The organism is Pseudonocardia sp. OZ21, assembly GCF_059359135.1.
In genome coordinates this window covers 568,449-625,646 of the sequence record NZ_JCADBN010000003.1, presented here as the reverse complement: position 1 = coordinate 625,646, position 57,198 = coordinate 568,449, and the positions used below count along the sequence as shown (strand labels likewise).

48 protein-coding genes, 3 tRNA genes and 1 pseudogene (2 of these 52 running past the window's edge) are annotated in these 57,198 nt (G+C 71.5%); 24 read left to right on the top strand and 28 right to left on the bottom strand.

The genetic code is table 11. The annotated features are described in order from the left end of the window. Window positions 1–3,350: the 5' portion of an ATP-binding protein gene (locus AC5L35_RS09785; protein ID WP_495059225.1), read on the bottom strand. It extends 97 nt beyond the left edge of the window; only the first 3,350 of its 3,447 coding nucleotides appear in the window; the start codon lies at window positions 3,348–3,350; the stop codon falls past the left edge of the window. Window positions 3,351–3,771: 421 nt separating this feature from the next. On the opposite strand from AC5L35_RS09785, the gene AC5L35_RS09780 reads away from it, so the two are divergent. After that, window positions 3,772–4,188 carry a hypothetical protein gene (locus AC5L35_RS09780; protein ID WP_495059224.1) on the top strand — a complete coding sequence of 139 codons (417 nt, stop codon included), beginning with the start codon at window positions 3,772–3,774 and terminating at the stop codon, window positions 4,186–4,188. Between the two features lie 34 nt (window positions 4,189–4,222). Here AC5L35_RS09780 and AC5L35_RS09775 read toward each other — a convergent pair whose 3' ends face one another. Continuing rightward, window positions 4,223–4,588: an ArsR/SmtB family transcription factor gene (locus AC5L35_RS09775; protein WP_495059223.1), complete on the bottom strand. Its 366-nt coding sequence runs from the start codon at window positions 4,586–4,588 to the stop codon at window positions 4,223–4,225. Between the two features lie 221 nt (window positions 4,589–4,809). Here AC5L35_RS09775 and AC5L35_RS09770 point away from each other — a divergent pair, with 221 nt between their 5' ends. Together AC5L35_RS09770 and AC5L35_RS09765 are read left to right on the top strand one after the other, a co-directional pair. Further along, entirely contained in the window at window positions 4,810–6,087 is a 1,278-nt protein-coding gene (locus tag AC5L35_RS09770) for a calcium:cation antiporter family protein (protein ID WP_495059222.1), read from the top strand. A gap of 201 nt (window positions 6,088–6,288) precedes the next feature. Further along, entirely contained in the window at window positions 6,289–6,873 is a 585-nt protein-coding gene (locus AC5L35_RS09765; RefSeq protein ID WP_495059221.1) for an Ig-like domain-containing protein, read from the top strand. Between the two features lie 57 nt (window positions 6,874–6,930). Here AC5L35_RS09765 and AC5L35_RS09760 read toward each other — a convergent pair whose 3' ends face one another. Further along, a complete protein-coding gene (locus AC5L35_RS09760; protein WP_495059220.1) occupies window positions 6,931–7,926 on the bottom strand; it encodes an ArsR/SmtB family transcription factor in 996 nt (331 codons plus the stop codon). Between the two features lie 90 nt (window positions 7,927–8,016). Between AC5L35_RS09760 and AC5L35_RS09755 the strand changes: the two genes are divergently transcribed. Beyond that, window positions 8,017–8,571, top strand: coding sequence for a dihydrofolate reductase family protein (locus AC5L35_RS09755; protein WP_495059219.1), 555 nt, complete (start codon window positions 8,017–8,019; stop codon window positions 8,569–8,571). Window positions 8,572–8,583: 12 nt separating this feature from the next. Here AC5L35_RS09755 and AC5L35_RS09750 read toward each other — a convergent pair whose 3' ends face one another. The 3 genes from AC5L35_RS09750 to AC5L35_RS09740 form a co-directional block, all read right to left on the bottom strand. Continuing rightward, window positions 8,584–9,771: a GNAT family N-acetyltransferase gene (locus AC5L35_RS09750; RefSeq protein ID WP_495059218.1), complete on the bottom strand. Its 1,188-nt coding sequence runs from the start codon at window positions 9,769–9,771 to the stop codon at window positions 8,584–8,586. A 142-nt stretch (window positions 9,772–9,913) separates the two neighbouring features. Continuing rightward, window positions 9,914–11,269, bottom strand: coding sequence for a lipopolysaccharide biosynthesis protein (locus AC5L35_RS09745; RefSeq protein WP_495059217.1), 1,356 nt, complete (start codon window positions 11,267–11,269; stop codon window positions 9,914–9,916). A 241-nt stretch (window positions 11,270–11,510) separates the two neighbouring features. Beyond that, window positions 11,511–12,251 (bottom strand): FadR/GntR family transcriptional regulator, encoded by a 741-nt coding sequence (locus tag AC5L35_RS09740; RefSeq protein WP_495059216.1) that lies wholly within the window; start codon window positions 12,249–12,251, stop codon window positions 11,511–11,513. Window positions 12,252–12,354: 103 nt separating this feature from the next. Here AC5L35_RS09740 and ggt point away from each other — a divergent pair, with 103 nt between their 5' ends. Beyond that, the gene (gene ggt, locus AC5L35_RS09735; RefSeq protein ID WP_495059215.1) at window positions 12,355–13,950 is read left to right on the top strand and encodes a gamma-glutamyltransferase; all 1,596 of its coding nucleotides are present in this window, start codon (window positions 12,355–12,357) and stop codon (window positions 13,948–13,950) included. Between the two features lie 38 nt (window positions 13,951–13,988). Here ggt and AC5L35_RS09730 read toward each other — a convergent pair whose 3' ends face one another. After that, window positions 13,989–14,540 carry a DUF1097 domain-containing protein gene (locus AC5L35_RS09730; RefSeq protein WP_495059214.1) on the bottom strand — a complete coding sequence of 184 codons (552 nt, stop codon included), beginning with the start codon at window positions 14,538–14,540 and terminating at the stop codon, window positions 13,989–13,991. Beyond that, the gene (locus AC5L35_RS09725) at window positions 14,537–15,808 is read right to left on the bottom strand and encodes an amidohydrolase family protein (protein ID WP_495059213.1); all 1,272 of its coding nucleotides are present in this window, start codon (window positions 15,806–15,808) and stop codon (window positions 14,537–14,539) included. Before AC5L35_RS09725 ends, AC5L35_RS09730 begins: the two co-directional genes overlap by 4 nt. Window positions 15,809–16,074: 266 nt before the next feature. Between AC5L35_RS09725 and fdrA the strand changes: the two genes are divergently transcribed. The 3 genes and pseudogenes from fdrA to AC5L35_RS09710 all read left to right on the top strand — a co-directional run. Next, window positions 16,075–17,592: an acyl-CoA synthetase FdrA gene (gene fdrA / locus AC5L35_RS09720; protein WP_495059212.1), complete on the top strand. Its 1,518-nt coding sequence runs from the start codon at window positions 16,075–16,077 to the stop codon at window positions 17,590–17,592. Then, window positions 17,589–19,007 (top strand): YlbE family protein, encoded by a 1,419-nt coding sequence (locus AC5L35_RS09715; RefSeq protein ID WP_495059211.1) that lies wholly within the window; start codon window positions 17,589–17,591, stop codon window positions 19,005–19,007. The genes fdrA and AC5L35_RS09715 overlap by 4 nt, the downstream gene beginning before the upstream one ends. Further along, window positions 18,956–19,786: pseudogene (locus AC5L35_RS09710) on the top strand (oxamate carbamoyltransferase subunit AllH family protein); the annotation flags it as partial. The gene AC5L35_RS09715 and the pseudogene AC5L35_RS09710, both read left to right, overlap by 52 nt. A 10-nt stretch (window positions 19,787–19,796) precedes the next feature. Here the strand turns inward: AC5L35_RS09710 and AC5L35_RS09705 are convergent. Next, a complete protein-coding gene (locus tag AC5L35_RS09705; protein WP_495059210.1) occupies window positions 19,797–21,377 on the bottom strand; it encodes a PucR family transcriptional regulator in 1,581 nt (526 codons plus the stop codon). 122 nt (window positions 21,378–21,499) lie between these two features. Here AC5L35_RS09705 and AC5L35_RS09700 point away from each other — a divergent pair, with 122 nt between their 5' ends. Continuing rightward, window positions 21,500–22,474 carry a carbamate kinase gene (locus AC5L35_RS09700; protein ID WP_495059209.1) on the top strand — a complete coding sequence of 325 codons (975 nt, stop codon included), beginning with the start codon at window positions 21,500–21,502 and terminating at the stop codon, window positions 22,472–22,474. Window positions 22,475–22,645: 171 nt separating this feature from the next. Here AC5L35_RS09700 and AC5L35_RS09695 read toward each other — a convergent pair whose 3' ends face one another. Next, the gene (locus AC5L35_RS09695) at window positions 22,646–23,776 is read right to left on the bottom strand and encodes an epoxide hydrolase family protein (protein ID WP_495059208.1); all 1,131 of its coding nucleotides are present in this window, start codon (window positions 23,774–23,776) and stop codon (window positions 22,646–22,648) included. A gap of 62 nt (window positions 23,777–23,838) precedes the next feature. Between AC5L35_RS09695 and AC5L35_RS09690 the strand changes: the two genes are divergently transcribed. Continuing rightward, window positions 23,839–24,792: a helix-turn-helix transcriptional regulator gene (locus AC5L35_RS09690; RefSeq protein WP_495059207.1), complete on the top strand. Its 954-nt coding sequence runs from the start codon at window positions 23,839–23,841 to the stop codon at window positions 24,790–24,792. 137 nt (window positions 24,793–24,929) lie between these two features. Here the strand turns inward: AC5L35_RS09690 and AC5L35_RS09685 are convergent, their stop codons facing one another. Together AC5L35_RS09685 and AC5L35_RS09680 are read right to left on the bottom strand one after the other, a co-directional pair. Further along, window positions 24,930–29,900, bottom strand: coding sequence for an AAA family ATPase (locus tag AC5L35_RS09685; RefSeq protein WP_495059206.1), 4,971 nt, complete (start codon window positions 29,898–29,900; stop codon window positions 24,930–24,932). Between the two features lie 659 nt (window positions 29,901–30,559). Beyond that, window positions 30,560–30,694 (bottom strand): hypothetical protein, encoded by a 135-nt coding sequence (locus tag AC5L35_RS09680; RefSeq protein WP_495059205.1) that lies wholly within the window; start codon window positions 30,692–30,694, stop codon window positions 30,560–30,562. Window positions 30,695–30,715: 21 nt separating this feature from the next. On the opposite strand from AC5L35_RS09680, the gene AC5L35_RS09675 reads away from it, so the two are divergent. Then, entirely contained in the window at window positions 30,716–31,246 is a 531-nt protein-coding gene (locus tag AC5L35_RS09675) for a hypothetical protein (protein ID WP_495059204.1), read from the top strand. 85 nt (window positions 31,247–31,331) lie between these two features. Here AC5L35_RS09675 and AC5L35_RS09670 read toward each other — a convergent pair. From AC5L35_RS09670 to AC5L35_RS09655, 4 genes are all read right to left on the bottom strand, one after another. Continuing rightward, a tRNA-Arg gene (locus AC5L35_RS09670) sits at window positions 31,332–31,407 on the bottom strand. 56 nt (window positions 31,408–31,463) lie between these two features. Beyond that, window positions 31,464–31,553, bottom strand: a tRNA-Ser gene (locus tag AC5L35_RS09665). Between the two features lie 53 nt (window positions 31,554–31,606). Beyond that, window positions 31,607–33,580: an acetoacetate--CoA ligase gene (locus AC5L35_RS09660; protein ID WP_495059203.1), complete on the bottom strand. Its 1,974-nt coding sequence runs from the start codon at window positions 33,578–33,580 to the stop codon at window positions 31,607–31,609. A 444-nt stretch (window positions 33,581–34,024) separates the two neighbouring features. After that, a complete protein-coding gene (locus AC5L35_RS09655) occupies window positions 34,025–34,726 on the bottom strand; it encodes a dienelactone hydrolase family protein (RefSeq protein WP_495059202.1) in 702 nt (233 codons plus the stop codon). Between the two features lie 77 nt (window positions 34,727–34,803). Here AC5L35_RS09655 and hisC point away from each other — a divergent pair, with 77 nt between their 5' ends. Further along, window positions 34,804–35,856, top strand: coding sequence for a histidinol-phosphate transaminase (hisC, locus tag AC5L35_RS09650; protein WP_495059201.1), 1,053 nt, complete (start codon window positions 34,804–34,806; stop codon window positions 35,854–35,856). Window positions 35,857–35,947: 91 nt separating this feature from the next. Here hisC and AC5L35_RS09645 read toward each other — a convergent pair whose 3' ends face one another. Both AC5L35_RS09645 and AC5L35_RS09640 read right to left on the bottom strand, forming a co-directional pair. Further along, window positions 35,948–36,223 (bottom strand): GlsB/YeaQ/YmgE family stress response membrane protein, encoded by a 276-nt coding sequence (locus tag AC5L35_RS09645; RefSeq protein ID WP_169398057.1) that lies wholly within the window; start codon window positions 36,221–36,223, stop codon window positions 35,948–35,950. Between the two features lie 144 nt (window positions 36,224–36,367). Further along, window positions 36,368–37,006, bottom strand: coding sequence for a response regulator transcription factor (locus tag AC5L35_RS09640; RefSeq protein ID WP_433277459.1), 639 nt, complete (start codon window positions 37,004–37,006; stop codon window positions 36,368–36,370). 425 nt (window positions 37,007–37,431) lie between these two features. On the opposite strand from AC5L35_RS09640, the gene AC5L35_RS09635 reads away from it, so the two are divergent. Further along, the gene (locus AC5L35_RS09635; RefSeq protein WP_495059200.1) at window positions 37,432–38,451 is read left to right on the top strand and encodes a glycoside hydrolase family 16 protein; all 1,020 of its coding nucleotides are present in this window, start codon (window positions 37,432–37,434) and stop codon (window positions 38,449–38,451) included. A 70-nt stretch (window positions 38,452–38,521) separates the two neighbouring features. Here AC5L35_RS09635 and AC5L35_RS09630 read toward each other — a convergent pair whose 3' ends face one another. The 3 genes from AC5L35_RS09630 to AC5L35_RS09620 all read right to left on the bottom strand — a co-directional run bounded on the left by AC5L35_RS09630 (window position 38,522) and on the right by AC5L35_RS09620 (window position 41,943). Further along, window positions 38,522–39,505 (bottom strand): MsnO8 family LLM class oxidoreductase, encoded by a 984-nt coding sequence (locus AC5L35_RS09630; protein WP_495059199.1) that lies wholly within the window; start codon window positions 39,503–39,505, stop codon window positions 38,522–38,524. Between the two features lie 50 nt (window positions 39,506–39,555). Next, on the bottom strand, window positions 39,556–39,780 hold the full coding sequence (locus AC5L35_RS09625) for a hypothetical protein (protein WP_495059198.1): 225 nt from the start codon (window positions 39,778–39,780) through the stop codon (window positions 39,556–39,558). Between the two features lie 141 nt (window positions 39,781–39,921). Beyond that, window positions 39,922–41,943, bottom strand: coding sequence for a M3 family metallopeptidase (locus AC5L35_RS09620; protein WP_495059197.1), 2,022 nt, complete (start codon window positions 41,941–41,943; stop codon window positions 39,922–39,924). Window positions 41,944–41,961: 18 nt separating this feature from the next. Here AC5L35_RS09620 and AC5L35_RS09615 point away from each other — a divergent pair, with 18 nt between their 5' ends. Continuing rightward, window positions 41,962–42,402, top strand: coding sequence for a nucleotide triphosphate diphosphatase NUDT15 (locus tag AC5L35_RS09615; protein WP_495059196.1), 441 nt, complete (start codon window positions 41,962–41,964; stop codon window positions 42,400–42,402). Continuing rightward, entirely contained in the window at window positions 42,381–43,166 is a 786-nt protein-coding gene (locus AC5L35_RS09610; protein ID WP_495059195.1) for an arylamine N-acetyltransferase family protein, read from the top strand. Before AC5L35_RS09615 ends, AC5L35_RS09610 begins: the two co-directional genes overlap by 22 nt. A 16-nt stretch (window positions 43,167–43,182) precedes the next feature. On the opposite strand, the gene mftG is transcribed toward AC5L35_RS09610, so the two are convergent. Continuing rightward, window positions 43,183–44,628 carry a mycofactocin dehydrogenase MftG gene (mftG, locus tag AC5L35_RS09605; protein ID WP_495059194.1) on the bottom strand — a complete coding sequence of 482 codons (1,446 nt, stop codon included), beginning with the start codon at window positions 44,626–44,628 and terminating at the stop codon, window positions 43,183–43,185. Window positions 44,629–44,647: 19 nt separating this feature from the next. Between mftG and AC5L35_RS09600 the strand changes: the two genes are divergently transcribed. Further along, the gene (locus AC5L35_RS09600; protein ID WP_495059193.1) at window positions 44,648–45,907 is read left to right on the top strand and encodes a M18 family aminopeptidase; all 1,260 of its coding nucleotides are present in this window, start codon (window positions 44,648–44,650) and stop codon (window positions 45,905–45,907) included. Here AC5L35_RS09600 and AC5L35_RS09595 read toward each other — a convergent pair. Next, on the bottom strand, window positions 45,891–46,337 hold the full coding sequence (locus AC5L35_RS09595) for an alpha/beta fold hydrolase (RefSeq protein ID WP_495059192.1): 447 nt from the start codon (window positions 46,335–46,337) through the stop codon (window positions 45,891–45,893). The two genes, AC5L35_RS09600 and AC5L35_RS09595, sit on opposite strands and share 17 nt — an antisense overlap. Window positions 46,338–46,430: 93 nt before the next feature. Between AC5L35_RS09595 and AC5L35_RS09590 the strand changes: the two genes are divergently transcribed. The 3 genes from AC5L35_RS09590 to AC5L35_RS09580 all read left to right on the top strand — a co-directional run bounded on the left by AC5L35_RS09590 (window position 46,431) and on the right by AC5L35_RS09580 (window position 48,157). Further along, a complete protein-coding gene (locus tag AC5L35_RS09590) occupies window positions 46,431–46,853 on the top strand; it encodes an ankyrin repeat domain-containing protein (protein ID WP_495059191.1) in 423 nt (140 codons plus the stop codon). After that, the gene (locus tag AC5L35_RS09585) at window positions 46,850–47,146 is read left to right on the top strand and encodes a DUF8847 domain-containing protein (protein ID WP_495059190.1); all 297 of its coding nucleotides are present in this window, start codon (window positions 46,850–46,852) and stop codon (window positions 47,144–47,146) included. Before AC5L35_RS09590 ends, AC5L35_RS09585 begins: the two co-directional genes overlap by 4 nt. Window positions 47,147–47,302: 156 nt before the next feature. Then, a complete protein-coding gene (locus tag AC5L35_RS09580; RefSeq protein ID WP_495059189.1) occupies window positions 47,303–48,157 on the top strand; it encodes an oxygenase MpaB family protein in 855 nt (284 codons plus the stop codon). Window positions 48,158–48,196: 39 nt separating this feature from the next. Here the strand turns inward: AC5L35_RS09580 and AC5L35_RS09575 are convergent, their stop codons facing one another. Further along, window positions 48,197–50,011, bottom strand: coding sequence for a flavin-containing monooxygenase (locus tag AC5L35_RS09575; protein WP_495059188.1), 1,815 nt, complete (start codon window positions 50,009–50,011; stop codon window positions 48,197–48,199). Window positions 50,012–50,164: 153 nt separating this feature from the next. Here AC5L35_RS09575 and AC5L35_RS09570 point away from each other — a divergent pair, with 153 nt between their 5' ends. Next, window positions 50,165–51,403, top strand: a complete 1,239-nt coding sequence (locus AC5L35_RS09570; protein ID WP_495059187.1) for a helix-turn-helix domain-containing protein — start codon at window positions 50,165–50,167, stop codon at window positions 51,401–51,403. 11 nt (window positions 51,404–51,414) lie between these two features. Here AC5L35_RS09570 and AC5L35_RS09565 read toward each other — a convergent pair whose 3' ends face one another. Further along, on the bottom strand, window positions 51,415–52,554 hold the full coding sequence (locus AC5L35_RS09565) for an MFS transporter (protein ID WP_495059186.1): 1,140 nt from the start codon (window positions 52,552–52,554) through the stop codon (window positions 51,415–51,417). A 116-nt stretch (window positions 52,555–52,670) separates the two neighbouring features. Here AC5L35_RS09565 and AC5L35_RS09560 point away from each other — a divergent pair, with 116 nt between their 5' ends. Then, window positions 52,671–53,003 carry a DUF6191 domain-containing protein gene (locus tag AC5L35_RS09560; RefSeq protein WP_495059185.1) on the top strand — a complete coding sequence of 111 codons (333 nt, stop codon included), beginning with the start codon at window positions 52,671–52,673 and terminating at the stop codon, window positions 53,001–53,003. Between the two features lie 4 nt (window positions 53,004–53,007). Here AC5L35_RS09560 and AC5L35_RS09555 read toward each other — a convergent pair whose 3' ends face one another. Continuing rightward, window positions 53,008–54,096, bottom strand: a complete 1,089-nt coding sequence (locus AC5L35_RS09555) for an aldo/keto reductase (RefSeq protein WP_495059184.1) — start codon at window positions 54,094–54,096, stop codon at window positions 53,008–53,010. A gap of 95 nt (window positions 54,097–54,191) precedes the next feature. Further along, the gene (locus AC5L35_RS09550) at window positions 54,192–54,317 is read right to left on the bottom strand and encodes a hypothetical protein (RefSeq protein WP_495059183.1); all 126 of its coding nucleotides are present in this window, start codon (window positions 54,315–54,317) and stop codon (window positions 54,192–54,194) included. 52 nt (window positions 54,318–54,369) lie between these two features. Here AC5L35_RS09550 and AC5L35_RS09545 point away from each other — a divergent pair, with 52 nt between their 5' ends. After that, window positions 54,370–54,771, top strand: a complete 402-nt coding sequence (locus AC5L35_RS09545; RefSeq protein ID WP_495059182.1) for a hypothetical protein — start codon at window positions 54,370–54,372, stop codon at window positions 54,769–54,771. A gap of 738 nt (window positions 54,772–55,509) precedes the next feature. Here AC5L35_RS09545 and AC5L35_RS09540 read toward each other — a convergent pair. Further along, window positions 55,510–55,597 (bottom strand) — tRNA-Ser (locus AC5L35_RS09540). 149 nt (window positions 55,598–55,746) lie between these two features. On the opposite strand from AC5L35_RS09540, the gene ypfJ reads away from it, so the two are divergent. Both ypfJ and AC5L35_RS09530 read left to right on the top strand, forming a co-directional pair. After that, window positions 55,747–56,691: a KPN_02809 family neutral zinc metallopeptidase gene (gene ypfJ / locus AC5L35_RS09535; protein WP_495059181.1), complete on the top strand. Its 945-nt coding sequence runs from the start codon at window positions 55,747–55,749 to the stop codon at window positions 56,689–56,691. Window positions 56,692–56,935: 244 nt separating this feature from the next. Next, a protein-coding gene (locus AC5L35_RS09530) for a cupin domain-containing protein (protein ID WP_169397799.1) crosses the window boundary here: on the top strand, window positions 56,936–57,198 show its 5' portion. It continues 274 nt past the right edge of the window; only the first 263 of its 537 coding nucleotides appear in the window; its start codon is at window positions 56,936–56,938; the stop codon falls past the right edge of the window.

Sequence of the window (57,198 nt, the reverse complement as noted above, 5' to 3'; positions counted from 1 at the left end):
TGTTCGATCTTCCGCACGGTGTAGGCGATCCGCGCCCGGACGGCGGTGCGGGCCCGCTCGCCACCGCCGCCCGGCCCGGCCTGCCTCGCGCGTCCGGCCAGCCCGTAGGCGGCGGCCAGCTGCCGTGCGAGCTGGTCCCGCTCGTCTCCGGCCCGGGCCGACCGGGCCGCGTCGCCTGCCGCGTCGGCGTCGGCCAGCTCCTGCTCCAGCTCGCCCAGCCGGCGGCGGTAGGCGCTGGTGGCCTCCCCGTCGAGCACCGGTCCGAGGTCACCCTGCAGCACGCCGCCCTCACCCATCAGGTCGACGGCCGACAGCTCGCGCCCCGGCGCCAGCAGCAGCCGGTGCAGGTCGCGCATGCCCTTGGTGTCGCGCACGCGCGCTTCCAGGCCGCCGTAGCGCAGCGACCAGATCTCCCCGTTCCTGCGCAGCTGTGCCACCGCCCGAGCCGGCGCCGGCCCGTCCTGGGCGGGAGTGGTGGCGTCGAGCAGGCTGCGCATCTCGGCCACCCTCTCCGGGACGTCGAGCTCCTCGTAGGTGGCCAGTGCCAGCCGGGCAGCCGCGGTGTCGCCGAGCAGCACGGCCGCGTCGCGCCGTGCCCTCGCCGCGAGGAGGGGAGCCCCGAGGCGGGTGTTGGCGTCGGCAGCGGCGGCGAGGTGGGCGGCGGCTTCCTCCGTCCGGCCGAGCACGGCGTCGAGCACCCCGAGCTGCCGGTGCACCGATCCGCGCAGCGCCGCCCCGATGCCCTCCACGATCATCCGGTCGGCGAACGGGGTGAGCTCGTGATGGAGCCACTCGGCCACGGGGTGTCCGCCGACGACGGCGACGGCGTCCGCGGCCTGGGCGAGCATCGGGAGCCACTCGGAGTCTCGATGCGCCCCGGGAAGCGCGTCGATCACGCTGTCCAGCCGCGCCCTCGCCTCGGTGCGGCGGCCGGCGGCGGCGAGCATGAAGGACGCTGCCACCGACACCCACAGTCCCGGCGACTCCTGCGGCAGGTGCGTGAGCATCGACTCGATCGTCACGGCATCGGCCCGTTCTTCGGCAGCCATGATGATGTTGCTCAGCCGAAGGATCTCCGCGTTGCCCCCGCCTGCCTCCACCCCGATCTTCTCGACCTGCTTCAGCAGCTGCTCCCAGCGGTCCCATGCACCGACCTGCACGGCCTGCATCGCCCGCCAGAGCGGCACGTACCAGTCGTAGGCGGGCTGGGAGATCCGCGCGGCGGCACGGGCGTAGGCGCCGATCTCGGCGTCGACGGCAGCGATGTCGCCGAGTTCGAGCAGCGCGACCAGGCGCAGCCTGCGCCCCAGCAGCTCCACCTCCGGGTCACCGAGCGCCTCCCCGATCCGCACGACCTCCACGGCGTCGGCGTTGCGCCGTTCGCTCCACTCGGGCCCGGCGATCGCGTCGCAGTGCGCCGCGAGCGCCTCGGCGAGCGCACGGATGTCGACGGCGGAACGGGCCAGGATCACGGCCTCGCCTGCCAGCGCGCGGCGGCGGGGCTCGGCGTCGGTCATCGTCTGCGCGACGGACAGCCGCGCCCGCAGCCGGGCCCGCAACGCGACGGTGGCGCGCTGGTCCATCCCGCCAGGGCAGGCGTCCAACCGCTCGAGCACGTCGCTCAGCAAGCGGACCTGTTCCGCGTCGACCAGGGGCACCTCGAAACCAGCGGGGCCACCGGCGAAACCGAGCGCGGCGCGCCCGGCGAGGGTGAGCTCGCCCGCGGCGCCGGCGAGGGCGGCGGCCTCCCGGTACGCCACCCGGGCCACGGACGTCTCGCCGAGTGCGTGCCGGGCATCTGCCGAAGCGAGCAGCAGCCGGGCCCGCAGGGCGTCGTCGACGGGGGCGGCGGCGAGCATGGCCAGTCCGCGCTCGGCCGCCACGGCCGCTGTGGCGTAGCCGCGCACCCCCATCGCCGCCTCGGCCGCGACGAGGGCGTGCCTCGCCGCCCTCGCGGCGGGTTCCCCGCGCATCCCGGCGCTGTACGCGTGGTGCACGATCCGCGCCGACGCACCGGGCTGCCCGGCTGCCTTCTCCAGCGCCACCGCGGCACTGCGGTGCCACCGCGATGCCGCGACCGGACCGAGCTCCTCGTAGACGGTCTCCCGGAACAGGTCGTGGGCGAAGCGGGCACGGGCGGGCGTCAGCATGCCGAGTACGCCTCCCCGCCTGGCGGCGTCGAGCTCCCCGAGCACCTCCTCCGGATCGCGGTCCAGCATCTCCGACACGAGCCCGACGTCGAACTCGATGTCGAGCACGGACGCCGCGTCGAGGACGCACCGCGCGCCGGGCGGCAACTCGGCGAGCTTCCCGTCGAGCGCGTCCCTGATGGTGGCCGGGAGGCCGCCGCCATCGGTGTGGTTCGCGCGCACCAGTTCGCGGACGAACAAGGGGTTCCCGCCCGTCCGGCGGTGCAGTGCCGCCGCATCGTCGGCGCTCAGCGCGCGCCCCGCATCGGCCGTGGAGAGCACACCCACGTCGGCCTCGCTCAGGCCCGTCAGCTCCAGGACCATGGCCGGACCGCGCAGGGCCGCCCGCACCGACGCGAGGCTCTCGGTCCGCCACGTGCAGAGCACCACCACCGGCATGCCGCGCAGCAGGGGCGCGAGCAGCGCCACCAGCTCGGCGGAGGCGGGGTCGGCCCACTGCAGGTCGTCCAGCACCACGAGCACGGGAGCCGTCCCGGCCGCGGCCCGGAGCACCCCGGCCAGCTCGTCGACCAGCTGGACACCGGCGCCCGGGTCCCGCTCCGGGCCTGCCGGCCACTCCTGCCCGAGCCCGCGCAGCGCGGCCGTCCACGGCCACAGCGCCCGTCCGGCCATCCCGGGCGCGCATCCCGCCCAGGCGAGCCGCCAGCCCACCGAGACCGCCCGGTCGGCCACCTCCTCGGCCAGGCTGGTCTTGCCGATGCCCGCTTCCCCGCTCAGCACGACGAGCCTGCCGCGGCCGCTCCGGGCGCCGGTGAGCACCTGGGTGAGCGCGTCGAGGTCGCCGCCTCGTCCGACGAACCCGCGCTCCGGACCGGGGGAAGCCGATGGTGCGCTCACCCCTGCATCCTCCCCATCCGCCCCGCTGCCCCGCCAGGGTCCGCTGCGATCACGAGCCTGTGACGGGACGAGCCCCGCGTTGGACGACGGAACGGCGACGGAACGGCGACGGAACGGCGTGGCCCGGTCGGACGACCAGGGCGCCGGTGGGGCCATGGTCAGCGCCGCGAAACGCAAGAGCAGGGTGTCGTAGTTGACCCGCCAGCCTGCGCAGTCGCGCCAGGCCTGATCCCTGTCGGGGACGAACTTCGCGCCTGCGCGCTCGAGGCGTTCGCACACCGCGTCGTACTCCGCCCGCGTCATCGAGATGGGGTCCCCCGGCGCGAGGTCGGGGTCCTCGGGACATGCCGCTGACCCCCTTCAGGTCTGCCTGGGCGCCCGACGGCGGGTGCCGGCCCCGGGCCCGACACGGCGCGGGCCGCGATCGCGAACCGCCGTGAGCACGGTCGAGCCGGTCCGGGCTCTTCGGACCGCGACGTTACGCGGGCGGGGGCGGAACAGCTGTGCGAGGAAATGCGCCTGAGCGAGAGCGCAACCGGCCCGGACCCGACGTACACCGGCGCCTCTGACCGCGGAGAGGCACGAGTCCCCCGGAGGCCACCCGTGTGGCTCCCATCGTCGGACCATATGGCTGGCATATGGCTGGCATCTGTTGAACCGACTCGGCCCGTGCGGCGTACTGGGTGATGATGGCCGGATCGTCCGGCGAACGAAGGGCGTACTGATGTCGCAGACCGACACCCCCGGGCGAGCCGGGGCTGGTAGCCGCGCGAGGATCGCACTGCAGGTCACCGCAGCCCTGAGCACACTCGAAGTTCTCTTCCAGGGCGCGACGGCCGGCCAGATTCTCGGCGGCAGCGGGTCTGCCGAGAGCGTGCACGGCGGCGGCGCGATCGTGTTCCACGTGCTGTCGGCTCTCATGCTGATCTCGGCTGCCCTGGTGTGGCGGGCAACGCGCGGATCGATCTGGCCGACCGTGATCAGTGTGCTGGTGTTCCTGCTCGGCCTGGCGCAGGCCTACCTCGGAGACGTCGGGGTGCTGTCGGTCCACGTGCCGCTCGCGATCGCGCTGACGATCGGCACGGTCTGGGTGCTGGCCTGGTCCCTCCGGAGCGAGCGCCCAAGCCGCCACGGCGCCTGACCGCGGTCCCGATCCGCTCGTCCGGGCGCCCCGGTCAGGGATCGGGAGCGAGAGTTCCGTCCGGTGCGATGTGGCTGAAGATCTGCTCGATCAACGTGAGTACGTGCGGATCGTCGACCGTGTAGTACATGTGTCTGCCGTCGCGCCGCGCGGAGATCACCCCGGCCAGCCGCAGCTTGCCCAGATGCTGGCTCGCGGTGGCGACGCTGAGGCCGACCCGTGCGGCCAAGGTGCCCACGTCGAAGGTCTCGTGGGCCATCAGCCACACGAGGTGCAACCGCGGAGGGCTGCTCAGGAGGGCGAACGTGGCGGCCGCCGACCGCAGTTGGGGCTGCGTCGGCTCGGTGTCCTCGCGGCGCGGCGGACCCGGGGCGGTGGCCGGTCCGGGCAGGGTCGCCATGACGCTTCATCCTCCCTCCTGATCGCGGCCGCCGCCAGGAGACGCACGCGGGCCTCGACACTTGCGCAATCGACGAAGTGTCTGGCAGGGTTGGCGCTCCTGAAGGGGAGTAGTCCGGAAACCTGATCGTCGACACACTGGGGACCCCATGGTCCTCCGGCGACAGGGCCCGTTTCTCGCGGGTGGACGAGACCTTCGGCCAGTCGAGTCGCCTGGTCGGAGTGTCCCCTGCAGACCTCCGGAACGGCGGCGCGCCGTCCTGGAAGGCCACCGTGCTCCCCAAGCTCATCCGCCCCCTCGCCCTGTGTGCGCTACTCACGCTCCCCGCTCTGATGGTGCGGATCATCGAGCTTCCGGTGCCGGCCCTGCTCGGGTTGGTCACGTTCGGGGCCGCCGTGGTGGCCTCGTCGTTCCTGCTCGCGTGGGCGGCCGAAGCCGCCCGCATGGACATCTCCGGCCCCCTGGCGATCGCGATCCTGGCCGTCATCGCGGTCCTGCCCGAGTACGCCGTGGATCTCTACTTCGCCTACACCGCCGGAAGCGATCCGAGCTACGTCGCGTACGCGGCGGCGAACATGACCGGATCGAACCGGCTGCTGCTCGGGCTGGGCTGGTCGGTCGTGGTGCTCATCGCGCTCGCGGTCGCCTCACGCCGCTCGGGTCGTCCCGTCCGGGAGCTCGTGCTCGAATCCGGGCGGCGCGTCGAGCTGGGCTTCCTCGCCATCGCGTCGGTCGTCGCGTTCATCGTCCCGCTCACGGGACAGATCCACCTCGTGCTGGGCTTCGCGCTTCTCGGCCTGTTCATGTTCTACCTGTGGAAGGTCTCCCGCGCCGAATCCGAGGAGCCTGAGCTCGTCGGCCCCGCGGCCCGGATCGGTGGCCTGCCCACCCGCGTCCGGCGGTGGCTCGTGGTCGGGCTGTTCGTCTTCGCGGCCGCGGTCATCCTCGCCTCGGCCGAACCGTTTGCCCACTCGCTCATCGAGACGGGCACCGAGCTCGGCATCGACCAGTTCCTGTTGGTGCAGTGGCTGGCCCCGCTCGCGTCGGAGGCGCCGGAGTTCATCGTGGCGATCCTGTTCGCCGTGCACGGCAAGGGCACCGACGCGATCGGCACCCTGATCTCGAGCAAGGTCAACCAGTGGACGCTGCTCGTCGGCAGCCTGCCCATCGCCTACCTGCTCGGTGGGGGGTCGGCGGCGCTCGTACTCGACGGGCGCCAGATCGAGGAGTTCCTGCTCACCGCGGCCCAGACGCTGCTCGGGATCGCCGCGCTGCTGGCACTGCGATTCCCGCGGTGGCTGGCCTTCACGCTGCTCGGGCTCTTCGCGCTGCAGTTCGTCTTCCCCGGCCAGCAGGCCCGCTACGTGCTCTGCGCCCTCTACGGAGCCCTCGCGATCACCGCGCTGGTCCGCAACCGCCGCCACATCCTCCCCACACTCGCCGCCCCCTTCCGTGCGGGCTCGAGGGCGGACGACGAGGCCGAACTGGTGGCCCGCTAGAGCCAGGGCGCCGCCGTTGTCACGCTGCGTATCCGAATCGGCGAGCCGACCCGACAGCAGAGCGAAACACCATCACCGGGTGGTCTGCGTTGTCTCGACTGCCATCAGGTGCCCTACTGGTGACGTCCGGGCACGGGCCCAATCACCTTTCGCGGGGGCCCAATAAGCGTTCGAATTGACCCTCACCGAAAGAGGAGTGCAGTGAAAGCTCGCTACAGGATGGGCCACCGCTCGCTTGCGTTGGCGTTCATTCCACTTGCCGGGTTATTGGTGTTCTCCCCCCAGGCCTGGGCGCAGGCGGTGAACTCGACGACCACGCTGACTGCGTCACCGGCGGCTGGGGTCGTCGGTGAGCCGGTCGTCTTCACCGCAGTGATCAACTGCCCGGGATTCCCTGACCCCGGCGGCCTGGGTGTGACCTTCTTCGACGGTGGAGACCTGCTGGACACCGTGCCGGTCACCAACTCGCAGGCCTCGCTCACCACGACATTCAGCACCGTCGGCACCCACAACATCACGGCCGCGTTCAACGGTGACCTCAACTGCGGTGCGTCGAACGACGTCATTCCGTTCGTGGTCACGCTCGACCCGACGCCGCCGGGGCCCACGCCGACCCCGACCCCCCCGGTTCCGGTTCCGGCTGAGTGCCGCGAGAGCAACGTCGTCATCGGCGGCGACAACACGTACGGGGGATCCGGCACGTGCCGCGTGGACAACGTGGTCGTCGGCGGCGACAACAACGGATTCCCGTTCCCGGGTGACAACAACGGATTCCCGTTCCCGTAATCACCTCTCCTTCGTCTGAGCGCGCGGCTGAAGCGGCTACACGCTTCGGCCGCGCGCTCAGCCGGTAGCGGTGAGTAGCTGGTCGCCCAGCGCGGTGCGGCGATAGAGCACCGCGCGCCCGTCACGACGTGAGACCAGGATCCCGGCCGAGCGCAGTGCCGTGAGGTGCCCGCTCAGGGTCGGCGGGGCGAGATCGAGCTGGGCCGCGAGCTGCGTCGTGGACATCGGCAGGTCGAGCAGCGCGAGGATCGTCGCCCGGGTGCGGCCGAGTACCCCGGCCAGCGGCGTGACGCCCGCGGCGGGCGCGGACTCCCACAGCCGGCCGAGCCCGCGCGGGGAGTAGGTCAGGCTGGGCTGCGGGTCGGCCGTGCCGACCAGAACGTCCGGCCACGCAAACGCACACGGCACCAGCAGCAGCCCCCGCCCGCGCAGCCCGACCCGCCCGTCGTAGTACTTCGTGACGGCGAGCAGGTCCCCGCGCAGCGCGACGGCCGGGTGCAGCGTCCCGAACAACTGCGCGACGCCGCCCGCCGCGAGCTCCTCGAGCCGGTGCGCGAGGTCGGCCTGCAGCAACGCGCCGATCCGCGACCAGTGCGGCTCCAGGGCCGCGGCCCAGTACCGCTCCAGCTCGCCCGTGATGCGGCGCAGGGCGCGGTCGGGCCGGTCGGCGAGCCCGTGCAGTAGCGCCGCCCGCCGATCCCGGCCCGATCCGCGCTGCGCGACCGGATGCTCGGCGAGGTGGCGCAACTCGGCCGCCACGACGTCGGGCGAGGTGGCGGCCATCTGCTCCAGACCCGTCCCGATCGTGGTCGAGCGGCCGGTCGGGGTGGGGAGCAGGAAGTCGGGCACATAGCCGGCCGGCCGGACGAGCGTGGTGAGCAGCTCGACGTCCACCGCGTCCAGCCGCCCGGCGACGTCGGTCAGCCAGTGCGCGTGCAGGCCGTTGCGGGCTCCGGCGGACAGCGCCCGCAGGCTCGTCACGGTCTCCGCGACCGGGGAGAAGGCGAAGCGGATTCTCGAGAGGTCCTCGGCCGTCAGCTCCACCTCGATCACAGTCGCAGATTAGGCTCAGGCCGAATCGTCGACCACGCCGCACCGCCCGGCCACGCTGGCTCCCGCAACCACCGACCAGGGGAGGAAGCCATGCGCAAGCTGGTGTCAGGACTGTTCGTCTCGCTCGACGGAGTGGCGCAGTCGCCGGACAAGTGGCAGTTCGCATTCGACGAGGAGATGGGGGCCGAGATGGGCCGGACGATGGCGGAAGCGGACACGATCCTGCTCGGCCGCGTCACGTGGACGGAGTGGTCGGGCTACTGGCCGTCCGTCACCGACGGCGAGGACGTCGCCTTCGCCGACTGGATCAACTCCTCGCCGAAGCACGTCGCATCCACGACGCTCACGGATGTGTCCGCCTGGCCGAACAGCCACCTGATCAGCGGTGACCTCAGGACCGCGATCGGGGAGCTCAAGGCAGCCGACGGCAAGGACATCACGGTCTCGGGCAGCCCGGGTCTCGTCCGCTCCCTGATCGCCGCGGACCTGCTCGACGAGCTCACCCTGTTCGTCAGCCCGGTCGTGGCCGGTCAGGGTCTCGAGAAGCTGTTCGCCGACGACACCGTGCTCACGCGCCTTGGGCTGGTGCGCGCCCGGCCCACGAGCAGTGGCACCGTCATCGCGACGTACCGGCTACACCCCTGAAGCCGGCCGGAGTCACGAGGCGGGGCGCCCTGCCGACCGGCTGCTGTCGACGCGCCGGAAAAGCTGGCCGATGGTTCCCACACCCAGTTCGCGCCGATAGCCGCTCAGCGCGGACGCCGTGATGAACGCAGGCGCCGCCACCAGCTTGGCGAACCGGCTCGGTCCGATCACGACGAACTCCGGCGTGGACCGCACGGTGCGACTCCAGCGCAGCTTGGCCTGCGTGGGCCACGAGGAGAAGTTGACCTCGGAGATGCCACGCTCCGCCGCTTCGGTGACCGCCACCCATTGCAGGTAGTTGGTCGGGGAGTAGTCCCAGGCGTCGGAGCGGAACCCCGAGATGGAGATGAACGCGGCCGTGCCCGTGCTGAGCACGAGTTGAACGGCCAGCGTCTCTCCCTCGGCCACGAGCCGGTACACGGTGACGCGGCGGCGTTCCGCGAGATCGGCGATCACGTCGAGGACGTAGGCGCGCACCTCCGGATCGGCGAGCACATCGGAGTGCTCATCGCCGCGCGCCCTGAACTCCGCACGGGCCCGGTGCAGCCGGACGAGGTCCTCCGAGGCCGTCCGGACCGCAGCGGGCTCGGTGAGGCTCTCGACCTGCCAGCCGTCCACCCCGAACCGCTTGGTGAGCCGGTTGCGGGCCCGCCGAACTGCCTCTTTGAGGTTGCGCCTTCCCTCGGAGGGTCCGCGCGGCGCGAGAGGAAGGGGAAGGACGACGAAGGGGGTGTTCTTGTAAGCGACGACCGTGAAGTCCGGCGCGGCGAGCCACCCCGGCTCGAGCCAGTCGCCGCTCTCCCCCAGAGCGATCGTGACCAGGTGCCACGACCGTTGCTGCGTGGCGATGTACTCGATCAGCGCACGGGCTGTCTGGCGGCCCTGCGGCTGCGCGGCAAGCACGGCGGGGGCCTCGAACGGCCCCACCCACGGCGTGCCGCTTCCGATCATCTGCAGCCTGCGGATCCCGAGCCGGTACTTGCGAAGATGCATCGGCGCGACACCGACGAGCCGGTCGGCGTCGCGGACGGTCAGGATCCACGCCTCGTCGGTCTCGGGCATGAGCGATCGCATCCAGTGGATCGTCCACTCCGGCCCGACGAACGGGTTGAGGGTATCGCTGCGGTCCTGCAGCTCCGTCCACTCATCGCGGATCTTCTCCACGGCCTCGAGAGTGGACAGCCGACTCACGTCCAGCACTGCGCTCCCTCGATCTTCCGCACCGACCCGTTCCTGCACCCAGCGTAGCGGTACTGCTCCGTTTGGTACTGATCTGGGTCTTGTGTCCAACTTCGAGGTCACAGCCAGTGCAGGAACCCGGCTGGGGCTGGTATCGGACCGGTCACCGGCGGCGGAACGAGAACTGGTTCGCTCGCAGGAACCGGACCAGCGGCACGATCGTGGCGGCGGCGACGACGATTTCCGCGATCAGATAGCCGAGACCGACGCCGGCGATGCCGAGTGGGCGGATCAGCGCCACCGCGAACCCGATGACGAGCACCGCGATCATCGCTTCGATGACGACCACCCGAGCCATCTGCAACTGGATTCGGCAGATCGCCACATACAACGTGGAAACAATGCTGAAGGGGATCGCCAGAACCATCAAGCGCAGGACCGTCGATCCCTCGGCGGCATACGCCGGTCCGAGGATGGAGAGGATCCAGGGTGCGGCGATCAGTACCACGGCGACGCCGGGCACAGCGACCAGAGCGATCAGCCGGAGCGTTCGGGCCATCAACGCGGCGATGCGCCGGCTGTCGTGTGCCGCCTCGACCAGGTACGAGGAACTGATGTTGAAGATCAGCAGACCGAGCGACTCGCCGATGAGCCACGGCACCGCGTAGTAGGCGTTGGCCTCGGTTCCGAGCACCGCCACCACCAGGAGCGGGAGGGTGAGCGGCACCACGTACATGACCGCGCCCGTCGCATACTCCGCCAGGAAGATCCTGGTGAGGCCGCGGCGGTCCGGCATCTCCGTCGCCCCGGCCTCGGCCGCGGTACGACGCGGGAGCGTCCTCCCCAGCAGCACCGCGTTCACGATCAGCACAGCGAGCAGGCACGGCAGCACCCACGACAGGACGATGCCGTTCTGCAGCGCCCAGGCAGAGAAAAGCAGCAGCAGTCCGAGCTTGCCGATCGCAAAGAACAGCTGTTCGACCGGCACCCACACCGACTTGCGGATGCCGGTCATCACCCAGTCCTGCAGGGCGAACAGCGAGAAGAGTGCGACGATCAGCGGAAACGTGACCCGCTCGGCCGTGCCGGTCAGCACCTGGTTGGGAATGACGAGCACGAATCCGGCGCCGAGAACGAGGCTCAGGGCGACAGCTATCCCGTACCCGCCGAGTACCAGGGAGCGTGATTTCACACCCGCGGCGGCGAGGACCCGACCGAACAGCACACCCACATTGGAGCTGGACAGCTGCGACAGCATTGTGGCGGTCGTCAGGATGGCCGATGCACGCCCGACTTCCGCCGGTGGGAGCCGCGCCGCCACCGCCCAGAACGCCAGCCCGACGACACCGGTGATCGCGGTTGCCGACATCAGCGCAACGGCATTCAGTTCGAAACTGGGCGGGCGCCACCGCCTGCGCACGCCGGGATCGGGTGGCTCGCCGACGAGGACGATCGGCTCCGTCCTCGACTCGGTCTGGTCACCGACGGCGGGCACGCTGACCCTCTGGTTCTCGTCCACGGCGTCCTCGGTCGGGATGCGGGCGGGTGTGGGGTCCGAGCGACTCAATCGAGGTGCCCGCAGGCCTGGGCGCACGGCGCAAGGCTCAGATGTTCAGGCCGGCCGGATGCGCCCAGCACGGCAACACGCGGTCGTCGAGAGACCATGACCGACCAGACGTCCCGGAACACCGCAGCGCAGCGTAGTCGGGGCGTTCCAGCGTGGCGTCCCCACCCCGGGAGGACGGCGACCGGCTGGAGTACTAGCCGAGTCCCTCCGTGATGGACTGGAGGCTGAGCCGCTGGACGTCGAGCAGGTGCCCGTGCATCGCCTCGTACGCGGCCTCCTCGTCGTGCCGTGAGATGGCATCCAGGATCCGGTGGTGCCCGTCCAGCGACTGTTGCAAGGCGTCGGGTGCGCGCAACGACCGCTCCCGGCTGTCACGCAGCAGTTCATGGATGCCCTCGACCATCTTGGCCACCAGGTCGTTCGTGGCGGCGCGCGCGATCGCGAGGTGGAACGCGCTGTCGTCGTCGACGAACGGAATCCCCCGTGAGAGCAGCTCCTCCTGGCGGGAGACGGCTTGCCGGAGGACGTCGAGATCGGCGGAGCCGGCCCGTTGCGCAGCCAGCCGGGCGACCTGGGGCTCGAAGAGCAGGCGCAGTTCGAGCTGGTCGGCGAGGGTGCCATGGGCGAGCCGCAGCGCGGTGACGAGCGTCGTGACGGACGCCGTGGCGGAATCCGCCCGCGCGAACGTCCCCTCGCCCATCCGGCGCTCGATCAACCCGCTGTGGTCGAGCACCTCGAGGGCCTGGCGGATCGTCGCGCGGCTGACGGCGAACCGGGTGGAGAGCTCCCGCTCCGAGGGGAGCCGGTCACCCGGCCGGAGCGTGCCGTCCTTCATGAGGTCCCGCAGCTGGCGGGCCACCTCCTCGTGAGCGCGCGTGCGGGCGACCGGCCGGATGTCGAGTCCGCGGCTCCCGGCGCCCCCCAGCTCCGCCATGCGGGAATCGTACCGGTGGGTTCTGGTCAGACCACTAGGCCACCCGGTTGGTGGATAGACCAGTGCGTGCGCGGCCAGCCACAGTCGATGTATGCAGTATTCGATGAGTCGCACGACGCGACCGGTGGCGCTGGCCCGCCGGGGAATGGTGGCGTCCCCGCACTACCTCGCGACGGCCGCCGGGCTGCGGGTTCTGGAGGACGGCGGCAGCGCCGTCGACGCCTCGGTCGCAGTCAACGCCACCCTCGGCGTGGTCTACCCGCACATGACCGGCCCGGGCGGGGATGCGTTCTGGCTCATCTACGACGCGGCCGACCGGCGGGTGCACGCACTCAACGGAAGCGGCCGCGCGGCCCGCGCGGCCACCCGCGAGTGGTACCGGTCACAGGGGCACGCCACGATCCCGTCACGCGGCGCGTTGTCCGCCGTGACGGTGCCCGGCGCCGTCGACAGCTGGTGCGCCGCACACAGCCGGTTCGGGCGGCTGCCACTGGCGCGGGTGCTCGCGCCCGCCATCGCCCACGCGAGGGACGGCTATCCGATGTCCGGTGGCCAGGCCGCGTGCCTGCGCCAGGTCGCCGACGTGCTCGCCACGCACGCCCCGGACTGGGAGGCGCTCGACGGCCCCGCGCCCACCCTGGGACGGGAAGTCCGGATGCCCCGGCTCGAGGCGACGCTGGAACAGATCGCCGAGCACGGTCGCGACGGCTTCTACACCGGCGCGGTGGCCGAGGAGATCACGCGGGCGGTGCAGCAGGCAGGGGGCGTGCTCGCTGTCGAGGACTTCGCGGAGCACCGGTCCGACTGGACCGAGCCGCTGTGCACCACGTACCGCGGATTCGAGTGCTACCAGCACCCGCCGAACTCGCAGGGCTTCGCCCATCTGATGCTGCTGAACGTCCTGGAGGGCTTCGACCTGGCCGCCATGGGCGACGGCAGCGCGGAGTACGTGCACACCGTGGCCGAGGCGACGAAGCTGGTGTTCGCCGACCGGGACCGCTACCTCACCGACCCCGAGTTCAGCCCGGTTCCGCTCGGTGACCTCCTGTCGAAGGAGTACGCCGCGGAGTTGCGCTCCCGGATCGGGCGCGTGTCCCGGCCGGCACCGGAACGGACCCCGGCGGGCGGGGACACCACGTGCAGCGTGGTGGTCGACGACGAGGGCAACGCCGCGACCGTCATCCAGAGTCTCTACCACGAGTGCGGCTCGGCGTTCGTGGGCGGCGAGACCGGGATCATGCTGCAGAACCGGGGCTCCTCCTTCTCTCTCGACGAGGAGCACGTCAACCGGCTCGAACCAGGGAAGCGCTCGTTCCACACCCTGATGCCGGGGCTGCTGCTGCGCGACGGCCGCCCGCACCTGGTCTACGGGACGATGGGCGGGGAGGGGCAGCCGCAGACCTCGACGGCGGTCGTCACCCGGGTCGTCGACTTCGGTCAGGACGTGCAGCAGGCCATCGACGCTCCCCGCTGGCTCTACGGGCGCACCTGGGGCGAGGAGACCCGCGACCTGCGGGTCGAGAGCCGCTTCGGCCCCGAGACCATCGACGAGCTGCGGCGGCGCGGGCATCCCGTCCGCCCCGTCGGCGATTTCGACGACGTGATGGGTCACGCGCAGGCGATCCGCATCGACCCGGACCGGAACCTGCTCATGGGCGGAGCCGATCCGCGCGGCGACGGCACCGCGCTCGGGTGGTAGCCGGCCGCATCCCTCTCATGCGACCCGGAGTGGACCCGTCAGTGGCCGTGCGGTGCGGCCAACTTCATGTTCAGCCAGGCGTAGAGCAGCCCCAGCGCGTTCATCGCCACAGCCGCCACGAGTGCAAGGACCGGGCTGGTCGAGTCCGGTCCGAACCCGCCGTAGAAGGTGGCGAAGAAGGTGGCGAACCCGAAGAACATGCCGGGGACGAACGCGAACACCGGCGAGATGCGGGACATCGCGATCATCGCGCCGTTGAGGACGAAGAGGATGACCATCTCCGCGATGATGTAGGCGGTCCCGGTGAAGAGCTCTGCTGCCTGGTTGAAGCCGAGAACGATGAAGAAAGCGGTGATCGACCCGAGCGGCATCACCGGCCAGATCCGCTTCAGGTTCTCCCGGGTGGGGCCGCCCATCGCGAACGTCCCCGCCCACCCGATGAAGATCGCCCACGGCGGGAGGTGCGGGGGGCCGAGCGCGACCAGCACCGTGGTGCACGCCAGCAGCGAGGCAGCCACCTCCACCGGCAGGTTGAGCCAGTTCGCCGGCTTCGTCGCAGCCGTACTGAACTCCGTCGACTCGTCGGTCACTGCCGCACCCCTTGTCCATCCCTCGTTGGATTGATCACACACTCGTGACGCGTCTCGACCGTGACCCGGCCGCGTTTCACCACCCATCGCCGGACCGGGATGTCGAGCAGCACGTCGTCGACCCGGTAGCAGTCGAACACCACCAGGTCGGCCGCCTTGCCGACCGCGAGTCCGTACGAATCGGCGATCCCGATGGAGCGGGCCGCGTCGTAGGTCGCCATGCGGAGTACCTCGGCCTGGCTGTGCGGTGTCCCGAACTGCGCAGCGTGTGCGAGCAGGTTGCCGATCAGCAGCGGGTCGGCCTTCCCGAACGGAGTGAACGCGTTGCGGACGTTGTTCGAGGAGAACGTGACGTTGACGCCCGAGTCCCGCAGCAGGTGGACCGGAGTGAGTCCGCGTCGCTGGTTCTTCGTGTCCCGCCGGCCGCCGAGGTAGAGGTCCGTGGCCGGAAGCGTGACGATCTGCACGTCGGCCTGGCGGAGCAGCGCGATGACGTCTTCGGATTCCTGAGGCGACAGCGCCGCAAGGCTCGTGACGTGCCCGAGGGACACCCGTGAGTGGTAGTTGCGCTCGATGGCCTGCTCGGCGATGTGCCGCGCGGCCGTGAATCGCGGGTCCTGGGTGTCATCGGCGAAGTCGGCGTGCATGTCGACGGGCGCATCGAAACGCTCCGCGAGCTCGAACACGTGCTCGATGTGGCGCCGGGTGCCGTCCCAGTCGGCCTCGCTGTACGGGCATCCCCCGACCACCGACGCGCCCATTCTCATCGCTTCGGCCATCAGTTCGAGCGTTCCCGGCGACTTGACGATGCCTTCCTGCGGGAAGGCCACGATCTGGATGTCGACCAGGTCCCGGTACTCCTGCTGCAGCTCCAGTGCCGTCTCCACCCCGAGCAGGCCTTGCAGCGGGTCCACGTCCGGATGTACGCGGATCGCCACCGTGCCGGCGCGCACCGCCATGTCCAGCACAGCCCGGGAACGTTCGAGGACGTCGTCGCGGTCCTGCTCGGCCTTCAGCTTGCCGGTGAGCCGGATCGCCTCCTCCAGCGTGCCGTCGCGCGTGGGTTGCCTGCGATAGAGCAGCGCCTTGTCCATGTGCAGGTGCGGCTCGACGAACCCGGGAAGGACGGCCCGCCCGGCGGCGTCGATCCGCCGCCCCGCTTCCTGGCCGACGTCCGGGCCGATGGCGGCGATCCGACCGTCCGAGACGGCGATGTCGACGAGACCTCGGTCGTCCCACACTCGGGCGTTCTCGATGAGCAGGTCCATGCACGGTCCCTGGGGTCGTTGTGACGTCTGTGTCCCGCAGGACAGACTCGGCGGTTATGGGTGTTGCCGTCACCGGCAACCGGTACCGAGAATCGGCCGCTGAAACTGACAGCTCGTGACGACGGGTCAGGTGCTGTGCCCGGCGAAGCCCGCGGAGAGCAACGCGGTCCAGAACGGGGTCACTGGCAAGAAGTGACTACGGAATCCGGCGACTTCTGTCACGTGCTGCCCATGACCGGCACCGTGCTCGGCGGCACAGTGACCGCATGGCTGTGGGTAGCGTCGCGCGGACGAACTCGTACTTCGACTCCGTGGTCCTGATGCGGGTCGCCTCCGAACTGGGTGCGCGTCCGGATGTCCGGACCGCGAGCCTGGTCATGGCCACCGAGGCCAACAAGGAGGTGTTGGCAGCCGCCGGGCTGCTGACCGACGCGTCCCGCGACGCCGGCCCGAACGACCTGGTGATCGCGGTGGACGGCGAGGAGACAGCCGTGCAGGCCGCACTCGTGGCGGCCGAGGAGGCGTTGCGCGGGGCGCGGACGTCGCCGGGAGCGGGCGACAACGCGGCCTCGCCGCTCCCGCGGACCCTCGTCGGAGCGGGCGACGGCGCGAACCTCGCCCTGATCTCCACCCCCGGCCGGTACGCCACGGCCGAGGCGCTGAAGGCGCTCCGCAGCAACATGCACGTGTTCCTCTTCAGCGACAACGTGCCGGTCGAGGACGAGGTGCTGCTCAAGCAGGAAGCGCAGCGGCGCGACCTGCTCGTGATGGGCCCGGACTGCGGGACGGCGGTGGTGAACGGCGTCCCGCTCGGCTTCGCGAACCAGCTCCGCCACGGCAGTGTCGGCCTCGTGGGTGCGTCGGGCACCGGGCTGCAACAGGTCTCCTCGCTGATCGACACCTGGGGCTCGGGGATCAGTCAGGTCATCGGCGTGGGCGGCCGCGATCTGTCCGAGGAGGTGGGCGGTCTCTCGATGCTCGCGGCTCTCGACGCCCTCGCTGCCGACCCGGCCACCGAGGTCATCGGACTCGTCTCCAAGCCCCCTGCCGCACCGGTGGCCGAGAAGGTGCTCCGGGCCGCCGCCACCGCGGGGAAGCCCGTCGTGGTCGCGTTCCTCGGCGCCGACCTGGAGTCCCCCTCGGACTCGGTCGTGGTGGTTCCCACCCTCGAGGAGGCGGCGATGGCCGTGATCCGGCTCGGGACCGGCACGCCCGCGCCCGCCGCGCCCCCACACGCCACCGACCGGCTCGCCGCCGGGCTCGACGGGGGCCGCCGCCTGCTGCGCGGCCTCTACGCCGGGGGCACCTTCGCCTACGAGGCTGGCCTGTTGCTCGAGCCGCTGCTGGGGCACATCGACCACACGGTGGACGACGGACCACCCGGCTCCCTGCCCGACCGGCACGTGATCCTCGATCTCGGCGACGACCAGTACACCGTCGGCCGCCCGCACCCGATGATCGACCCCAGCACGCGCGTCGAGTACCTGCGCAGCGCCACCCGGGATCCGGGCACCGCGGTGATCGTGCTCGATGTCGTGCTGGGCCACGCCGCAGGCCCGGACCCGGCCGGGCCCCTCGCCGACGTGGTGGCCGAGGCGACCTCACGGCCGGGCGGCCCGGTCGTCGTGGCGTTCGTCGTCGGCACGGCGGCCGACCCGCAAGGGCTGGCAGGACAGGAGCGGACGCTGACCGAGGCCGGCGCCGTGCTCACCCGCAGCAGCACGGACGCCGCGCGGCTGGCCGCGGGTGTGTTGACCACCGCGACGCAGGGAGTGGCCCGATGAGTGCTCTGCTGGATCTCTTCACGCAGCCGGTCCGAGCCGTGAACGTCGGCCTCGGCGAGTTCGCCGGGCCGATCGGGGCCGCCGGGGCCGAAGTCGTGACGCCGGACTGGCGGCCGCCGGTACAGGGCGACCGGGATCTCGGCATCCGGCTCGCCGGACTGACCGCACACCCCCTCGTCGAGGCCGCCAACCAGGAGGTGCTGCGCCGCATCCTGGACGCACAGCCGCTTCTCGTGGACGTGCGCCCAGCCCGCGAGGTCATTCCCGAACTCGCCGAGGAGCGGCTGCTGCTGCACGCCGGCCCGCCGATCGCGTGGGAGCGCATGTGCGGCCCGATGCGGGCGGCGGTGGTGGGCGCGGCGCTGCTCGAGGGCTGGGCCGACTCACCCGAGAACGCCACCCGCATGGCGGACTCGGGTGAGATCACCTTCGACCCCTGCCACCACCACAACGCGGTCGGTCCGATGGCGGGCATCATCTCCGCCTCGATGCCGGTGCTGGTCGTGGCGGATCCCAGCACCGGGCGGCAGTCCTACTCCAACCTCAACGAGGGGCTGGGCCGCTGCCTGCGCTACGGCGCGCTCGGCGACGACGTCATGCAGCGGCTGCGGTGGATGGGCGAGCGGCTGGGGCCGAGCCTGCAGGCCGCGGTCCGAGCGCTGCCCGAGCCGGTCAACCTGAAGACGGTCATCGCCAAGGCTCTGCAGATGGGCGACGAGTGCCACAGCCGCAACGTCGCGTCGAGTGCGCTCCTCGTGCGCCACCTCGCGCCGGCTCTGGCCGCCCAGGAGGCAGTCGGCGGCATCGAGGCGCTCGAGTTCCTCAGCGGCAACGACTACTGGTTCCTGAACTTCTCCATGGCGGCCAGCAAGCTCGCCACGATGGCCGGGCACGGCGTCGCGCACTCGACCGTGGTGACGACGTTCGCCCGCAACGGCGTCGACGTCGGGATCCGGGTCAGCGGGATCGGCGACGACTGGTTCACCGCACCGGCCGCCGAGGTCGACGGGCTCTACTTCCCCGGGTACGGCCCGGCGGACGCCAACCCCGACATCGGCGACAGCGCGATCGCGGAGGTGCACGGGCTCGGCGGCTTCTCGCTCGCGGCTGCGCCGGCCATCATCGGGTTCGTCGGCGGGACCCTGGCCGACGCCCGCAGGGCCACCGAGGAGATGGCGATGATCACGGTGGGTCGCCACCGCGAGCTGCAGGTGCCGATGCTCGACTTCGCCGGCAGCCCGCTCGGCATCGACGTGCGGGCGGTCACCGACTCCGGTCTGGAACCGATCATCACCACCGGCATCGCGCACAAGGAGCCGGGGATCGGGCAGATCGGTGCCGGCATCACCCACGCGCCGATGGAATGCTTCGTGAAGGCACTGCGTGCGTTCCCGAACCCGCCGGATGCGGGATGACGACTCCGGGCGAGGCGAGTTCCGCACTGGCGGGCCTCCTCGACGGAGGGCAGCGGCCGGCGCGGGTCGTCGGCGTCCTGAGGGCCGCGGCCTACCTGCAGGTCGAGGGACCCGACTCGGAGATCATGGCGCTGGTCACCCGCGACGCCGTCCGGGTGCCGAACGCCGTGGTGGTGCCCCTGGCCGCCGCCGACGCGCCGTTCGCGGGCTTGTGGCCCGGGATGCGCGCGATGGTGGGTGCTGACGCGGTGCAGGTGGGCCCGTTGACGGTGACGGTCACGCGGTGGTGGGATCCCGGCCGGCCGCGTATCGCGGACGTCCGGAGGGCACTCGCCCGGGCGGCCGAGTTCGCCGGGCTGGTCGCCGCGGCCGCCCGCCCGCTCCCGGACGTCCTCGCCGCACCGGTGGCGGCGCTGCGGGTGGGGCTCACCGCGGGCGACCGGGACGCGTCCCGGCGCGCCGTGCTCGGGCTGCTCGGGCTGGGCCCGGGGCTGACCCCGAGCGGGGACGATGTCCTCGCCGGGGCGCTGGTGACCGTGCGTGCCCTCGGCGTCGCGAGCGCGGCGGCCGACTGCGCGGCCCGCACGATCGCGGCCTGTGCCCACCGGCGGACCCCGCTGATCTCCGCGGGGCTGCTCCGGCATGCGACGCAGGGCCGGTGCGTCCCCCCACTCGCGACCATGATCACCGAGCTCGGTGGAACCGGCCCGCTGGACGCTCCGCTGGCGTCGCTGCTGGCCGTCGGGCATCACTCCGGCAGCGACCTCGCGCGCGGTGTCGCGCTGGCGCTCACCGCCGCCGGGGCGCCGGGGGGCGGTGCTGGGCCTTCGCTCCCGCCGCCACGAGCCGGTTGGCGTGCACGGCGATCTCCAGTTGCAGCCGGCTCATCGGGTGGCGCTCGACCCCACCGGTGAGCCGTTCGATCTGCCCCAACCGGTACCGCAACGTGTTGTAGTGCACGTTCAGCTCGTCCGCGGTCGCCACCCCGTTGCGGTCGTTGCGCAGATAGCACTCCAGGGTGTGGACCAGGCTCCCCCGGTGCTCGCGGTCGTAGACCGCCAGCGGGCCGAGCGCCTCGTCCACCTGTCGGCGCAGCTCGTCCGGTGGCAGCTGGTAGAGCAGGCGGTAGACGCCCAGCTCGTCGTGGAGCAGCACGAACTCGCGGTCGTAGAGCTCACGCCCGAGCGACAGCGCCTCGGCCGCCTCCTGGTAGCTGCGGTGCAGGTCGGTGAAGTCCGGGTAGACCCGCCCGCAGCCGATCCGGACGTGGACATCAGGGCAGATCCGGGTGACCTGGTCGTGCACGGCCTGGCAGACCTTGGCGAGCGAGGGCCCGGGCTCGACGAGCATCGCGAGGGCCCGGTCGAGCCCCCAGACGATCGACTCCGGGCCGGCCGCGTGGTGCGCACGGCGCGTCAACAGGTCCTCGATCGGCTGGTCGGCGATGCGCAGCTCGCCATCCGGTCGGGTCAGCTCGACGAGCACCGCCGCCCGGGGGACGTCCAGGTTCCAGCGCATCGCCGCGATCCGGCGGAGCATCTCCTCCCGGTTCAGCCTCCGGTTGGAGACCAGCTCCATCAGCAGCAGGGTGCTGTGCCGTTGCTCGCGGCTCACCACGGCCCGCTCCTGGGCCACGGCCATGGCCGCGATCGTGGCCGCGTGCTCCATCGCCGTCAGCTGGTGCGGCTGCAGACCGGTGCCCTCGGTCCACGCGGCGATTTCCCCGTGCGCGGTGCTGCCCGTCGTGATCGGGCGTGTCTCGTCCGGCGGGCCCGGGTCCTCAGCGGACGGGCCCGCGGAGACGACCGTCCGCCCCTGCGTGTCCAGGATCGCCACCGGCAGGCGGACCAGCTCGGCCAGCGCGGTGATGAGCTCCTGGTGCGACCCGCCCCGGACGGCGACGGCGGTGAGCCGTTTGTGGATCATCTCCGATCGTTCCAACTCGACCGCCTGCCGGTTGAGGATCGTGCCCAGCACCTCGGAGAGCACGTCGTTGAACGTGACGTCGTCCGGGATCTCGATCACGGGAAACTTCAGACGGTCGGCGGCCGCGAGCATCTCGACCGGCGACTCTCGCAGGTAGGGCCCGATCCGGATCCCGAGTGCGGCGAGACCACGGTTCGCCAGCTGGGGGACCAGATCGGCCAGTGCCGCCGAGTCGGTGCGGACCGGATATCCGGTGGTCAGGAGGAACTCGCCCCCGCGCATCCACCGGATGATGTCGGGCACCTCCATGATGTTGACGACCCGGATCGCGCGGTCCGTGCCGTCGCGCCCGGCGAGCAGGCGTGCGTGCGACAGGCAGGGCAGCAACAGCGCCTCCGCGACCGTGATCCCGAAAGGCGCCCTGCCGGTCTCCACGCTGCTCACCACGCCTGACTCTTGTTCAGCACCACGTCCACCGACCATGTCACCCGACGCCAAGGAAGGCACCGTTTCTCCGGCAACCGGAGCCAGTGATCCCAGCCACGTCCTTCCCTACCGTCACATTGGTGAACAGCCCGACGGCAGTGGTCGCGATCGGTGGCAACGCCCTGCTCGACGACGGTCCGGACGCCACGATCGCCGAGCAGTTCGAAGCGGCGCGTGGCATCGCCGGCGGACTCTGCGAGATGATCGATTCCGGGTGGCGGGTGGTACTCACCCATGGCAACGGTCCACAGGTCGGCTTCATCAAACGGCGCTCCGACCTGGTCGCCGAGCTGGCGCCGGAGCTGCCCAGCCTGGGCCTCGACATGTGCGTGGCCGACTCCCAGGGCAGCCTGGGCTACATCCTCGCCAGCACGCTCACCAGTGAGCTGCAGGTACGCGGCATGCCGCAGCAGGTGGTCGCGCTGCTCACCCACACCGTCGTCGACCGCGCCGACCCGGCGTTCCAGCAGCCCACCAAGCCGATCGGCTCCTTCTACTCCCGCGCAGACGCGGAGCGCCTGGCCCGGCAGCACGGGTGGACGGTCGCGGAGGACTCCGGCCGTGGCTGGCGCCGCGTCGTCCCCTCGCCGCTGCCCGGTCGCTTCCTCGAGCGGGAGGCGGTCCGAACGCTGACCGAGGCCGGGTTCGTCGTCGTCGCCGCTGGCGGGGGCGGCATCCCGGTGGTCGAGGACCCCGACGGCCGCTACCGCGGCGTCGAGGCCGTCATCGACAAGGACTTCGCGTCCGCCCTGCTCGGCAGGGCGCTGAACGCCGAACTGCTCGTGATCACGACAGGGGTCCCGCAGGTCGCCGTGCGCTTCGGCCGGCCCGATCAGCGGTTCCTCGACCGGATGGACGTGGCCGAGGCACGCCGGCATCTGACCGATGGCCAGTTCCCACCCGGGAGCATGGGGCCGAAGGTCGAAGCAGCCCTCCAGTTCCTCGAGACCGGTGGCCGGGAGGTGCTCATCACCTCCCCGAGCACCATGGGCGAGGCGTGGGCCGGCAGAACCGGCACGCGCATCGTGCCCGTCGCCGATCCGGCCACGGCCTGACGCCGGCGTCCACATGCCTGGTCACCCGGACCGTGAGGATGGTGCACGTCGTTCAGGGCTGCCCTCGGCCAGCTCATCCCATACATCATGTGACGTGCTCCCACACGACCTCGACCCCCGACACGCACGGCATACACGTCCCGGGCGGGGCACGCCCGGGAGGCGCGAGGCTCAGCGCAGCGCGGCGAAGAACGCCCGGATGTCGCCGACGACGACCTCGGGGACCTCGAGCGCGGCGAAGTGACCGCCCTTGTCGAAGCGGCTCCAGTGCACGATGTTGGAGTTGTCCCGCTCGGCGAAGACCTTGATCGTCTGGAAGTCGTCGGCGAAGACGGCGACGCCGGTTGGCGCGGAGTTCACCTGCGGCTCGCCCTCGGCGCGGGCGTTCTCGAGGTAGCTACGGCTCATGCCCGCCGCGGCGTTGGCGAACCAGTTCACGGAGACCTCGGTGAGGATCGTGTCGAGCGGCACCAGGGACGTGCCGTTGCCGAAGGAGTTGAACAGCTCGCTGTAGGCGAGCAGGGCGACCGGCGAGTCGCTGAGGCCGACCGCGACGGTCTGCGGCCGGCTCGCATTCATCGTGTTGTAGCCGCCGACCGACTGGAACCACTTCATGTGCTCGAGCCCCGCGTAGTCCTGCGGCTCGAGGCGCTCGAACTCGCTGGGGTCGCCGGACGGGAAGGAGAACAGCTGCAACACGTGCAGGCCGAGGAAGCCGTCGGGGTTCAGGAGCCCGAGTTCCCGGGCCACCATGGCGCCGTTGTCCGAGCCGTGGATGCCGTACCGGGTGTACCCGAGTCTCCGCATGAGCTCGTCATAGGCGCGTGCCACCCGGGCTGTGTCCCAACCGGCTTCGGCGACGGGGTTCGAGAAGCCGTAGCCGGGGGCGTCCGGGATCACCAGGTCGAAGGCGTCCTCGGCGCGGCCGCCGTGCGCGACCGGATCGGTGAGCGGGCCGATCATGTCGAGGTAGTCGACAGCGGATCCGGGGTAGGTGTGGGCGAGCAGGAGCGGCGTCGCGTCGGGGTGGGCCGAGCGCACGTGGATGAAGTGCAGGGTCTGCCCGTCGACCTCGGTCGTGAAGTGCGGCACGGCGTTGATTCGCTCCTGCTGGGCCGGCCAGTCGAAGCCGGTGCGCCAGCGCTGCACCGCCTCGTGGAGGTAGCTGTTCGGGGTGCCGTAGGTCCAGTCGTCACCGGGGGCGGGCTGGGGCAGGCGGGTGCGCGAGAGCCGGTCCATCAGATCGTCGACCTCGGCCGGGGTGACCTCGACGCGGAAGGGGAGGATGTCGGTGTTGGTCATGTTGGCCACGGTATCGTCGATATAGGAACACTTCGTTCCTATTGAACGAGGAAAGTTCAACCATGGCTGATACCACCGGACGGCTCCTCGCCCTGCTCGCCCTGCTGCAGTCGCGGCCGGCCTGGACCGGCACCGAACTCGCCGCTCGCCTCGGCGTGACGTCGCGAACCATCCGCAACGACATCGACCGGATGCGCGAGCTCGGCTATCCGGTCGAAACCACGAGAGGCACGACCGGCGGATACCGTCTCGGCGCCGGCGGCAAGCTGCCGCCGCTGCTGCTCGACGACGAGGAGGCCGTCGCCGTTGCGGTCGGCCTGCGGGCGGCGACCGGCATCACCGGGATCATGGAGTCGAGCGCGCGAGCGCTGGCGAAGCTCCAACAGGTGCTCCCGCCACGGTTGCGATCGACCGTGGCGGCGCTCTCGTCGGTGGTCGATCGAGCACCCGAGAACACCGGTACCGACGCACCGGATCCCGAGGTGGACCACTCCGTGCTCACGGCGATCGCGACCGCCGTCCGCCAGGTCGAACTGTTGCGCTTCGACTACCGCGGAGCAGCCCGGCTCGTCGAGCCTTACCGTCTGCTGAGCTGGGAACGCCGCTGGCATCTCGTCGGGCGCGACCCCTCGTCCGGCGAGTGGGACACCTTCCGGGCGGACTGGATCGAACCCCGGATGCCGACAGGTCGCAGCTTCCCGCCCTCGCCGTTGCCGGGCGGCGACTACACGGCTTTCGCCATGCGCTCGATCGCCACGAGCGGCTGGGAGGTGCACGCCCGCCTGCGCATCGCCGCGCATGCCGAAGCGGTGCTCGATCGCATCAACCCGACCGTCGGGGTGGTCGAGTCGATCACGGACACGGAATCGGTGCTCGTCACGGGCGCCGACAGCCTCGAAACCATCGCTGCCTACATCGGCATGCTCGGCATGGATTTCACCGTGGAGTCCCCAGCCGAGCTCCGACCGCACCTGCGCCGCCTCGCAGAGGTCTACCTGCGGGCAATCGCCGACTGAGCCGATCGGCCTCCGGGGGAGGTGGATCACCCGCTCGGAGACGCCCGGTCTCCGAGACGACTCAGGGCCCCGCCGCACCGAAGTGAAGTAGGGCCCTGACCTGGCCAATCTCTGTGCGCCCGAAGGGATTCGAACCCCTAACCTTCTGGGCAACCGGGGACGGCGTGAGCCCAGCTCAGCGGGAGCTCGGCGTGCACGGTGGTGCCCGCGCCGGGGGCGCTGAGCACCCAGAGCCGGCCGCCGAGCGCTTCGACGCGGTCCTTGAGTCCGACCAGGCCGGTTCCGCCGGCGGGGTCGGCGCCGCCGCGGCCGTTGTCGCGCACCCGGACGTGCAGGGCGGTGTCGGCGGGGTCGGTGTCGACGGTGACGGTGAGGGCCGTGGCGTGTGCGTGTTTGGCGGTGTTGGCCAGGGCCTCGGCGACCAGGTAGTAGGCGGCGATCTCGATCTGTTCGGGCAGCCGGCCGTCGTGGCGGACGTCGAGTTCGACCGGGACGGTGGCGCGGCGGGCGAGGGTCTTGAGCGCGGGGTGCAGGCCGCCTTCGGCGAGGATCGCCGGGTGGATGCCGCGGGCGAGCTCGCGCAGCTCGTCGAGTGCGCTGGTGGCATCGGCGGCCAGCTCGTCCAGCTGGACCGCGAGTTCGCCGGCGTCGGGCGGGACGGCCGCCTGCGCCGCGCGCAGCTGCAGGGCGAGGGTGACCAGGCGTTGTTGGGCGCCGTCGTGCAGGTCGCGTTCGATGCGACGGCGGGTCTGGTCGGCGGTGGTGACGATGCGGGTGCGGGAGGTGGTGAGTTCGGTGTAGAGCTGGGCGTTGTCCAGGGAGACCGCGAGTTGGCCGGCGATGAGGGTGACCGCGTCGAGTCGGTCGGTGGTGAACGCGGCGCGGATGAGCCGGTTCTCCAGCAGCAGCACCGCCCGCAGGTTGCCGCGGCTGAGGATGGGCACGGCCAGCAGGGAACAGCAGGCGAGGTCGGCGAGGTAGGGGTCGCGGGCGAAGCGGTCGTCGTCGGTGGCGTCGGGCACGATTAGGAGTTCCTCGGTGCGTTGGACATAACGCAGCACCGACAGCGGCACCACGTGTTCGGGCCCGGTGCCGCTCACCGCTACGGTGTCGCCGCCGGGTGCGGGTAGCCGCCAGTCGTGGTGGTCGTCGCTCCACAGCAGCAGGCGCACGCCGGTGGCGCCGGTCATCGCGCCGAGCACCTGGGCCACGCGGGCGTGCAGGCTGTCGATGCTGGTCTCGGAGCTCAGCGCCTGGGAGGCGGCCAGGACGCCCAACAGGTCGAGGGTGCCGGTGGTGACCCTTCCGCGTTCCTGCACCAGATCAGTGGGCTGTTCGCCGCCTCCGGTGGTGGCGTCGGGGTGGGGTTGCTGGGTGGGGTAGGCCCAGTCGAGTTGGTCGACTTTGGCGGTGGCGCCCCAGGCGGCGTAGTGCTGGCGGGCCTGGGCGAGCAGCTCGTGACCGGCGTGGTCGAGGCCGCGGGCCAGGGAGAAGCGGGCCGCGCGTTCGGTGATCAACGCCCGGTGCCAGGGCCGTGTACGGCCGGCGACCTGGCGGCGGGCGGCGTCGAAGGCCAGCTCGGCGCCCCGGTAATCCCCCATCGCCCACGCCCGCTCGGCCTCCAGCCACCGCAACAGATGCAGGAAGTTGTCCGGCGCGTCCGCGGCACGTGCAGCCAGCCACCGCGTCGTCTCGTCCAGCTCGGACAGCAGAGGGGCGTGCTCGTCACCGGCTGTGTTGCGGGCTTGCCCGGCCAGGGCCAACCCACGCAGCAGGCGGGCCAAGGCGGTCGAGTAGTGGCCCAGGATGGCCGGTAGTAGCGGCATCGCCGCAGCGGTGTGCTGTGCCAGGCCGGGTGGATCGCCGAAGACGGCGGCGGCGATCGCCCGGTTGAGATGCGCGTACAGAAGCGCCATCGGGTTGTCGGCGTATCGATCGGTGGGATCCGCCGTACCGATCGGGTCCGAGCTTGCGCCGCGCAGCACACCGGCCAGCCACCGGTGACCGTCGAGCACCTGGCCGATCTGTTCGTTGCCGGTGCGCCGTGCAAAGGCGACGCCTGCCTCCAGCTGGTCGACGAGGTGGTCGAGGGTTGGCGCGCAGTCGAGCAAGAAGTACTCGATCGAGTGATAGGTGTAGCCGGCGTACGCCAGGGCGCCACCTGCGATCAGCCCCTCGCGGGCACGCAGAATGGCGTGGACACCGTTCTCAAGCGGCTGAAACCAGCAACTGAGGATGGCGAAGTAGTAGTACGCGTACGAGGTCTCGGGCTCATAGCCGCGGGCTTCGCCCCACGCCAGGAGCCGCCCCAACGCCCGGTATCCGGCGCTGTCGCCGCGCTGTACCACGGCGTAGTAAGAGGCGAAGCAGGCGGAGCAGACCAAGGTGCGTCCGGGTCCGTGCTCGCGCCAGATCCGCAGCGCTTCCAGGCTCAGCCAGGCAAGCCTGGTGTGGTCGGCGAGGAAAGAGACCGGCGGCAGGGTCGCGTCGAGCAGGCGGGTCGCAGCGAGCAGCGTGGGGTCGGTGATCTCCGGCCGAACCAGATCCTCGGCGGCGTCGGTGTCCAGCCACCGGTACAGGTACTCGAACTGGTGGTCGAGATCGGCGACGAGCTGGTCGGCGGCCGGAACGGTGATGCCGCACGCGCGCAGCGACTTCAGGCCCAGATCGATCGCCTCTGTGAAGCATTTGCGGTGGGTCAGGCTGCGCACCTGCACCGCCGTCGCGTCGGCGCGTTGGATCGCGTCGGGACACAGCTGCTCGATCGTGTGGTACTCCGCGTCCGCCTCGTCGAGGCGCCCGAGGCTGTACAGGGCGGAGTGGCGGCCGGTACGCACCTCGATCAGCGTGGCGGTCTCGCCCGGCGCGATCAGCCGTAGCGCGGCGACCAGCAGTGCGTTCACCAGCGTGTATTCCCCGATCAACGTCGCTTGGTCGGCGGCGCGGCGCAGCAGCCCCACCACCAGCCGGCGCTCCGCCGCCTCGGTGACGGCGTCGATCACCGGCAGGTACTGTTCGGCCGCCACCGCGAACAGCTCCGGTACCGCGGCCAGTCGCCGCGCGATGACCAGCTGCAGGGTGCGTCGCCGCTGCGGGGCCAGCCCACTCAGGACGACCTCGCGGGTGCGGTCGTGGCGAAACCGCACGGCTTCACGCGGCCCGGGCTCCATCACCAGGACGCCCTCGTCGAGGGCGGGCGCCAGTTGCTGGTCCACCACGCCAGGTGGCGCATCTGTGGCGGTATGCAGCAGGCTGATCTCGGCTCGCCCGCCCAGGCACGCCATCGCCTCGACCAGCGCGCGGGAGGTCGCCGGCATCGCCGCGACCCGCGCCGCCAGCAGCCCGGCCACCTCCGACCGGCCCAGACGAGCCCGCGCCGCCGCGTCGTCCCACCGCCACCCGGCGGCGGTCGCCGCCAGCACGCCGTCGCGTTGCAGGGCGTTGAACAGCTCCACCGTCTCGTACGGGTTACCGGACGTGCGATCGCTGATCATCTCGGCCAGGCCCGCCACGGTGGTCCGGTCCGCGTGCAGCGTCTCCGCCAGCATGGTGACCAGGCCCGACACCGCCAAGTTGTCCAGCCCCAGCCAGCGCACGCCGGCCTGCTCGCGCCACCGCGACAGCAATGCGGCCAACGGATGCGCCGGATCCATCTCGGCGTCGCGATAGGCCCCCACCAGCAACAGGCCCTCGACCGGTTCCTCGGACAGCACGAGATCGACGAAGCCGAGCGGGGTGCGCCCACCCCACTGCAAATCGTCGACGAACACCACGACCGGCCGTTTCGGCGACGCGACCGCCCGCAGCACCTGCACCGCCGCTCGCTGCGCCCGCGCCTGCGCGGTCAGCGGATCCCCCGAATCCGGCGCCACCCCCAGCAGTACGGCGAACTCCGGCACCACCGCGCTCAACAGACCCGCGTTCGCTCCGAGCGCCTCGAGGATCCGTTCCCGGACCTCGCCGAGCTCGTCCTCCGGCTCGACCAGCAACAGCCGGCCCAACGCCCGGAACGCCTGGTGACCCGCGTCGAACTCCACGTCCCGCCGGTACTGGTCGAACTTTCCGGTCACGATCCAGCCATCCCGGCCCGCCACCACCGGCCGCAGCTGATCGACCAGCGCGGTCTTGCCCACCCCCGGCGCCCCGCTGACCAGCACTCCCCGGCAGCGGCCGGCCAGCGCCTCGTCGAACGCCGCCTTCAACGCCGCCAACTCGGCCTCGCGCCCCACCAGCCGCGGCGGCAGCAACCGCAGCGGAACGTCGTGCTCGCCGATGCGCACCGGAGCCGCCGCCGGATGCGCCTGGGCGTCGCGGACCTGTTGCAGGTCGTGGGCCAGACCCTCCGCGCTCTGGTAGCGGTGGTCCGGTTCCTTCTCTAGCAACCGCATCACGATCTCGGACAGCGGAGCCGGCAGCGCCGGGTTCACCGTGGCCGGCGGCACCGGCACCCGCGCCAGGTGATCGTGGGTAAGACGCAGCGGGTCGTCAGAGCCGAACGGCGGTTCACCCGTGGCCAACTCGTAGAGCGTCGCGCCCAGGGCGTACAGGTCGGCGCGCTGGTCCACCGCCCGGCCGGTGCGCCCGGTCTGCTCGGGGGCGAGGTAGGGCAGCGACCCGACGATCTCGCTGTGGTGGGCGAACTCCGGGTGGATCTCGGCGAACGAGGTCGCCAACGCGAAGTCCACCAGGCACGGGGCCCCGTCACGGGAGATCACGACGTTGGCCGGGGTGATGTCCCGGTGCATCACCCCGCGGCGGTGCATCCCCGCCACCGCCCGGGCCAGTTCGATGGCCAGCCGGATCAGCTCATCGACGGCCAGCGGCGTGGCCAACCCGGCCAACGTGCTCTCCCCGGCGTCGGCCAGCACGATCGACCCCGGGTACTGCGGCGCCTCCACCAGCTGCGCCAGCCCTGCAACACTGCGCAGCCGCTCCAGCATCGCCCGCTCGTGCCGCAGCCGCCGCTGCGCGTCCAGCGCCCGCGGCTCCTTCCGGACGACCGTTCGCCCAGGGAAGACCAGTCGAGTGACCCGCGTGCGCGCGCTCTCATGCAGCAGCATCTCGCCCCGAGCGGGCGGGTCTCGGCCCGGCAGCGCGCCTGCCCCCATCGGACACCTCCGCGTACCCGGTGTGCCTACGCCTACCCGCCTGCTCGCGCAAGTACCTGGCCGCCGATGACCGCAGGTGGCCGGAGCGTTGAGGCTGCGAATGCCGTGAGGGGCTCTGCAGCCGCGGTTCGGGTCTCGTTCGCGACCGGTCGGCACGTTCGGCGAGTCCCCGCGAGCGCAGGTACCACGCTACGCGGACGACGCAATGGCCAAACTGGCGCAAGGACCACCCTGCGAGCGCGGGGAGCTGGACATAGTTGTCGATGACCTTGGTCGCGTAGCAGGGATCACCCCCAGGGACGCGGAGAACACTCTCGGCGCCGAGTTGAACAAGATGCCCGGGAGGGACACCCCCGCGAGTAAGCACGGCAACATCAGCGGACCACCCCCGCGAGCGCGGGGAGGCCGGCGGGCTGCCCGCGCCGTCCTCATCGGATGGTTCGGTCAGCTTCCGAGGTCGGGTTCCTCGTGAGGTCAGTGGAGATGGCAGGGGCGCAGCGGGGGCGCAGGATTCGGCCTTGCGCCCCTGCCTGCTGAGGTGCGTTTGCGCTGGTCAAGTGGAGTGCGGTGACCGTCAAGGGGCGCAAGGGGCGCAAGGCGTTTTCGTGCGCCCCTGCTGCGCCGCTGCGTCCGCCCCTGCGGACAGTTGGCGCGGGCGCTCACTCGTCCTCGTCGTCGGCTGCGGGCGTCGGGGTCAGCTCCACCCACCGTGTGCCGTTCGACTGGCCCGCGCGGAACGCGATCCCGGCCGCGTCCAGCACGTCCGGCGAGCCTTTGAGGCGCTGGCTGAGCACCTTCCCGGTGGTGCTGGTCGAGTGCGGGCTGCGCCGCGGTGGGAGGACATCGACATCGAGGCGCGGAGCCTCTTCGTGCGCCGGACCCTGTCCGACGTCGGCGGCCACCTGGTGTTCGGCGAGCCGAAGACGCGAGCCTCGTCGGCGGAGATCGGGCTGCCCTCGAGGGTGGTCGCTGCGCTGGAAGTGCAGGCGACGCGCCAGCAGCTCGAACGGGACGAGTGGGGTAAGGCGTATGAGGATCAGCGCCTCGTGTTCGCCCGGGATGGCGGCGCCCCGCTCCGGCCGGAGCACGTGTTGAAGCGGTTCGGCCCGCTGTGCCGGGCGGCCGCGGTCACGCTGATGATCGGTCCGGTGTCCCGCTGCCGGTGGTGTCGAAGGTGCTCCTGCCACACGCAGCTGGCGATCACTGCAGATCTGTACGGCCACCTCACGCGGGACATCGCGGCGGGTGCAGCCGACACCTACGGCGCGGCTCTCGACGCGGCTGCCGCGGAGCGGGCGGCGGAGGCCGCGACCCGGGCCGCCATGGCACCGAACGGGGCCGGTTAGAAGAGAACACCCTCGCAACACACTCGCATGATCATGGAAACAACGCTGGCGGCTCTCCAGATTCGGAGAACCGCCAGGTCAGCAATGGTGCGCCCGAAGGGATTCGAACCCCTAACCTTCTGATCCGTAGTCAGATGCTCTATCCGTTGAGCTACGGGCGCGTGCTCTTCAGTTGTCGTACTCCGTCGCAGCCGATGTTACCCGACCACTCCAGGTGCGGAGGCTCCGGGATTTGAACCCGGGATGGGGGGTGACCCCAAACCGCATTAGCAGTGCGGCGCCATAGACCAGACTAGGCGAAGCCTCCCGGGGCCTCTCGGCCTCCAGCGGACACCAGACTACACATGCCGTTCCGGCCGATCACGCCCCCCCGGGGGTCACCAGCGCGAGGAACGGAGCGAGCGCCTCGGGGTTCTGGAGGGCCCCCCGGCTCACGGCCTTGTCCGGCGCCACACCCGAAAGGATCTTCTTGACCGGTACCTCGCACTTCTTGCCGTTGAGGGTGCGTGGGACGGCGTCCACGACGATGAACCGGTCCGGGACGTGCCGGGGCGACAGCTCGGAACGCAGGGTGCGGCGCAGGCCCGGCTCGACGTCCTCCAGCGATGCTCCCGGGGCCAGCACGACGAAGCAGAGCAGGGCTCCGTCGTCGCTGGCGGCGAGCTCTGTGGTGTCGATCACCAGTGAGTCGAGGATCTCCTCGACGCCCTCGACCACGGCGTAGAAGTCGGCGGTGCCCATCCGGACGCCGCCGCGGTTCAGGGTGGAGTCGCTGCGGCCGTAGATGACGAAGGAGTTGCGCGGTGTGAGCCGCACCCAGTCCCCGTGGCGCCAGACACCCGGGAAGTCCTCGAAGTAGGCCTCGCGGAGCCGGGCACCGTCGGGGTCGTTCCAGAACGACACCGGCATCGACGGCATCGGCTGGGTGATGACCAGCTCGCCCACCTCGTCGACGAGTTCCTTGCCGGACTCGTCGTATGCGGCGACCGCAGCGCCGAGGGCTGCGCAGGAGATCTCGCCGAGCCACACGGGCACGAGGGGGGACGCGCCGACGAAAGCGGAGCACACGTCGGTGCCACCGGACACGGAGCAGAGCTGGATGTCCTCACCCACGGCGTCGCCGACCCACCGGAAACCCTCGACCGACAGCGGCGCCCCGGTCGATCCGATCGCGACGAGCGACCCCAGGTCGTACTGGTCGCGGGGGCGCAGCCCGGACTTGAGGCTGGACTGGATGAACGGCGCCGACACCCCGAAGTAGGTGATGCGGTGGCGTTCGACGAGCTTCCACAGCGCGCCGAGGTCGGGATGGCCGGGGTTGCCGTCGAACAGCACGACGGTGCTGCCCACCAGCAGGCCCCCGATGAGCAGGTTCCACATCATCCAGCCGGTGGTGGTGAACCAGAAGAAGCGGTGACCGGGGCCGAGCTCCATCTGCAGGCCCAGGGACTTCACGTGCTCCAGGACGATCCCGCCGTGGCCGTGCACGATGCCCTTGGGCAGTCCCGTGGTGCCGGACGAGTACAGCACCCAGAGCGGGTGGTCGAAAGGCACGGGCTCGAACTCCAGTGGCGCGTGCGTCGCGGTGAAGTCGTTCCACGACACCGTGCCGTCGAGCGTCGCGTCCTCGTCCAGGTACGGGACGAGGACGGTCGCCGTCAGCATCGGCAGCTGCGCACGCAGGGCCTCGATGTTCGCGCGGACGTCGAACCGCTTCCCGCCGTAGACGTAGCCGTCCACGGCCAGCAGCACCGCCGGCTCGATCTGCGCGAACCTGTCGTGCACGGCCCGCGCGCCGAAGTCCGGCGAGCAGGACGACCAGATCGCACCGAGGCTGGCAGCAGCGAGGAACGTCACCAGCGTCTCGACGCAGTTCGGGGCGAGGGCGACGACCCGGTCCCCCCGGCCGACCCCCATCCGCACCAGGCCCGCTCGCGCCCGGCCGACGAGGTCGCGCAGCTCGGCGTGCGTGACCGTCCGCTCCAGGCCGTCCTCGCGAGCGAACACGAGTGCGATGTCGCCGTCCTCCCGGCCCGGGCCCGGAGTCAGCGCGTGCTCGGCGTAGTTGAGCGTGGCGCCGGGGAACCACTTTGCGCCCGGCATCTCACGCCCGCCCAGCGCCGCACTCGGCTGCGTGTGGAACCGGACACCCTCGAACTCGGCGACGGCGGACCAGAAGCCCTCCAGGTCCTCGACCGACCAGCTGTGCAACGCCGCGTAGTCGGGCACGTCCACCCCGCGGTGGTCCTGCACCCACGCCATGAACTCGGTCATCGGGCCGACGTGGTGCGGGTCGGGAGTCCACAGGACGTCGGGGATCTCGGACGCAGCCATGACGGTCAGCATGCAAGCCGCCGACGGGTCGCGCCAGGGCCGACCGGGGCGGGGAGAGGTCGTGCACGTCTCCCCGGCCTTGTAGTGGGTCCACACACCACGACACGGCCCATCAGCGCGCCTCGGACATGGGCTGCCGCCCCACCCCGCGCATGACCTCACATGGGTCTGCTCGTGGCCCACGGCACAGGTGGCCGCAGGCCCCGCCGGCAAGCTGGACGGGCATCCCCCCGCGCCGGATCGGGGCGACTCGGGGCTCCTCGATCGGGCGACTCGCGCGCAGGAACGGGCGACTCGCGGGCGTGGGCGGGCCGCTCGCGCACGGAAACCGGGCGACTCGCGCAGCCGTGGCGGGCGACTCGCGCGGCCGGAGCGGGCGACTCGCGCACACCAAACGGGCGACTCGCGCGGCCGGAGCGGGCGACTCGCGGGGTGGGCGGGGCGTCAGCGCAGGTGGGAGTCGAACCAGTTCAAGGTGCGCTGCCAGGCGTCGGCTGCGGAGTTCGGGTCGTCGTCGAAGCGGTGGCCGCTGTGGGGGTACACGACGACGTCCGTGGCCACCTCCGAGGAGCTCGCCGCGTCGCGCAGCCTGCTGATCCCCGGGTCCGGCTCGCCGTCGGCCGTCTCGCCGTAGATCCCGAGCCAGGGGCAGGTGAGTCCGGGGGCGGCCTCGATCAGTGACGGGAGACCCGTGGAGGCGGCGTCGGCGATGCCTTCCCCCGCCACCGTGACCGCGGCGCCGAGCCTGCGGTTGGCCGCCACCACCAGCGCGACCGAGCCGCCGAGGTCGAAGCCGATGACGCCCATCCGGTCGGCGGTGATGTCGTGCTCGGCGAGCCAGCCGAAGGCCGTGTCGGTGTCGGCCATGATCTGCTCGCCCTCGAGCCGGTCGACCTGCTGCTGGACCTCGTCGTCGGCGGCGCCGTCCAACTCGTCGGCCCCGTCGCGGTGGTAGAGGTGCGGCGCCACGGTGAGCCAGCCGTCCCCGGCGAGACCTTGCACGAGCCCGCGCACCGCGTCGGTGACGCCCCGCGCCTCGTGCAGGACCACGATCCCGCCGCGCACCGGACCGTCCGGCTCCGCCACGGTGAGTCGCAGAGAGCTGCCATCGACCAGCGGGACGGTCTCCGTCCTGATCTCGGTCATGGCCACAAGGGTTGCACGGCTCAGCGAGTGAGACAGCGGCGGGCACGTCGTGGTGGCGACACACATAAGGTGTCCACATGACGCTGATCCGCCCCGATCTCGACACGCTCCCGGCGTACGTCCCCGGACGCGCGATTCCCGGGGCGATCAAGCTGGCGAGCAACGAGGTGTCGCTGCCCCCGACACCCCGGGTGCTCGCAGCGATCGCCGAGGCCGCCGCAGGTGGCAACCGGTACCCGGATCTCGCCGTCACGGGCCTCACGGCACGCCTCGCGCAGTACCTCGGCGTGGACACCGAGCGGATCGCCATCGGCTGCGGGTCCGTCACCTTGTGCCAGCAGCTCGTGCAGGCCACCTGTTCCGAGTCGTCGGACGAGGTCGTGTACGCCTGGCGCTCGTTCGAGTCCTATCCGATCGTGACGCAGATCGGCGGCGCGACGATCCGCGCGGTGCCGCTGGACGCCGACTTCCGGCACGACGTCGACGCCATGATCGCCGCCGTCACCCCGCAGACGCGCCTGGTGATCGTCTGCAGCCCGAACAACCCGACGGGCACGGTCGTGACGCGCGACGAGATGGAGCGGCTGCTCGTCTCGGTCGGTCCCGATGTCCTGGTGGCACTGGACGAGGCGTACTACGAGTACGTCACGGACCCGGAGGCCGTCGACGGGATGGCACTGATCGACGCCCACCCCAACCTGGTGGTGCTGCGGACGTTCTCCAAGGCCTACCGCCTCGCGGCGCTTCGGGTGGGGTACGCCGTCAGCTCGCCTGCGGTGACGACCGCTCTGCGGAAGGTGTGCTCGCCGTTCAGCGTCAGCTCGGTGGCGCAGGCCGGGGCGATCGCGGCTCTCGACGACGCTGCCGAACTGCTCGCCTGGTGCAAGGACGTGGTCACCGAGCGGAGCAGGGTGCGCGACGCGCTGCTGGAGGCCGGCTACACCGTGCCGGTCTCCCAGTCCAACTTCGTGTGGCTCGCGCTGGGCGACCGGACCGGTCCGTTCACCGCGCACTGTCTTGACCACAAGGTGGTCGTCCGTCCGTTCGCCTCCGACGGGGTGCGGGTGACGGTGTCCGCGCCCGACGAGAACGACGCCTTCCTGGCCGCGGCTCGGTCGTTCACGGGCTGACCCGCCCACGGGCGGCGGCGAACCTGCCCTGAGACGACACCGGCCCGGCCCCGACCACGCTGTCGGGACCGGGCCGCTGCGTGCGCGAGCGTCAGCGAGTGACCCCGCGCCTGCCATAGGCACCTGCCACGATGGTGACACCGATGGCGGCGACGACAATCTGCAGAATGAGTTCGATCCAGTCGATGCCGCCGGTGCTGGCCACGCCGAACAGCCTCGCGATGAACGTGCCGATGAACGCGGCCACGATTCCGACCAGAATGGTCAGCCAGATCGGAATGTTCTGCTTTCCGGGCGCCACGAGCCGCCCGAGGAAGCCGATGATGGCACCGATGACGATCGCTGTGATGATCCCGGTCACGGTCATTGCAACTCCCGAGGTTCCTCAGGGCCGACCCCTCGCGACCCGCGTGTGCACTGGGTAGCACGGGGTGAGCGGCCCTGCACGCCTGGAGACCGGATGACACCCGAAGCGTTATCGCTCCATAGGGTCACGGCCACCTGGCGGGCCTCAGGGCTCGAGGACGTACCCCTCACCACGGACGGTGCGGATCCGTTCGGCGCCGATCTTGCGGCGCAGGTAAGAGATGTAGACCTGCACGAGATTGGCGGACGCCGGCTCGGACCAGACGGCGCTCGCCAGCTTGTCCGGGGAGACGACTTCACCCGGGTCGGCGAGAAGCGCCATCAACATCGCGAATTCGGTGGGAGACAACGAAACCGATTGTCCGTCGACGGTCACCTCCCCGAGTTCGGTGTCGACGGTCAGCTCACCGTGCCGGATCACGGTGTTCTCGACGGCGGCACCGAGCCGCAGCCGGAGCCGGATCCGCGCGGCGAGTTCGTCGACGGCGAAGGGCCGCAGCAGGTAGTCGTCGCGGTCGCCGCGCAGCTGACCGAGCAGGCTCGCGCGACGTTCCCGCGGGGTGACCGCGATGACCGGCACGTTCGGCGCCTCGGTCTGGACGGCCGCGAGTACCGCAGCCTGGTCCGGTCCGGGCAGCTCGACATCGAGCACCAGCAGGGCGGGGTCGCGCGAGCGGACGGCGTCGAGCACGCCGATGCCGTCGCTGACGGGGCTGACCGACACCCCTTCCGACCGGAGGCTGCGCAGCACAGCAGCCGACGCGGCCGTCGGGGGTAGCGCCAACAGGACATGATCGTTCGGGGGTACGGACACACGTGTCGACAGTGCTGTCGACACGTACGAGGACGCACCCCCCGGGGGAGCAGCGGGGAGCATCGCGCCTAGCTTCTCGCAGCCGAGCCGCGATAACAATCGTCTAACGGAGCAACCTTGAACGTTCTGAGAGGTACATCCCGGTCAGCTGAGAGCCCAGGTACTCCGAATGGAGTACTCAAGCTGCCCCATCCGTCCGTCTGACGTCGTTTTGGCGCGCCTGACCGACCTGCTGGCGCGAACGCGCAACCTGACCTCTCAGGTTTGCTGATCATCGGGCTCCACCTTCTTTATGGTTCCGCCCCATGCGACGGACAACCTCCGCTGCGGAAGATCGCTCGGAATCCCCGACCGAGCTGATCGCACGAATTTCCGCAGAGCACGGCTCCCCCACCGTGACCCAGGGGCGGCGTCATCGCCGCCGTGCGGGCGAGAACGTCGACGCCGTAGTCACCTCCGACCCGCTTCCCCAGCGCTCCCTCACCCGCAGGCTGGCTCCGCTCGCGATCGGCGCCACGGTGATGCTGGTGGCCACCACGGTCGCCACCACCCTGCGACCTGCTGAGGACACCTCGCTCGCCGCGCCCGAGCTGAGCACGGCGATCGTTCGGACCGACCCGACCACGACGCTCGCCGTTCCCACCGATGCCCTTCCGCTCCCCACCACGAGCGACGCACCCGAGGCCACCAAGGACGCTCCGGAGTCCAAGGAGGCAACGAGCTCCACCACGAAGAGCACGTCGCGGAAGCCGGCCCCACCGCCGCCCGTCGCGAAGGCCGTGAGCGACGGCAAGCAGGCCGCGCAGCGCCTCGGCTGGACCCCGGCCGGTGGCGACGAGTTCAACAGCGGCCTGAGCTCGAAGTGGGGCGTGTACGAAGGCGAGGGGAACGCCGGCAACGGCACCCGCTCCGAGAAGCAGGTCAGCGTCGAGAACGGCTCGCTCGTCATCCGAGGCGACTCGAAGGGCAACAGCGGCGGCATGGCGTGGAGCGACGGCCAGCGCTTCGGCAAGTGGGAGATGCGCGCGAAGTTCCCCGCCGGTGACTCGCAGTACCACCCCGTGCTGATCCTCTGGCCGAGCGACCACGACTGGCCGGAGGGTGGCGAGATCGACTTCGCCGAGACCACCAGCGCCTCGGACGACGTGTCGTTCTTCCTGCACTACAGCGCCAGCAACCAGCAGAAGTCGGCCACGAAGAAGCTCGACATCACCCAGTGGCACAACTACGCCGTGGAATGGGTGGACGGCCGGATCACCGGCTACATCGACGGCGAGAAGTGGTTCGAGAGCACCGACTCCAAAACGATGCCTCCCGGCAAGATGCACGCCACGATCCAGCTCGACTACTTCCCCGACGGCGGCACTCCCAAGTCGTCCGAGATGCTCGTCGACTACATGCGGATCTACAAGTAGCTACTGCCGCCCGTCGCACACCCGTCCCGCCCGGCGCTCCCCACCGGGCGGGACGTTGTGTTCTGCGGGGTCAGTCGGCTGACGGGAACATCCGGACGAGCCGCGCGTCGGACTCGCGCAGTGCGGCCCGGTCGAACGTCGAGGTGGACGCGAGCAGTTCGTCGGCGCCGGTCCGGGCGAGCAGGTCACCCAGTTCGTCGGCGACCGCGGCCTCGTCGCCGTGCACCGTCCGGCCCACCGCCTCCTCGACCACGGCGCGCTGCCGCGCCGACAGCGGGCGGCCGAGGTCGACGGGTTCCAGCGCGGGGAACTGCCCGGTCGTGCGGGCCGCCGCCAGTGCCCACGCCTCCGGGAGCGCGAGCTCGCGAGCCGCGGCAACCGAGTCGGCCACCAGCACGTCGCGCGACACCACGACGTAGGGCCGCGCCCCCGCCGCGCGGACGCGGGCGCGGTAGTCGGCCAGCTCCTCGCCGATCCCGTCGCGGTCGAGCGCCGGCCCTCCCAGCACCACCGGCAGGCCGGCGTCCCCGGCAACGGCCAGGCCACGTGCGGTGGCGAGCACGAACAGCGGGACGGGCCGGTCGAGGCGCGGCCGCACCGTGACGGGGGCGGTGCCGTCCAGGTAGGCGCGCAGCTCCGCGAGATCAGCGGCGAACGTGTCGGGTGCGGCCTCGTCGCGCCGCAGTGCTCTGCGGACCGGCGGCGTGAAGCCGAGCGAGCGGCCCGCACCCAGGTCGATGCGGCCGGGGAACAGCGCCTCCAGCATCGCGAACTGCTCGGCCACCACGATCGGCTGGTGGTTGGGCAGCATCACCCCGCCGGAGCCGACCCGGATCCGCTCCGTGCGAGCAGCCACCGCGGCGATCAGAACCGGTGGGCTCCCGCTCGCGATGCCGGGGACGGCGTGGTGCTCGGCCACCCAGAACCGGTGGTAGCCGAGCTGTTCCGCGCGCTGGGCCCGGGCCACGGTGTCGCCCAGCGCGGCCTCGTCGGGCTCTCCGGACCTGGTGCGCGACCGGTCCAGTAGCGAGAGCCGCACCTGCGGAAACATCATGAGCGGCAACACGCACCGTTCAGGAGGAATTCCGCGTCGGCGGCTCCCGGTCAGCTGATGCGGCGCTTGGTGTGGCTCCGGGCGCCGTGGCCCTCCCTGGCGTGCCCCGCGCGGGGCCCGACATGGGACGGGTCGACCTGCTTGGCCTTCGCCCGGCGGGCGGCGCGGTTGAGCGGCTCCTCCGGCTCGGCGGCGGATTCGGCCTCCGTCGCCTCGGGGGCGGGCTCGTCGGCGGACTCCGACTGCTTCGGCGGGAGCGGCTGGGACTGGGACATGGGAACCTCCGAGATCGTGGGGGTGGGGGGCGGAATCCGCGGGCTCAGAGGATCACGCCCGGAGAGTACCGGGGGGCCGGATGCCGGTCTCCCCAGTTCCGCGGTCTCCCGAGTGCCGCGGTGCCGGTCAGCGAACGGCGGTCAGCCCGCGAGGCCGCGGCGCGCCAGCAGCGGCGCGATCTCGGGGTCGCGGCCGCGGAAGGCTCGGTAGGCCTCCATCGGGTCCACGGCCCCTCCGCGGGAGAGCAGCTCACGCCGGAACGTGTCGCCGTTCTCGCGCCGCAACCCGCCGTTCTCGGCGAACCACTCCACGGTGTCGGCGTCGAGCACCTCGCTCCAGATGTAGGAGTAGTAGCCCGCGCTGTAGCCGCCGCCGAAGATGTGGTTGAAGTAGGTGGTCCGGTAGCGCGGCGGGGCGGTCGGGACGGCCACCCCGGCCGCGACGATCGCGTCGGCCTCGAACGTCTCCACGTCGGTCACCTGCTCGTCCGGGCCGAGGCGGTGCCACGCCTGGTCGAGCAGCGCCGCGGCCAGGTACTCGGTGGTGGCGAACCCTTCTCCGAACTGCCGCGACTCGGCCAGCCGCGCCACCAGCTCGGGCGGCAGCGGCTCACCGGTCTCGTGGTGGCGGGCGTAGTTCGCGAGGACCTCCTGGTCCTCCAGCCACATCTCGTTGACCTGCGACGGGTACTCGACGAAGTCGCGGGGCACCTTCGTGCCGGCGAACGTCGGGTACTGCACGTCGGAGAACAGCCCGTGCACCGCGTGCCCGAACTCGTGGAAGAGCGTGCGGACGTTGTCGATCGTGAGCAGCGTCGGTTGCCCGTCGGCCGGGCGGGCGAGGTTGAGGGTGTTGAGCACCACCGGCCTGGTGCCAAGCAGCCGTGACTGCGTGACGAACGAGTTCATCCACGCCCCGCCGCGCTTCGACTCCCGCGCGTAGAGGTCGGCGACGAACAGCCCGAGCTGCCCGTTCTCGTCGAAGACGTCGAAGACCCGCACCTCGGGGTGGTAGCGCGGCAGGTCGTGGCGCTCGCTGAAGCGCAGCCCGTAGAGCCGGCCCGCGGCGTGGAAGACGCCGTCGTGCAGCACGCGCTCCAGCTCGAGGTAGGGCCGCAGCGTGTCGGCGTCGAGGTCGAACCGCTCGCGGCGCACCCGCTCGGCGTGGAACGCCCGGTCCCACGCCTCGATCGGGTGGCCCGCTGCCGTCGACAGCTCGTCGGCCTCGGCCTGCGCGTTGACCGCCGCCACCGGAGCCAACTTCCCCAGCATCGCGTCGATGGCGTCGACCGTGCCCGCCGTGCCGATCTCCACCACCCAGGACGCATGGTGCGGGTGCCCGAGCAGCGCCGCTCGCTCGGCACGCAGCGCGGCCATGCGCAGCACGATCCCCCGGGTGTCGTGCTCGCCGCCGAGGCCGCGCGTGACCGACGCGCGGTGCACCCGCTCGCGCAGCCCGCGGTCGGTGAGCGAGGCGAGTACCGGCTGCCCGGTGGGCAGGACGAGGGTGATCAGGTACGCACCGTCGTGGCCTCGCGCGGTGGCCGCCCGCGCCGCGGCGGAGACGGCGTCCGGGGACAGCCCCGCGAGCTCGGCCGGATCCTCGACGAGGACCGCAGCGTCGTTCGCGCCGGCCAGCAACTTCGCGCCGAACTCCGTGGAGAGCGTCGACAGCTCGGCGTTGAGGGCCCGCAGCCGCTCCTGCTCGGCGGCTCCCAGCCGCGCCCCCGCCCGCACGGCGTCACGGTGGAGCCGTTCCAGCAACCGCAGCGACTCCGCGTCCAGGCCCAGCTCGTGACGCGCCTCGTGCAGCGTCTCGATGCGGGCGAACAGCGCAGGGTCGAGCATGATCGCGTCCGAGTGCGCGGCGAGCCGGGGCGCGAACTCCGCCTCGATCGCGCGGATCCCCGGCGTGCTGCACGAGCTGACGAGCGTGAAGAACACCGCCGAGACCCGCTGCAGCACCGCCCCCGAGCGCTCCAGCGCGACGATCGTGTTGGCGAACGTCGGCGGCGCCGGGTCGCCGGTGATCGCGTCCACCTCCGCGCGCTGTTGCTCCATCCCCGCTGTGAACGCGGGCGCGAAGTGCTCCTCCCGGATGGCGTCGAAGTCCGGGAACTCGAAGGGCAACGGGCTGGGGGCGAGGAACGGGTTGGCGCTCACGCGCGCGAGCATAGGTGCGTGACGCAGGTACGGGTCGGTGTCGGCGCGGTCGTGATCGAGGACGGGCGTGTGCTCGTGATGCGACGGGCGGGAGCGCACGGCGCGGGCCTGTGGGGGCTGCCCGGCGGCCACCAGGAGTTCGGCGAGTCCCCGGAGCACACGGCGGTGCGCGAGGTGGCCGAGGAGACCGGCCTCGTCGTCGACGTCACGGCCCGGCTGGGTTTCACCGACGACCCGATGCCCGACATCGGTCGCCACTACGTCACCCTGTTCCTCGCGTGCAGGCGCACCGGCGGTGAGCTGCGGCTCATGGAGCCGGAGAAGGCCACCGACCTCGCCTGGCTCACCCTCGACGAGCTGCGGGAGCGCCGCGACGAGCTGTTCGTACCGCTGCGGCACTGTCTCGACGCCGGCTTGTTGGGCACAGACTCGAGTGCATGGATGTCGACGCCCTCCTGACGCGGATCGGAGCGGACCGCCCGGCCGCCCCCACGAGCGCAGCACTCACCGCCCTGCACCGCGCGTACGCCTGGACGATGCCGTCGGAGGACTACGACATCCACCTCGGCGTCCCGATCTCGCTACGTCCCGACGACATCGCCGACAAGCTGATCCACCGGCAGCGCGGTGGCTACTGCTACGAGCTCAACGGGTTGTTCGCCGCGCTGCTGCGCGAGCTGGGCTTCGGGGTCACCCTCTTCTCGGCGTTCGCCCTCGACGAGCACGGCACCCGCGGTCCCGACTTCGACCACCTGCGGCTGCTCGTCGAGACCGTCGACGGCCCGTGGCTCGCCGACGTCGGGAACGGCGGGACCTGGATCGAGCCCGTGCCCCGGCAGCCGGGCACCCACGGAGACGTGGAGGTGCACCACGAGGACGACCTGTGGTGGACCGCGCAGCGCCACTCCGACGGCCGGTGGGAGCGGGCCTGGGCGTGGCAGGAGACCCCGAGGGAGCTCGCGGACTTCGCGGAACGTTCCGACCACCACGAGCACGATCCCGACTCGTACTTCCGCGCCCGCCGGTTCGCGGTGCTGCCACTCCCCGACCGCCGGATCTCGCTGCTCAACGGGGTGTTCTCCGAGGCCGTCGACGGCGTGCGCACCGAGCGGGCGGTGTCTCCCGACGAGGAGCGGACGCTGCTCGCCGAGCGGTTCGGGATCGTTCTCGACTGGCCGCCGGGGGCGCTGTGGCCGCAGCTGGACGCCCCCGCCACGGCGTGAGCGACGGCCTTCCGGATCAGGCGCGGAGCAGCGCCGCCGCCTTCTCCCCGACGGCCACGGCCGTGGCGGCGGTGCCGCGCCGGGGCACCACCGGCAGCACCGACGTGTCGGCCACCCGCAGGCCCGGGACGCCGTGCACCCGGAGTTCGGCGTCCACCACGGGGCCGATCGCTGCGCTCCCGCTCAGGTGCTGGGCGGTGCTGAGGTGAGCGGCGATCCAGCCGTCCAGGGCATGGTCCGAGCCGAGGACGTCACCGGCCGGGGCGGCCCGGACGCCGAGCCCGGCGCGGAGCAGGTCGGCTCCCACGCGGATCGCGTGCCGCAGCCTGCGGCGGTCGTGCTCGGTGCGCAGGTACGCGTAGGAGATCCGCGGGCGGACGCGCGGGTCGGGCGAGGTGAGGTTGATCGTCCCGCGGCTGTCGGGGTGCTGCAGCGCGCACATCAGGTGCAGGGCGGTCCCGTCGTCGAACGGCCGTACGAACAGCATGACCTCGACGTCACCGGCCGGGTCGGCACCGGCGTCCAGGTCGAGCGCAGCCTGGACGCACGACGCGTGCGGGTGGGCGGGCGGGTCGGCGGTGGCGAACGGGAGGTAGACGGCCGGGTGGTCGGACCAGTCCCGGCCCACACCGGGCAGTTCGCGCGCCACGGCCACACCCGCCGCCCGCAGGTCGTCGGGCGGACCGATCCCGGACAGCAGCAGCAGGTGTGGCGTGGCGATCGCGCCCGCGGCGAGCACGACCTCCCCGGCATCCACCACCGTGCCGTCGAGCAGTTCGACGCCGCGGGCCCGGTCGCCGTCCAGCAGCACGCGGGCCACGGCCGCATCGGGCCGCACGACCAGGCCGGCCCGGGGCAGGCGCAGGTAGGCCTGTGCGGCGCTCACCCGCACCCCGTCGATGCCGTTGCTGGGGACGAGCCCGGCACCGGGCGCCCCGCCCGCGTTCTTGTCCGGTTCCGCGGGAAAGCCGAGACGTCCCGCTGTGTCGAGGAACCGGGGCGTGGCCGGGTGCAGCAGGTCACCGGAGGGCCGCCTGACGGACACCGGCCCCCGGTCGCCGTGCCATGGCGGCCCCGGATGGTCGAGGTCGTGCTCGCTGCGGACGTAGTGCGGGAGCAGGTCGGCCCACGTCCAGCCGGGAACACCCCACCCGTCGGCGTCGGCGGGGGTGGCGCGCACCCAGTTGGCCCCGTTGATCGCGCTCGACCCGCCCAGCCCGCGTCCCCGAGGCACCGTCGTGACGTAGCCGGGCCGCAGCTGCGCGGAGTAGGCCCAGTTGCTCGGATGCCCGGGCCGGGTGGCGGCGAGGGACCCGACGTCGAGCAGGTCGGGTGCCGGCGCGGCCGGACCGGCCTCCAGCAGCAACACCCGCCGCGCCGGATCGTCGGCCAGCCGGGCCGCGAGCGCGCAACCAGCTGATCCCGCACCGACGACCACCACGTCGAACTCCTGCCGGGGCACGTGGGAGAGGATGCACCTGATGACGGATCTCGCGCACGACCTCGCCGACTTCATCGCAGCCGCACCCACCCCGTACCACGCCGTGGCCGAGGGTGTGCGACGCCTTTCCGCCGCCGGGTTCTCCGAGCAGCCCGAGGCGGGCCCGTGGGACGGGAGCTCGGGCGGCCGCTACCTCGTGCGGGACGGCACGCTGCTGGCCTGGTTCGTCCCGGAGGCAGCGCCTCCCGGCACCCCGATGCGGATCTTCGCGGCGCACACCGACTCGCCGACGCTGAAGGTCAAGCCACGCCCGGACGTCGGAGCGGGCGGCTGGCGGCAGGTCGCCGTGGAGGTCTACGGCGGAGCGCTGTGGAACTCGTGGCTCGACCGCGACCTCGGCCTGGCCGGACGCCTCGCGCTCTACGACGGCACCACCAAGCTGGTGGACGTCCACCGGCCGCTGCTGCGGGTGCCGCAGCTGGCCATCCACCTCGACCGCCAGGTGAACCAGGGCCTCAGCCTGGACGCCCAGCAGCACCTGCTCCCGGTCTGGGGCCTCGGCGCGCCCGCCGACGGCGACCTCATCGAGTTCCTCGCGGACGAGGTCGGGGTCGACCCCGACGAGGTGGCGGCACACGACCTCGTGGTGCACGACGTCACCCCGCCCGCCCGGCTCGGCGAGGAGGAGGAACTGCTGGCCGCGCCCCGCCTGGACAACCTCGCGTCCGTGCACGCCGGCCTGGGTGCGCTCCTCGCCGCTGCCGACGACGACGCCGGAGTCATCCCGGTGTTCGTCGGCTTCGACCACGAGGAGATCGGCAGCGGGTCGGCAACCGGTGCGGCCGGCCCCCTGCTGGAGACGGTGCTCACCCGCCTGGCCGGTGGCTTCGACGCACGCGGCGCTGCCTTCGCGGGCTCCCGCTGCCTGTCGGTGGACGTCACGCACGCGGCGCACCCCAACTACCTCGGCCACCACGACCCCACCCACCGAGCCCTGCCGAACGGTGGGCCCGCGCTGAAGGTCAACGCCAACCAGCGCTACGCCACCGACGCCCCCGGCGCGGCCGCGTGGCAGCGCGCCTGCCGTGACGCCGGCGTGCCGACGCAGGTGTTCGTCGGGAAGAACACGGTGCCGTGCGGCACGACCGTCGGACCGCTGATCGCCACGCGCCTCGGAATCCGGACGGTCGACGTCGGGATCCCGGTGCTGTCGATGCACTCGGCGCGGGAGCTGTGCGGGGTGCGGGATCCCGGCCACCTGGCCGCGGCGGCCACGGCGTTCCTCACCGACCCGGTCTGACCGACCCCGAGCCGGTGAGCAGGGCGCCGAGCTGGGACGCGAACTCGGTCGGGTGCGTCGCGTACCCGACGTGGTCCCCCACGAAGTCGACGACCTGGAGTCCGAGCCGTTCGGCGAGCACGAGGTTGGGGCGGTAGGGCATGTGCCCGCGTGACTCCTGGCCGCCGGCAGGCACGATCCGGTCGCGGGCGGCGCCCAGCGCGTCCAGGTCGGGGACGTAGCGGGGGTACTGGCGTAGCTCGTGCTCCATCCAGAACGTCATGTTGGCCTCGACCGTGAAGCGGTCGGCGAGAGCAGCGGCGACGCCGCCGTAGATCGCCGAGTCCCCGTTGCCGCCGACGACGAACAGCAACAGCGGACCGGACCCGCGGGTCTCGAGATGCAGCCTGGCTCCCGGCACGTCCAGGGTGTCGATCACAGGTTCGGGCACGGCGTGACCATGGCACGCCGTGGACGAAAAGGGCCCCCGCCGTTTCTTGATCAAATACGGCGGATGGGCGGTGACGCCCGTACCGTGTCGGGGGTGCCACCGGAGCAACCCACCCCCGCGGGCGATCTCGACGCCGAGACGCTGGCGTTCGCGCACCGGATGTTCGACCTCGCGCGCGACGGACGTACCGACGAGCTGGTCGCCAACGTCGAGGCCGGACTCCCGGCCAACCTCACCAACGACAAGGGCGACTCGCTGCTGATCCTCGCGGCCTACCACGGCCATGCCGACACCGTGGCCGCGCTGCTGGCCCGCGGTGCCGACCCCGGCCGCGTCAACGACCGTGGGCAGACCGCACTCGCCGCCGCCATCTTCCGCAGCTGTGCCGACGCCGTCATCGCCCTCCTCGACGCCGGCGCCGACCCCGCGCAAGGTGGCCAGTCGGCGCTCGCCACCGCCACGGTCTTCGAGCTCCCCGGGATGCTGGAGCTCCTGCACGGGAGACAACGCCCGTGACCTCGGAGGAGGCATCGCTGGACGGCGGCCGCGACGTCTACTGGTTCGTGGGCGGCCCGCTCGACGGCCGGGTGCACACCCGCGAACCGGCCGAACCCGCGCCGTGCACGGTGCGCTACACCCACCTGCACGACGGACCGAAGATCGTCCACCACTACGACCTGCACGAGGTGGCCGGACACGGCGGCGAGTACCGCCTCCGCGGCCCCGGGATCGTCGTCCCGGACGACGATTCGACTGACGACATCCGCGACGGAGACCTCAGCAACGACCCGGACGACGCAGGCGGCTGAGCGCCGCACGCTGACGGGGGGTCGTGCTGCGGGCACGGTGACCGACACGTGCCGTTCGTACCCGGTTGTCGAGTCGCGGCCAGGCGCTGATGGTGCTGTGCTGGACGGGGCCGCGGCACCCGACTTCGCCGCGACCCGCCGGGCGAAGGGGGCGACATGGCCGAGAAGCCGCAGGACCACGGGTTGTTCGGGCCGGACTCCGTGACATGGCGCGTGCACATCGAACCGGTGCTCTGGATCGGCGGGTTCCGGGCGCTGCTCCTGCAGTCGCTGCACCCGCGGGTGATGCGCGGCACGTTCCAGAACTCGGCACTGTTCGACCCGCGCAAGGCATGGTCGCGGTTCCAGCGCACCGTGGAGTTCGTCGGGGTGCGGACGTTCGGTTCCACGGCCGCCGTCGAGGTCGCCTCCGCCCGGGTGCGGAAGCTCCACTCCTCGTTGCGCGGCCACGACCCCGAGACCGGGGCGACGTTCCGGATCGACGAGCCCTCCGGCCTGCTGTGGGTGCACGCCACGGAGATCGACTCCTACGCGGAGATCGCGCGCCGGGCCGGGATCCTCGACGACCAGGAGGTCGACCGGTACATCGCCGAGAGCGTCAGCGCGGCCCGTGTCGTGGGCCTGCCGGCCGCTCCCGCCTCCCGCGCGGAGATGCAGGCCTACCTCGATCGCATGCGCCCTGAGCTGGGGCTCACCGACGAGGCCCGGCGCGCCGTCGGCAACCTGTTCGCTCCGAGGGGCGAGGCCCCGACGGTCACCAAGCTGGCCATCCCCGCCATCGCCTCGCTGGCGCTGGCGACCCTGCCCCGCTGGGCGCGCCGCATGTACGGCCTGCCCGGCGTGCCGACCACCGACCTCGGCGTCACCGTTGCACTGCGGACCCTGCGGGTGGCGACGCACCTGTTGCCCGACGTGCCCGCGCCGCCGGAGATCGAGCGGGCGCGCCGGCTCGTACGGGAGAAACGGGATGTATCAGGGTCGCGGCGGGCGCCTCTTCCCACCGGTGGGTAGCGGCACCGGGGGCGTCGCTACCCACCGCCTGGGGCCGTGTCAGGAGCGGTGGTGCACCTCCTGCAGCCGGTACACCGGTGTCGGGATGCCCTCGTGGCGGGCCTTGAGCTGCAGCGCCAGGTAGAGCGAGTAGTGGCGTGACTGGTGCAGGTTGCCGCCGTGGAACCAGAGCCCTTCCTGCTGGGTGGGCTTCCACATGTTGCGCTGCTCGCCCTCCCACGGTCCCGGGTCCTTCGCCGTGTCCGAGCCCAGGCCCCAGACCTTGCCGACCTTGTCGGCCACCTCCTGGCTGATCAGGTCGGCGGCCCAGCCGTTCATCGAGCCGTAGCCGGTGGCATAGACGACGAGATCGGCGGGAAGCTCGGTGCCGTCGTCCAGCACCACCGCGTCCTCCGTCAGCTCGCGGACGGTCCCGTGCACGAGCTTGACGTCGCCGTTCGCCACCAGGTCGGCCGCGCCGACGTCGATGTAGTAACCCGAACCGCGGCGTAGGTACTTCATGAACAAGCCCGAGTCGTCGTCGCCGAAGTCGAGCCAGAATCCCGCCTTCTCCAGCCGCTCGTAGAAGTCGGCGTCGCGCTCGCGGATGGCGTCGTAGATCGGCTTCTGGAACTCGTGCATGATCCGGTACGGCAGGGACGCGAAGATCATGTCCGCCTTCTGCGTCGTGATCCCGCTCGCCACCGCCCGCTCGGAGTACAGGTCGGCCAGCCCCAGCTCCATCAGTGAGTCGGACTTCACGATGTGCGTCGAGGAGCGCTGCACCATCGTCACGTCGGCGCCGTGCTCCCACAGCGCCGCGCAGATGTCGTGCGCGGAGTTGTTCGAGCCGATCACCACCACGCGCTTGCCCGCGTAGGCGTCCGGGCCGGGGTGCTGGGAGCTGTGGTGCTGCTCGCCGCGGAAGCGGTCCTGACCCGCGATGGTGGGCACGTTCGCCTTGCCGGACATGCCGGTGGCCAGCACCAGCTGCTGGGGGTGCAGCACCACCTGCTCGCCGGCCCGGTCCAGCACCACGGTCCACTCGCCTGCCTCCTGGTCGTAGGAGGCGCTCGTGCAGGTCGTGGAGGACCAGTAGTTGATCTCCATGACCTTCGTGTACATCTCCAGCCAGTCACCGATCTTGTCCTTCGGCGCGAACACCGGCCAGTTCTTCGGGAAGTCGATGTAGGGCAGGTGGTCGTACCAGACCGGGTCGTGCAGGCACAGCGACTTGTAACGGCTGCGCCACTGGTCACCGGGCCGCTCGCGCCGGTCGACCACCACGTGCGGGACGCCCAGCTGACGCAGGCGCGCGCCCAGCGCGATGCCGCCCTGACCGCCCCCGACGACCACGACGTAGGGCTCGCTGGTGCGGCCCATCCCGGCGTTCTCCGCCTCGCGGGCCTCCTTCCAGCTGATCCGGTCCCGGCGGGCGCCGTGCTCCACACCCATCGGCCGCGCCTCGCCCAGGGGCTCCTCGTGACCCGTCAGCTCGTACAGCGTGGTGAGCAGGGTCCAGGCACCCTCCTCGACCAGCCGCAGATGCCCGCGGGCCCGGCCGACCGACGTCTCGAACTCGATCCACGCCTCGGTGACGCCACCGGACTCCGACGGCTCCTCCGTGGTGCGGAAGCCGTGGGGGTCGGTGCTGTCCAGCGTGGCCCGCAGCAGGTCCGTGACACCGTCACGGCCCTCGGCCGTGGTGATGTTCCAGGTGAACGAGACGAGATCGCGCCAGAAGCTGGTGGTCGCGAACAGGCCGGCCGCCCGTGCGGCGTCGCGCGCGGCGAGGGCCGCCTCGAACTCCGCCAGCCACGCATCGACACGACCGCGCGCCGACGTGGCAGGCACCGGCTCGAGGGTCTGCGTCATCTGTGAGCTCCCGTCGTCGTGCGCCCTCCTCGTCGACGGCGCCCCGACCAGCAGGAAACACTGCTCCGGGCCGCCACAGCAGGGTTGCAGGGGGTTGCAGCCGGTCCTTGTGATCTGCCCGAACCTCCCTGCACCATGACGGCGGAGGTACCGATGCCGTCACCGCCACCCGAGAGTGCCCTGCGTCCCGGCGAGGACCCGCGCGGGCACGCCCGGGTGCTCGGGCGGGTCCGGGACGCCGCTCTGACCGGCGGCGACCCCCCGGTTGCCCTGCGCCCGGTCATCACCGCCTCCTGGCGGCGCGTCCGCGACTCCGGGCTCGACCCCCGCGGGTCGGGCGAGCTGCCGCTGCTCGACAGCGCCGACCTGGAGCAGCGCCGCGCGGCGAGTGGTCTCGCACCGCTCCTGCCGCTGCTGCGGGCGCGGCTGCTCCCGGTGGCCGAAGCGGCCGCCCAGATCATGGTGGTGGTGGACGCCGAGGGGCACGTGCTGTGGCGGGAGGGCGGCCCGACCGTCCGGCGCCGGGCGGACGACCTCCGGTTCGTCGAGGGTTCGGCGTGGGACGAGAACACCGTCGGCACGAACGCGATCGGGACCAGTCTCGTGGTCGGAGCGCCCCTTCACGTCTTCGCCGGGGAGCACTGGTCGGAGGGACACCAGCCCTGGACCTGCGCGGCCGCGCCACTGCACGACCCGGTGACCGGCCGCCTCCTCGGCGCGGTCGACCTGAGCGGGCCCGTGCACACGGCCCACGCCGGCACGGTGGCCCTCGTCGACGCCGTCGCCCGGCTCGTCGAGCTGGAGCTGCGGCTCGCGCACGACCGCACGACCGAGCGGCTGCGGGTCGTCGCGGCACCGGTTCTCGCCCGGCTGACCGGGCCGGCGCTCGTCGTGAGCCAGGACGGCGTCCCGGCGGCTGCGGTGGACCTCCCCGTCCCCGCCAGGGTGGCGCTGCCCGACTCGTTGGAGGGAGGCGAGGTGTGGCTGCCGGGCCTCGGCCGCTGCACCGCCGAACCGCTGCTCGGAGGATGGCTGCTGCGCCCCGAGGCGCCTGGCGGCGGGGCGCCCGACGAGCCCACCCGCCTGCTGCTCGACCTGACGGGCGATTCGCCCCAGGTCCACGTGACCACCCCCAGCGGCCGCTGGCAGCACACACTGACTCGGCGCCATGCCGAGATACTCCGGGCGCTCGCCCGCAGGCCGGAGGGTCGCTCGGCCGCGCAGCTCGCGGTGGACCTGTTCGGCGACGGCGGCAGCCGCGTCACGGTCCGCGCGGAGATGTCGCGGTTGCGCCGCACCCTTGGTCCCCTGTTGCAGCGCCAGCCCTACCGCATCGCCGGTGGCGTGCGTGTCGAGCTGCGGGAACCGGCGGCCCGCCCCACGCGAGCCTGACGCCATCATGGCTACCGGCCCCGTCCCACGCCGGCCGGGACGCGGAGCAGGAGCGGCAGGGCTCCGGCCACCAGGACCCCGAGCACCGCCACCAGCGGCGCCGCACCGATCGCCCAAGCGCCGTACAAGCCGAAGGTGAACACGTCCGTCCCGACCCCGGCCACGGAGGTGACCGTGGCCCGGGAACGGCTGTCGATCCGCTCCTGCAGCCGCGCGTCCACGACCACGAGGACACAGCGGAACGCACCGTAGAAGACGGCCACCGCGGCCACGCCGGCCGGAAGACCGCCGAACCCGGCGGTGCCGAACAGGAGCATCGCGCCGACCAGCACCACGGCCAGCGTCCACGGCCGGAGCCTGGCGGCCCGGCCTGCGAGGGCGGCGCCCACCACACCGGCCAGCACGATCGGCAGATCCACCACCGGGACGAACGCCGTCGGCACCCCCCATCCGGCGACGATGAGCGGGAAGTACTCCTCCACCGCGTCGAACGCGCCCAGCAGCGCAGCCGCCACGAGAACGGCACGCACCCCCGGGCGATGCGCGGCCGCGGCGAGCCCGGCACGCAGCGTCGCGAGGTAGCCGAGCCCGTCGTCCGGATCGTCGGCCGAGCCGGTCCCGCGGGGTGGTTCCGGAAGCCGGGAGGCCACCGCCGCCGCAGCCAGGCAGACACCGACGCTCACCCACCCCACGAGCGGATAACCGCCGAGGGCGTAGAGCACGGTGGCGGCGGCGGCCGCCGGGATCTGCGCGAGCAGCTCAGCTGCCGTGACCCACCCGTTCACCCGGGCGTAGTGCTCCTCGGCCCCCGCGGCGACCAGCCCGTCGTAGAGCAGTGCCTCGCTCGCACCGGACACGAGCACCCCGCCGAGGCCCCACAGCACGAACCCGACGGCGAACCCGGTGAAGCTCGGCAACAGGATCCAGCCCGCGTAGCCGCAGGCCTGCAGCACACCCGCCGCCACCAGGCAGGCGCGCCGGGAGAAGCGGTCGGCGAGCGCACCCGATGGCACCTCACCGAGCACCCCGACCGCGGACCAGATCACGAACAGCGCGGAGATCTGCGCGTCGGACAGGCCCGTATCGGCGAACAGGAGCGCGTACAGGGGGTAGAGCGGGATGACGTCGGCGAGCAGCGCCCACCCGAACATGCGGCGGGCGAGCGGGCGGGCCGGGGGCGGGAGAGTGCGTCAACCGGGCATACCGGTCAGGCTAAGGGACCGTGGGCCCGCACCTCCACCGGTTTCGCCACCCCTACGATCCCGGGATGGGTGTCGTCTGGGCAGTGGCACTGACCGGCCTCGTATGCCTGCTCATGGCGCTGGTGGTCCTCGACCGGATCGGCTTCGCCGTCAGCGGACGCAGTTGGCTTCCCTGGCGCCGGAACAAGCGCACGCAGGCGGTGCTCGCCACGGGGTTGGACGAGGTCACGGCACTGTTCTATGCCACAAAGCACTACGAACTGGAGCAGCGCAAGACCGAGTTCGTGCTCCGGGAGGACACCGACGACGGGGCGCCCCGTCGATTCGGTTTCGGACTCGACGGCGGTCGGCCCGTCATCACCGTGGACACATCGGCGACCGACAACCACACCCGCTAGCTGGTTACTTGACGCCGTTGAACACCGGTGGTGCGTAGGTGGCCGGCTTGTCACCGATACCGAGGCCCGGGCTGACGATCCAGGACTGGTACTGCGGGGTGAACATCGAGTAGAGCGAGGTGCTCGGCAGGGCGCTGGCCTCGTCGAGCACGCGGCGGGCGTCCTCGGGGATCACGAAGTCGAGCGCGGCGAGGTTGCCGTCCAGTTGCTTCGCGCTGCTCGCGCCGATGACCACGGCGGAAACGGCGGGCTGGGTGACCACCCAGTTGATCGCCACCTGCGACATCGGGCGGCCCAGATCGGCCGCCACGCTTTCCAGCCCGCCGATCACCCGCCAGTCGTGCTCCGTGATCGACACGGGGGAATCCGGGTTACCGAGCCGGCCTTCACCGACCACACCCGTGGCGGCCCGCTTGTACTTGCCGCTGAGCAGGCCACCCGATATCGGGCTCCATCCCATCACCCCCATCCCCAGTGACTGGGCCATCGGCACGAACTCCGGCTCGATGGCCCGGTTGTTCAGCGAGTACGGCAACTGGATCGTGACCATCGGGGCCATGCCGTGCGCCTCCGCGTAGCTCTGCGCTCGCGCCGCGTACCAGGCCGGCACATCCGACAGCCCTGCATACCGGATCTTGCCGGCCCGGACCAGGTCGTCGAAGGTCCGCACGACCTCCTCCACCGGCGTGATCCGGTCCCAGGTGTGCAGCAGATAAAGGTCGAGATAGTCGGTGCCGAGCCGGCGCAGCGACTCCTCCAACGCCCGCACGATGTGCTTACGGCCGTTGCCGCTGGCGTTCGGGTCGGTCGGGTCGGTGGTGTTGGTGAACTTGCTGGTCAACACCAACCGCTCCCGGTTTCCCGCCTTCGCGATCAGCGCGCCGAGAATGCGTTCGCTCTCCCCGGCGGTGTAGAAGTCGGCCGTGTCGATGAAGTTCCCGCCCGACTCCACGTAGCGCCGGAAGATCGGCTCCGCCTCCTCCGCGGTCTTCCCGTACGCGGCGTGGAAGCCGTCGACGCCGAAGTTCATCGTGCCCAACGCCAGCCGGCTCACCCGGAGTCCGGACCGCCCGAGCAGGTAGTAGTCGTTCACAGCTGCCTCCCCACCTGGTTCATCGGCCCGATCGGGCCGCCTGGCCACAGTGAACCGACAAAAATGGACCCGCAAGTCCAGAACCTGGAGGCGAGCTACCCGCCCTCACCGCGAGCCCGCAGCTTCACGGCACCCTGCGTCACCGCCTCGATGTCCGCGGTGTCGCCGGATCCAGCACTCAGCCCGAAACGACTCTCCAGCTCGGAGAGCAGGAAAGCCACGAGTTCTCCCAACTGCGTCCGAGGGAACGAGCTGAGCTGCGAAGCTGGCTGCATGGCTGCTGTGGAACGGCTCGTCACCATGGCGGATTTCGACGACCAGGTTCAGGACGATGGTCACGTCTCGGTGAAGGCGCGTCATGAAGCCGTCCTCACGGACGGATGTCGGCTTCTGCTCCTGGACGACCGAGGTTGGAGTTCGACACAACCCTGGACCACAGCATCGGCCGAGGACATCAGGGTGACGACGCGCGTAGTTGTCGGACCGGACGAGCCGGCAGAGAGTCGCACCCAGGAAGAGGCGGAAGCAGACCACTGGACCTCTCTCGCCCGGATTCTCCAGCGGCACCGTGTGACCGTCGATGCCCAGGTACTGAGGCAGCTGCCGCACGACGTCGTACTCAGCGAACGGCTGCTTGCGTGCCTCGGCCGCGATCCCGGCGCCGCCGCACAGTGACATCGGGACGTCAGGCGCGCTCACCTTTCGGTGGCGCGCGGAACCGCGGCCTCACACACCTTCGAGGGGATCCTCACCTTTCAGCGGACGACGAAGGCCGTCGAGGCGTGGGAGGCGAACTGGCGCGATTCTCCCGAGTTCCGTCACGTGATGCGCGCCGTAACGGCAATCTGGGGCGTGGGGTTCCTGGTCGAGGCGGTCCGCATCGTCCTGGCGTACACCCTGGCCGTGGACATCGTCCCAGCGGTGACCGCCGTCCAATTCATCGTGCTGCTGAGCGCGATGTTGTTGATCTCGCCGCAGGTACATGGCAAAGCGCGGCCTCGCCACCGGCCCCGACGGCATCTCAATCACGTCCTGATGGCCGCCCGGAACGGGCCAACGGAGAGGGCACGATCGCGCCACGCCCGGACGGCGGATACGTCGGCGCCTTCGTCCCGGTCCCTGGTGGTGGGCGACGGCGGGTCTTCGTCTACGGCCGGACCCGGGCTGAGGGTCGCGACAAGCTCGATGACCTGCTCCGCAAAGCGGCCGACGGCATCCCGCGCTCCGTGACCGGCAGATCCTCAGCGAGTACCTCGACCACTGGCTCGAACACGTGGTGAAGCCCGAGCGACGGGCAACCACCTATGAGGGCTTCGAGACGATGGTCCGGGTCCACACGCAACGCCGCCTGTCAACGGTCGTGGTCAATCCGGCCGTTGAGGCTGGCGAAGATCGATGAACGACCGCCTGACCTGGCGGAAGCGGAGGGATTCGAACCCCCGGACCCTTTCGGGACTCTCGCTTTCAAGGCGAGTGCATTCGGCCGCTCTGCCACGCTTCCGCCCGGAAGGGTAGCTGGGGGCTTCGGGACGCGGCGGCAGGTCCACCCATCTCACCCACCCGGCGACGCTCGCGGACGCACGGTGACCGCCGACCCGGCACGGGACCCACCCCATGTGGTGGGATCACGCCCGAGCGCGGGAGGTAGCGATGCGGTTCGACGAGAACGCCGATCTCGACACGTCGAACATCGACGACCTGAGGGGCGGCGGTGGTGGCGGTGGCGGGGGTGTCGGAGGCCGGGTCGCGCTGGGCGGCGGCGGGCTCGGCATCGTCGGGCTGATCCTGTACTTCCTGCTGTCACAGCTCGGTGGCGGGGGCGCGGGCGGCGGCGGGCTGGGAGTGCCCAGCGGGCTGGGCGGGCTCTCCGACGGGCAGACGGCCGACACGTCACAGGCGGCGTCGAGCTGCCGGACGGGGGCCCAGGCCAACACGGAGCTGGACTGCGAGGTCGTGGCCGTCGTCAACTCGCTCGACGGCTACTGGAGCGACACGTTCGCCCGCTCCAACATCAGCTTCCAGCCGCCGCGCACCAACTTCTTCACCGGAGGTGTCCGCACCGGGTGCGGCAGCGCCACCTCGGACACCGGCCCGTTCTACTGTCCCGGCGACAACGAGATCTACATCGACCTCTCGTTCTTCCGCGAGCTGGAGACCCGCTTCGGGGCCGAGGGCGGCCCGTTCGCGCGGGCCTACGTGATCGCCCACGAGTACGGCCACCACATCCAGGCGCTGCTGGGGACGAACGAGCGCGTCCGCTCCGGCGAGACCGGCCCGACGTCGGGCACGGTGCGGCTCGAGCTGCAGGCCGACTGCTACGCGGGCGTGTGGGCCAACCACGCGACGTCGGTGCCGACGGCGTCCGGACGCCCGCTGATCACCGACGTCACCCAGCAGGACGTCAACGCCGCGCTCGACACCGCGTCCCGGATCGGCGACGACTACATCCAGACCCAGCTCGGGGGTGGGCGCGTGGACCAGAGCCAGTTCACCCACGGCTCGTCCGAGCAGCGCGAGCGCTGGTACACGACGGGATACCAGACCGGCGACCCGTCACGGTGCGACACGTTCGCGCGGGGCGTCAACCTCGGCTGACGCCCCCGTGCCGGCGCAATGATCGGTGCGAGATCCGGCTGTTGGCCCTTCGGAGGGCGCATATCCGGATCTCGCAACGCCCCATGGGCGACTCGCGCGGCCGGAACGGGCGACTCGCGCACACACAACGGGCGACTCGCGGGGGGTTTGCTTCCGTCCGTCGGAACTGCCGTAGCCGGGGCGATGCGGGGGTTCGTAGCGTGGCTCACGACCTGCGATGTGGCAGAGGACGAGAGGACGACCCATGACCTCGACGGCGGACGCGGCCCCCCAGGACCTGCAGGACCCGAAGCTCCCTGCTGCGGACGAGTTCTCCATCTTCACCGGGGAGCCGATGCACTCGCTCCGCGACATGCTCACCGAGGTCACCTTCACCCCGGGTCCTGGCGAGGAGTTCGCTGCGACGTCGATGTTCAACGGCCTGCGGTCGCTGGTCCCGTTCTGCCACGCGGGGTCGGAGGGGTTCAGCATCGTGCGCGTCTACCTGGCGCCGAATTACATCCTCCC

Excerpts from the sequence above, each read along its gene's own strand:
- AC5L35_RS09780 (WP_495059224.1), top strand. The coding sequence starts at position 3,772 with ATGTCGCAGACCGACACCCCCGGGCGAGCCGGGGCTGGTAGCCGCGCG.
- AC5L35_RS09775 (WP_495059223.1), bottom strand. The coding sequence starts at position 4,588 with ATGGCGACCCTGCCCGGACCGGCCACCGCCCCGGGTCCGCCGCGCCGC.
- AC5L35_RS09755 (WP_495059219.1), top strand. The coding sequence starts at position 8,017 with ATGCGCAAGCTGGTGTCAGGACTGTTCGTCTCGCTCGACGGAGTGGCG.
- AC5L35_RS09740 (WP_495059216.1), bottom strand. The coding sequence starts at position 12,251 with ATGGCGGAGCTGGGGGGCGCCGGGAGCCGCGGACTCGACATCCGGCCG.
- ggt (WP_495059215.1), top strand. The coding sequence starts at position 12,355 with ATGAGTCGCACGACGCGACCGGTGGCGCTGGCCCGCCGGGGAATGGTG.
- AC5L35_RS09725 (WP_495059213.1), bottom strand. The coding sequence starts at position 15,808 with ATGGACCTGCTCATCGAGAACGCCCGAGTGTGGGACGACCGAGGTCTC.
- fdrA (WP_495059212.1), top strand. The coding sequence starts at position 16,075 with ATGGCTGTGGGTAGCGTCGCGCGGACGAACTCGTACTTCGACTCCGTG.
- AC5L35_RS09715 (WP_495059211.1), top strand. The coding sequence starts at position 17,589 with ATGAGTGCTCTGCTGGATCTCTTCACGCAGCCGGTCCGAGCCGTGAAC.
- AC5L35_RS09695 (WP_495059208.1), bottom strand. The coding sequence starts at position 23,776 with ATGACCAACACCGACATCCTCCCCTTCCGCGTCGAGGTCACCCCGGCC.
- AC5L35_RS09690 (WP_495059207.1), top strand. The coding sequence starts at position 23,839 with ATGGCTGATACCACCGGACGGCTCCTCGCCCTGCTCGCCCTGCTGCAG.
- AC5L35_RS09685 (WP_495059206.1), bottom strand. The coding sequence starts at position 29,900 with ATGGGGGCAGGCGCGCTGCCGGGCCGAGACCCGCCCGCTCGGGGCGAG.
- AC5L35_RS09660 (WP_495059203.1), bottom strand. The coding sequence starts at position 33,580 with ATGGCTGCGTCCGAGATCCCCGACGTCCTGTGGACTCCCGACCCGCAC.
- AC5L35_RS09655 (WP_495059202.1), bottom strand. The coding sequence starts at position 34,726 with ATGACCGAGATCAGGACGGAGACCGTCCCGCTGGTCGATGGCAGCTCT.
- hisC (WP_495059201.1), top strand. The coding sequence starts at position 34,804 with ATGACGCTGATCCGCCCCGATCTCGACACGCTCCCGGCGTACGTCCCC.
- AC5L35_RS09645 (WP_169398057.1), bottom strand. The coding sequence starts at position 36,223 with ATGACCGTGACCGGGATCATCACAGCGATCGTCATCGGTGCCATCATC.
- AC5L35_RS09630 (WP_495059199.1), bottom strand. The coding sequence starts at position 39,505 with ATGATGTTTCCGCAGGTGCGGCTCTCGCTACTGGACCGGTCGCGCACC.
- AC5L35_RS09625 (WP_495059198.1), bottom strand. The coding sequence starts at position 39,780 with ATGTCCCAGTCCCAGCCGCTCCCGCCGAAGCAGTCGGAGTCCGCCGAC.
- AC5L35_RS09610 (WP_495059195.1), top strand. The coding sequence starts at position 42,381 with ATGGATGTCGACGCCCTCCTGACGCGGATCGGAGCGGACCGCCCGGCC.
- AC5L35_RS09600 (WP_495059193.1), top strand. The coding sequence starts at position 44,648 with ATGACGGATCTCGCGCACGACCTCGCCGACTTCATCGCAGCCGCACCC.
- AC5L35_RS09580 (WP_495059189.1), top strand. The coding sequence starts at position 47,303 with ATGGCCGAGAAGCCGCAGGACCACGGGTTGTTCGGGCCGGACTCCGTG.
- AC5L35_RS09575 (WP_495059188.1), bottom strand. The coding sequence starts at position 50,011 with ATGACGCAGACCCTCGAGCCGGTGCCTGCCACGTCGGCGCGCGGTCGT.
- AC5L35_RS09570 (WP_495059187.1), top strand. The coding sequence starts at position 50,165 with ATGCCGTCACCGCCACCCGAGAGTGCCCTGCGTCCCGGCGAGGACCCG.
- AC5L35_RS09565 (WP_495059186.1), bottom strand. The coding sequence starts at position 52,554 with ATGTTCGGGTGGGCGCTGCTCGCCGACGTCATCCCGCTCTACCCCCTG.
- AC5L35_RS09560 (WP_495059185.1), top strand. The coding sequence starts at position 52,671 with ATGGGTGTCGTCTGGGCAGTGGCACTGACCGGCCTCGTATGCCTGCTC.
- AC5L35_RS09545 (WP_495059182.1), top strand. The coding sequence starts at position 54,370 with ATGGCTGCTGTGGAACGGCTCGTCACCATGGCGGATTTCGACGACCAG.
- ypfJ (WP_495059181.1), top strand. The coding sequence starts at position 55,747 with ATGCGGTTCGACGAGAACGCCGATCTCGACACGTCGAACATCGACGAC.